This is a genomic window from Micromonospora sp. NPDC127501 (assembly GCF_040302185.1).
In the GTDB taxonomy this organism is placed as follows: domain Bacteria; phylum Actinomycetota; class Actinomycetes; order Mycobacteriales; family Micromonosporaceae; genus Micromonospora.
In genome coordinates this window covers 174831-231183 of sequence record NZ_JBEORJ010000013.1, presented here as the reverse complement: position 1 = coordinate 231183, position 56353 = coordinate 174831, and the positions used below count along the sequence as shown (strand labels likewise).

General features: G+C 72.6%; 55 protein-coding genes and 3 tRNA genes (2 of these 58 only partly in view). 20 read left to right on the top strand and 38 right to left on the bottom strand.

The annotated features are described in order from the left end of the window. Window positions 1–3008: the 5' portion of a chromosome segregation protein SMC gene (gene smc / locus ABTW72_RS27055; protein ID WP_350863150.1), read on the bottom strand. It extends 607 nt beyond the left edge of the window; the window shows 3008 of its 3615 coding nt (coding positions 1–3008); the start codon lies at window positions 3006–3008; its stop codon lies off the left edge, out of view. Between the two features lie 347 nt (window positions 3009–3355). Then, on the bottom strand, window positions 3356–3550 hold the full coding sequence (locus ABTW72_RS27050) for a hypothetical protein (RefSeq protein ID WP_030487463.1): 195 nt from the start codon (window positions 3548–3550) through the stop codon (window positions 3356–3358). Between the two features lie 372 nt (window positions 3551–3922). On the opposite strand from ABTW72_RS27050, the gene ABTW72_RS27045 reads away from it, so the two are divergent. Both ABTW72_RS27045 and ABTW72_RS27040 read left to right on the top strand, forming a co-directional pair. After that, window positions 3923–5086 carry a CAP domain-containing protein gene (locus tag ABTW72_RS27045; protein ID WP_350863147.1) on the top strand — a complete coding sequence of 388 codons (1164 nt, stop codon included), beginning with the start codon at window positions 3923–3925 and terminating at the stop codon, window positions 5084–5086. 116 nt (window positions 5087–5202) lie between these two features. After that, window positions 5203–6045, top strand: a complete 843-nt coding sequence (locus ABTW72_RS27040) for an endo alpha-1,4 polygalactosaminidase (protein WP_350863144.1) — start codon at window positions 5203–5205, stop codon at window positions 6043–6045. A 68-nt stretch (window positions 6046–6113) separates the two neighbouring features. Here ABTW72_RS27040 and ABTW72_RS27035 read toward each other — a convergent pair whose 3' ends face one another. The 9 genes from ABTW72_RS27035 to rsmD all read right to left on the bottom strand — a co-directional run bounded on the left by ABTW72_RS27035 (window position 6114) and on the right by rsmD (window position 14070). After that, on the bottom strand, window positions 6114–8333 hold the full coding sequence (locus ABTW72_RS27035; protein WP_350863141.1) for an MMPL family transporter: 2220 nt from the start codon (window positions 8331–8333) through the stop codon (window positions 6114–6116). Between the two features lie 220 nt (window positions 8334–8553). Then, window positions 8554–9411, bottom strand: a complete 858-nt coding sequence (mutM, locus tag ABTW72_RS27030; protein WP_350863139.1) for a bifunctional DNA-formamidopyrimidine glycosylase/DNA-(apurinic or apyrimidinic site) lyase — start codon at window positions 9409–9411, stop codon at window positions 8554–8556. Next, complete coding sequence (rnc, locus tag ABTW72_RS27025) at window positions 9404–10327, bottom strand: ribonuclease III (protein WP_350863137.1); 924 nt, start codon at window positions 10325–10327, stop codon at window positions 9404–9406. The genes mutM and rnc overlap by 8 nt, the downstream gene beginning before the upstream one ends. After that, a complete protein-coding gene (locus ABTW72_RS27020) occupies window positions 10324–11307 on the bottom strand; it encodes a phosphate acyltransferase (RefSeq protein WP_350863134.1) in 984 nt (327 codons plus the stop codon). Before ABTW72_RS27020 ends, rnc begins: the two co-directional genes overlap by 4 nt. 114 nt (window positions 11308–11421) lie before the next feature. Continuing rightward, window positions 11422–11595 (bottom strand): 50S ribosomal protein L32, encoded by a 174-nt coding sequence (gene rpmF / locus ABTW72_RS27015; RefSeq protein ID WP_030335284.1) that lies wholly within the window; start codon window positions 11593–11595, stop codon window positions 11422–11424. 5 nt (window positions 11596–11600) lie between these two features. After that, window positions 11601–12164, bottom strand: a complete 564-nt coding sequence (locus ABTW72_RS27010) for a YceD family protein (protein WP_110562455.1) — start codon at window positions 12162–12164, stop codon at window positions 11601–11603. A gap of 109 nt (window positions 12165–12273) precedes the next feature. Continuing rightward, the gene (locus ABTW72_RS27005) at window positions 12274–12771 is read right to left on the bottom strand and encodes an SPFH domain-containing protein (protein ID WP_030335287.1); all 498 of its coding nucleotides are present in this window, start codon (window positions 12769–12771) and stop codon (window positions 12274–12276) included. 256 nt (window positions 12772–13027) lie between these two features. Next, a complete protein-coding gene (gene coaD, locus ABTW72_RS27000) occupies window positions 13028–13510 on the bottom strand; it encodes a pantetheine-phosphate adenylyltransferase (RefSeq protein ID WP_091393067.1) in 483 nt (160 codons plus the stop codon). Continuing rightward, a complete protein-coding gene (gene rsmD / locus ABTW72_RS26995) occupies window positions 13507–14070 on the bottom strand; it encodes a 16S rRNA (guanine(966)-N(2))-methyltransferase RsmD (protein WP_091393070.1) in 564 nt (187 codons plus the stop codon). Before rsmD ends, coaD begins: the two co-directional genes overlap by 4 nt. A gap of 397 nt (window positions 14071–14467) precedes the next feature. Between rsmD and ABTW72_RS26990 the strand changes: the two genes are divergently transcribed. After that, window positions 14468–15610 (top strand): LPXTG cell wall anchor domain-containing protein, encoded by a 1143-nt coding sequence (locus ABTW72_RS26990; RefSeq protein ID WP_350863129.1) that lies wholly within the window; start codon window positions 14468–14470, stop codon window positions 15608–15610. Window positions 15611–15784: 174 nt separating this feature from the next. On the opposite strand, the gene recG is transcribed toward ABTW72_RS26990, so the two are convergent. After that, on the bottom strand, window positions 15785–17983 hold the full coding sequence (gene recG / locus ABTW72_RS26985; RefSeq protein ID WP_350863126.1) for an ATP-dependent DNA helicase RecG: 2199 nt from the start codon (window positions 17981–17983) through the stop codon (window positions 15785–15787). Continuing rightward, entirely contained in the window at window positions 17980–19593 is a 1614-nt protein-coding gene (locus ABTW72_RS26980; RefSeq protein ID WP_350863124.1) for a DAK2 domain-containing protein, read from the bottom strand. Before ABTW72_RS26980 ends, recG begins: the two co-directional genes overlap by 4 nt. A 287-nt stretch (window positions 19594–19880) precedes the next feature. On the opposite strand from ABTW72_RS26980, the gene rpmB reads away from it, so the two are divergent. Then, window positions 19881–20072, top strand: a complete 192-nt coding sequence (gene rpmB, locus ABTW72_RS26975; RefSeq protein ID WP_011905179.1) for a 50S ribosomal protein L28 — start codon at window positions 19881–19883, stop codon at window positions 20070–20072. Window positions 20073–20210: 138 nt separating this feature from the next. Here the strand turns inward: rpmB and ABTW72_RS26970 are convergent, their stop codons facing one another. Further along, entirely contained in the window at window positions 20211–20672 is a 462-nt protein-coding gene (locus ABTW72_RS26970) for a GNAT family N-acetyltransferase (protein WP_112620925.1), read from the bottom strand. A gap of 29 nt (window positions 20673–20701) precedes the next feature. Beyond that, the gene (locus ABTW72_RS26965) at window positions 20702–21691 is read right to left on the bottom strand and encodes a thiamine-phosphate kinase (protein WP_350863121.1); all 990 of its coding nucleotides are present in this window, start codon (window positions 21689–21691) and stop codon (window positions 20702–20704) included. Window positions 21692–21787: 96 nt separating this feature from the next. On the opposite strand from ABTW72_RS26965, the gene ABTW72_RS26960 reads away from it, so the two are divergent. Both ABTW72_RS26960 and ABTW72_RS26955 read left to right on the top strand, forming a co-directional pair. Further along, entirely contained in the window at window positions 21788–22021 is a 234-nt protein-coding gene (locus ABTW72_RS26960) for an Lrp/AsnC ligand binding domain-containing protein (RefSeq protein ID WP_030487446.1), read from the top strand. A 9-nt stretch (window positions 22022–22030) separates the two neighbouring features. After that, window positions 22031–22714, top strand: a complete 684-nt coding sequence (locus tag ABTW72_RS26955) for a DUF3515 family protein (protein ID WP_350863118.1) — start codon at window positions 22031–22033, stop codon at window positions 22712–22714. Window positions 22715–22768: 54 nt separating this feature from the next. Here the strand turns inward: ABTW72_RS26955 and ABTW72_RS26950 are convergent, their stop codons facing one another. Together ABTW72_RS26950 and ABTW72_RS26945 are read right to left on the bottom strand one after the other, a co-directional pair. After that, the gene (locus tag ABTW72_RS26950) at window positions 22769–23869 is read right to left on the bottom strand and encodes a D-alanine--D-alanine ligase family protein (protein WP_112620921.1); all 1101 of its coding nucleotides are present in this window, start codon (window positions 23867–23869) and stop codon (window positions 22769–22771) included. A gap of 195 nt (window positions 23870–24064) precedes the next feature. Further along, entirely contained in the window at window positions 24065–24283 is a 219-nt protein-coding gene (locus tag ABTW72_RS26945; RefSeq protein ID WP_238657534.1) for a hypothetical protein, read from the bottom strand. Window positions 24284–24561: 278 nt separating this feature from the next. Here ABTW72_RS26945 and ABTW72_RS26940 point away from each other — a divergent pair, with 278 nt between their 5' ends. Both ABTW72_RS26940 and ABTW72_RS26935 read left to right on the top strand, forming a co-directional pair. Then, window positions 24562–25407 (top strand): helix-turn-helix domain-containing protein, encoded by an 846-nt coding sequence (locus ABTW72_RS26940; RefSeq protein WP_350863115.1) that lies wholly within the window; start codon window positions 24562–24564, stop codon window positions 25405–25407. Between the two features lie 5 nt (window positions 25408–25412). Beyond that, the gene (locus ABTW72_RS26935; protein WP_350863112.1) at window positions 25413–25613 is read left to right on the top strand and encodes a DUF397 domain-containing protein; all 201 of its coding nucleotides are present in this window, start codon (window positions 25413–25415) and stop codon (window positions 25611–25613) included. Window positions 25614–25654: 41 nt separating this feature from the next. Here ABTW72_RS26935 and ABTW72_RS26930 read toward each other — a convergent pair whose 3' ends face one another. The 5 genes from ABTW72_RS26930 to ABTW72_RS26910 all read right to left on the bottom strand — a co-directional run bounded on the left by ABTW72_RS26930 (window position 25655) and on the right by ABTW72_RS26910 (window position 30561). Next, on the bottom strand, window positions 25655–26704 hold the full coding sequence (locus ABTW72_RS26930) for an ROK family protein (RefSeq protein ID WP_350863109.1): 1050 nt from the start codon (window positions 26702–26704) through the stop codon (window positions 25655–25657). 194 nt (window positions 26705–26898) lie between these two features. Then, the gene (locus tag ABTW72_RS26925; RefSeq protein WP_350863106.1) at window positions 26899–27684 is read right to left on the bottom strand and encodes a putative protein N(5)-glutamine methyltransferase; all 786 of its coding nucleotides are present in this window, start codon (window positions 27682–27684) and stop codon (window positions 26899–26901) included. Between the two features lie 8 nt (window positions 27685–27692). Continuing rightward, window positions 27693–28811: a cystathionine gamma-lyase gene (locus ABTW72_RS26920; protein WP_350863103.1), complete on the bottom strand. Its 1119-nt coding sequence runs from the start codon at window positions 28809–28811 to the stop codon at window positions 27693–27695. Window positions 28812–28819: 8 nt separating this feature from the next. After that, window positions 28820–29827 carry an NAD(P)H-dependent glycerol-3-phosphate dehydrogenase gene (locus ABTW72_RS26915; protein WP_350863100.1) on the bottom strand — a complete coding sequence of 336 codons (1008 nt, stop codon included), beginning with the start codon at window positions 29825–29827 and terminating at the stop codon, window positions 28820–28822. Further along, window positions 29824–30561 carry a lysophospholipid acyltransferase family protein gene (locus ABTW72_RS26910; protein WP_112699985.1) on the bottom strand — a complete coding sequence of 246 codons (738 nt, stop codon included), beginning with the start codon at window positions 30559–30561 and terminating at the stop codon, window positions 29824–29826. Before ABTW72_RS26910 ends, ABTW72_RS26915 begins: the two co-directional genes overlap by 4 nt. A gap of 128 nt (window positions 30562–30689) precedes the next feature. Here ABTW72_RS26910 and cofC point away from each other — a divergent pair, with 128 nt between their 5' ends. The 5 genes from cofC to ABTW72_RS26885 are packed head-to-tail and all read left to right on the top strand — an operon-like array spanning window position 30690 to window position 36422. Next, a complete protein-coding gene (cofC, locus tag ABTW72_RS26905; protein ID WP_350863097.1) occupies window positions 30690–31337 on the top strand; it encodes a 2-phospho-L-lactate guanylyltransferase in 648 nt (215 codons plus the stop codon). Between the two features lie 58 nt (window positions 31338–31395). After that, complete coding sequence (locus ABTW72_RS26900; protein ID WP_030335323.1) at window positions 31396–31593, top strand: cold-shock protein; 198 nt, start codon at window positions 31396–31398, stop codon at window positions 31591–31593. Window positions 31594–31647: 54 nt separating this feature from the next. Further along, entirely contained in the window at window positions 31648–34011 is a 2364-nt protein-coding gene (locus tag ABTW72_RS26895; RefSeq protein WP_350863094.1) for an RNA degradosome polyphosphate kinase, read from the top strand. 24 nt (window positions 34012–34035) lie between these two features. After that, on the top strand, window positions 34036–35556 hold the full coding sequence (locus ABTW72_RS26890) for a CYTH and CHAD domain-containing protein (protein WP_350863091.1): 1521 nt from the start codon (window positions 34036–34038) through the stop codon (window positions 35554–35556). Then, window positions 35544–36422, top strand: coding sequence for an NUDIX hydrolase (locus tag ABTW72_RS26885; protein ID WP_350863088.1), 879 nt, complete (start codon window positions 35544–35546; stop codon window positions 36420–36422). The genes ABTW72_RS26890 and ABTW72_RS26885 overlap by 13 nt, the downstream gene beginning before the upstream one ends. A gap of 28 nt (window positions 36423–36450) precedes the next feature. Here ABTW72_RS26885 and ABTW72_RS26880 read toward each other — a convergent pair whose 3' ends face one another. From ABTW72_RS26880 to leuC, 4 genes are all read right to left on the bottom strand, one after another. Beyond that, entirely contained in the window at window positions 36451–38445 is a 1995-nt protein-coding gene (locus ABTW72_RS26880) for an endonuclease/exonuclease/phosphatase family protein (protein WP_350863085.1), read from the bottom strand. Between the two features lie 162 nt (window positions 38446–38607). Continuing rightward, a complete protein-coding gene (locus ABTW72_RS26875) occupies window positions 38608–39291 on the bottom strand; it encodes an HU family DNA-binding protein (RefSeq protein WP_181518641.1) in 684 nt (227 codons plus the stop codon). 172 nt (window positions 39292–39463) lie between these two features. Then, window positions 39464–40051, bottom strand: coding sequence for a 3-isopropylmalate dehydratase small subunit (gene leuD / locus ABTW72_RS26870; RefSeq protein ID WP_091393128.1), 588 nt, complete (start codon window positions 40049–40051; stop codon window positions 39464–39466). A 14-nt stretch (window positions 40052–40065) separates the two neighbouring features. Beyond that, entirely contained in the window at window positions 40066–41511 is a 1446-nt protein-coding gene (gene leuC, locus ABTW72_RS26865) for a 3-isopropylmalate dehydratase large subunit (protein ID WP_350863081.1), read from the bottom strand. Window positions 41512–41560: 49 nt separating this feature from the next. Here leuC and ABTW72_RS26860 point away from each other — a divergent pair, with 49 nt between their 5' ends. After that, complete coding sequence (locus ABTW72_RS26860; RefSeq protein WP_007456408.1) at window positions 41561–42247, top strand: IclR family transcriptional regulator; 687 nt, start codon at window positions 41561–41563, stop codon at window positions 42245–42247. A gap of 172 nt (window positions 42248–42419) precedes the next feature. Here ABTW72_RS26860 and ABTW72_RS26855 read toward each other — a convergent pair. The 4 genes from ABTW72_RS26855 to ABTW72_RS26840 form a co-directional block, all read right to left on the bottom strand. Then, window positions 42420–42492 (bottom strand) — tRNA-Glu (locus ABTW72_RS26855). 173 nt (window positions 42493–42665) lie between these two features. Next, a tRNA-Glu gene (locus ABTW72_RS26850) sits at window positions 42666–42738 on the bottom strand. A 134-nt stretch (window positions 42739–42872) separates the two neighbouring features. Beyond that, a tRNA-Gln gene (locus tag ABTW72_RS26845) sits at window positions 42873–42944 on the bottom strand. A 108-nt stretch (window positions 42945–43052) separates the two neighbouring features. Continuing rightward, window positions 43053–43856, bottom strand: coding sequence for a fumarylacetoacetate hydrolase family protein (locus ABTW72_RS26840; RefSeq protein ID WP_091393135.1), 804 nt, complete (start codon window positions 43854–43856; stop codon window positions 43053–43055). A 174-nt stretch (window positions 43857–44030) separates the two neighbouring features. Between ABTW72_RS26840 and ABTW72_RS26835 the strand changes: the two genes are divergently transcribed. Further along, complete coding sequence (locus ABTW72_RS26835) at window positions 44031–45491, top strand: hypothetical protein (protein WP_350863076.1); 1461 nt, start codon at window positions 44031–44033, stop codon at window positions 45489–45491. Window positions 45492–45525: 34 nt separating this feature from the next. Then, on the top strand, window positions 45526–46392 hold the full coding sequence (locus ABTW72_RS26830) for a 3-methyladenine DNA glycosylase (protein ID WP_350863073.1): 867 nt from the start codon (window positions 45526–45528) through the stop codon (window positions 46390–46392). 13 nt (window positions 46393–46405) lie between these two features. On the opposite strand, the gene arfB is transcribed toward ABTW72_RS26830, so the two are convergent. From arfB to ABTW72_RS26795, 7 genes are all read right to left on the bottom strand, one after another. Continuing rightward, on the bottom strand, window positions 46406–46831 hold the full coding sequence (gene arfB / locus ABTW72_RS26825; protein ID WP_091393146.1) for an alternative ribosome rescue aminoacyl-tRNA hydrolase ArfB: 426 nt from the start codon (window positions 46829–46831) through the stop codon (window positions 46406–46408). A 34-nt stretch (window positions 46832–46865) separates the two neighbouring features. Next, complete coding sequence (locus tag ABTW72_RS26820) at window positions 46866–47162, bottom strand: hypothetical protein (protein ID WP_112582037.1); 297 nt, start codon at window positions 47160–47162, stop codon at window positions 46866–46868. A 98-nt stretch (window positions 47163–47260) separates the two neighbouring features. Further along, entirely contained in the window at window positions 47261–48115 is an 855-nt protein-coding gene (locus ABTW72_RS26815; RefSeq protein WP_238671046.1) for a S1C family serine protease, read from the bottom strand. Window positions 48116–48153: 38 nt separating this feature from the next. Continuing rightward, complete coding sequence (locus ABTW72_RS26810; protein ID WP_350863070.1) at window positions 48154–49113, bottom strand: VWA domain-containing protein; 960 nt, start codon at window positions 49111–49113, stop codon at window positions 48154–48156. Then, a complete protein-coding gene (locus ABTW72_RS26805) occupies window positions 49110–50123 on the bottom strand; it encodes a DUF58 domain-containing protein (RefSeq protein ID WP_350863067.1) in 1014 nt (337 codons plus the stop codon). The genes ABTW72_RS26810 and ABTW72_RS26805 overlap by 4 nt, the downstream gene beginning before the upstream one ends. Beyond that, window positions 50120–51169: an AAA family ATPase gene (locus tag ABTW72_RS26800; protein ID WP_350863064.1), complete on the bottom strand. Its 1050-nt coding sequence runs from the start codon at window positions 51167–51169 to the stop codon at window positions 50120–50122. Before ABTW72_RS26800 ends, ABTW72_RS26805 begins: the two co-directional genes overlap by 4 nt. A gap of 397 nt (window positions 51170–51566) precedes the next feature. After that, window positions 51567–52076 (bottom strand): hypothetical protein, encoded by a 510-nt coding sequence (locus ABTW72_RS26795; protein ID WP_350863061.1) that lies wholly within the window; start codon window positions 52074–52076, stop codon window positions 51567–51569. A 340-nt stretch (window positions 52077–52416) separates the two neighbouring features. Between ABTW72_RS26795 and ABTW72_RS26790 the strand changes: the two genes are divergently transcribed. Beyond that, the gene (locus ABTW72_RS26790) at window positions 52417–53400 is read left to right on the top strand and encodes an endonuclease/exonuclease/phosphatase family protein (protein ID WP_350863212.1); all 984 of its coding nucleotides are present in this window, start codon (window positions 52417–52419) and stop codon (window positions 53398–53400) included. 142 nt (window positions 53401–53542) lie between these two features. On the opposite strand, the gene cimA is transcribed toward ABTW72_RS26790, so the two are convergent. Next, window positions 53543–55126 carry a citramalate synthase gene (gene cimA, locus ABTW72_RS26785; RefSeq protein ID WP_350863058.1) on the bottom strand — a complete coding sequence of 528 codons (1584 nt, stop codon included), beginning with the start codon at window positions 55124–55126 and terminating at the stop codon, window positions 53543–53545. Between the two features lie 316 nt (window positions 55127–55442). Here cimA and ABTW72_RS26780 point away from each other — a divergent pair, with 316 nt between their 5' ends. The 3 genes from ABTW72_RS26780 to ABTW72_RS26770 all read left to right on the top strand — a co-directional run. Then, window positions 55443–55637 (top strand): hypothetical protein, encoded by a 195-nt coding sequence (locus tag ABTW72_RS26780; RefSeq protein WP_350863055.1) that lies wholly within the window; start codon window positions 55443–55445, stop codon window positions 55635–55637. Window positions 55638–55639: 2 nt separating this feature from the next. Then, the gene (gene ahpD / locus ABTW72_RS26775; RefSeq protein WP_350863052.1) at window positions 55640–56170 is read left to right on the top strand and encodes an alkylhydroperoxidase, AhpD family; all 531 of its coding nucleotides are present in this window, start codon (window positions 55640–55642) and stop codon (window positions 56168–56170) included. 155 nt (window positions 56171–56325) lie between these two features. Beyond that, window positions 56326–56353: the 5' end (the start) of a PRC-barrel domain containing protein gene (locus ABTW72_RS26770; RefSeq protein ID WP_350863049.1), read on the top strand. 431 nt of this gene lie beyond the right edge of the window; the window shows 28 of its 459 coding nt (coding positions 1–28); the start codon lies at window positions 56326–56328; the stop codon falls past the right edge of the window.

Below are 56353 nucleotides of genomic sequence, written 5' to 3'. Positions count from 1 at the left end.
TCCTCCAACGCGAGTGGGTTGACCTTGCCGAGCAGGGCGAGTTCGCGTTCCGCCTTCGCGGCCCGCTTCTCCTGCACCGGCCGCTCGTAGCGCACCGGCTCGGGCACCGGCAGACCGTCACGTTCGGCCGCCGCGACGTCGACCTGTGTCGGCGGAACGGGCTGAGTCGGACCGTACTCGGCGACCAGCGTCTCCACGTCCAGCCCGAAGTCCTCGGCGGCCTTCGCCTCCAACTGCTCGATGCGCAGCCGCTGCTCCGCCCGGGCCACCTCGTCGCGGTGCACCTGGCTGGTCAGCCGCTCCAACTCCGCACCGAGCCGCTTGGCGGCACCGCGTACCTCCTGAAGCTCTGCCTCCCGCGCGGCCCGCTCCAGCGCGACCGCGTCGCGGTGCTCCTCGGCCGTCGCGATCGAGGTGGTCAGCCGGGTCAGCGCCTCCCGGGCGCCACCGGCGACGGACCGGGCGATACCCGCGCCCCGGGCGCGGGCGGCCCGGCGGGCCGCCGCGCGTTCGCGGGCGGCCCGCTCCGCGGTGGCCTGCCGCGCGAGCGAGTCGGCCCGGCCGGCGATCGAGGAGACCCGCTCCTCGGCGGTACGCACGGCGAGCCGGACCTCCATCTCGTTCTGCCGGGCCCGCGGCACCATGGCCGCCAGTTGATCCCGTTCCTCGGTGGAGGGCTCGGCGTCGACCGGCGTCTCCTCGGCCAGCCGTAGCCGCTCCTCCAGCTCGGCGAGCGCGGTGAGGTCCCGTTGCCGGGCGGCCTCGGCGCGGGAGCGGGAGTCACCGAGCCGGTCGGTCTCGGCCTTCGCGGACCGGGCCGCCGCGCCCAGCTCGGCCAGCCGGCGAGCGGCGGCGTTGCGGTGGCTCTCCGCCTCGCGCTTCTCGGCGGCGGCGTGCTGCACGGCCTCCTTGGCGGCCGCCACCTCGGCGCGCGCCTCGACCAACTGGTCACGCAGCTCCAGGCCAGCGCGTTCGGCGGTGACCCGGTTGGCGCGGGCCTCCTCGACGGCGGCCTGCACCTCGATGTAGCTGGGGGCCTTGGCCGACCCGCCCGCCGCCGCGTACGCCCCGACCACGTCACCGTCCGGGGTGACCGCCCGCAGCTCGGGGTTGCTGGCGACCAGCTCGGCGGCGGCGGCGAGATCGTCGACGAGCGCCACGTCCCGCAGGGCCCGGTGCACGGCCGGACGCAGCTCGGCGCTGCACTCCACCAGGTCGGGCGCCCACCGGGCGTCGTCCGGCAGCTTCGGGCGCAGCGCGTCGGCGGAGCCGGTCATGCCGGGCCCCGTCGGGCTGCCGACCAGCAGGCCGGCCCGGCCCGCGTCGGAGATCTTCAACAGCCGCATCGCCTCGACGGCCTCGTCCACCCCGCTGACGGCGACCGCGTCGGCGAGGCCGCCGAGCGCGGCGGCCAGTGCGGCCTCGTGACCGGGCGCGACGGTGAGCAACCCGGCGAGGCTGCCGAGCAGGCCGGGCACGTCCCCGGCGCGGGCGAGCAGCGCCCCGGCGCCGTCCTTGCGCCGCAGCCCCAGGGCGAGCGCCTCCTCGCGGGCCTTCCAGGTGGCGGCGTCCTTCTCCGCCGCCCGCTCGGCGTCGGACAGCGATCGGACGGTGGCCTGGGCCCGCTCCTGCACGGCGACCGCCTCGGCGTGCCGGGCGTCCAGGTCCGCGTTGTCCCGGTCGGCCTCGGTGGACTGGGCGGCGACCGCGTCCAGGTCGGCCTGCGCCTGCTCGGCGCGGCCCAGCGCGTCGGCGTGCGCGATCGCGAGGCGTTCGATCTCCTCGCCGGCGCTGGTGGTCCGGGCCCGGGCGGAGTTGACCTGGCCGGTGAGCCGGGCCATCCCCTCCCGCCGGTCGGCGATGGCCTTGGCCGCGGCGACCAGCTCGCGCTCGGCGGCGGCCAACTGCCGCTCCAACTCCTGGCGGTGCTCGACCGCCTCGGCCAGTCGGATCTGGTCGTCGGTGAGCGCGCCGCGCAGCTCCTCCTCCTGCTCGCGGACGCGTTCCGCCTCGGCCTCCAGCTGGTCCGGGTCGCGGCCGGGCCGCTCGTCGTCGCCGGTGGCGCTGAGGTGCCGCAGCCGCTCCCGGGCCAACTGCTCGATGGAGCGGAAGCGTTCCTGGAGGGCGGAGAGCTTGTACCAGGTGTCCTGGGCGGCGGCGAGCAGCGGCGCGTCCTCCGCGAGGGCGGCCTCCAACTCGCCGAGCCGGCCCTGCACCTCGGTGTGCTCACCCTCGATCTGCTCGCGCCGCTCGCGCAGTGCGGTCTCGTCGGCGATCTCCCGGTCGAGGGTGGTCCGCAGGGTGGCCAGGTCGTCGGCGAGCAGTCGCAACCGGGCGTCGCGCAGGTTGGCCTGGATGGCGGCGGCGCGCCGGGCCACCTCGGCCTGCCGGCCCAGCGGCTTGAGCTGACGACGCAGCTCGGCCGTGAGGTCGGTGAGGCGGTTGAGGTTGGTCTGCATCGCGTCGAGCTTGCGCAGCGCCTTTTCCTTGCGCTTGCGGTGCTTGAGGACGCCGGCCGCCTCCTCGATGAACGCCCGGCGGTCCTCCGGCTTGGCGTGCAGCATGCCGTCGAGGCGGCCCTGCCCGACGATGATGTGCATCTCCCGGCCGATGCCGGAGTCGGAGAGCAGCTCCTGGATGTCGAGCAACCGGCAGGAGTTGCCGTTGATCTCGTACTCGCTCTCGCCGGAGCGGAACATCCGGCGGGTGATGGAAACCTCGGTGTACTCGATCGGCAGCGCGCCGTCGGTGTTGTCGATGGTGAGGGTGACCTCGGCACGACCCAGCGGCGCCCGGCCGGCGGTGCCGGCGAAGATGACGTCCTCCATCTTGCCGCCACGGAGGGCCTTGGCGCCCTGTTCGCCGAGGACCCAGGCGATGGCGTCGACGACGTTGGACTTGCCCGAGCCGTTCGGGCCCACCACACAGGTGATCCCGGGCTCCAGCTTCAACGTCGTCGCGGAGGCGAAGGACTTGAACCCCTTCACCGTCAGGCTCTTGAGATACACCTACTCGATCCTCGTCCGGTGGCCGCCGTACCGTCGCCGGCTGTGGGGACCTGGGTGAACTCGCAGACTAACCCGGCGGTGGGAGCGGCCCGGCACGCGACCCGCCCCGCATCGTGTCGACGGTGGGCGCGCTGTTGTTCCGGAGACCGTGGGAAAGGCAAGTGCCTTTCATGATCGGCTTATCCGCCGACGCGCTTTTCGGTAACTGTGCGGCGCGCTTCCCGCACGATCGGCCGCATGATCATGAATCGTCGGCGTCGAAAAGGTCCCGGACAGTGTTACGCGCCGGCACAGAGGTGTCGGCGCGTATTTTCGCGGTGGTGCGATTCAGTTTTACGACCTGGAGATCAGGTCAGCGCCGGCTCGGCCAGACGGAGCAGATCGTCCGCCTCCGCCGCAGCCGCCGCGAGCCGATCATTGTCGGCACGCAGACGCGTGATCTCGAACTCCAGTGCCTGAACCCTGGAACGCAGTCGGGTGACCTCGTCGAGCAGACGCCGGTCGGGCGCTGCACCTACGTGGCCGTAGAGGGCCTTCGCCATGCTGACTCCTTGATATGCGCTGCCGGAAAGGCCGGCCAACGCGCGCCCAATTCATACGCGGCTGTCATTCCAGGCTGTATCTGGGCATGACCGGGCGCGACTGGCGACACCTATATATTGAGCCGCAAACCCCTCCTTCGTCAAGTTCTCGCAGGCCGTAGATCATCTCCACGTCGACCTGTCCACTTGTCGGGGGGCTGCCGCAAGGCACGGACACTCTCTGTCCGGACGCCTTTACTGTACGCCCGGATCTGCGGAAGTCCGCACCTTGCCGTCCGACTTCCCCTTAACTCTTTCTTAGCCACGTTGCCGCAGGTCGTCGGCGCGCCGTAGCGTCACCCCGGCCCGCAACCCACCCCTGGAGGCATAGGCGTGTACGGCTGGACCGATCCGATGGACCCGAACGGCGCCCCCCGGCGCGCCGGGGGACCGACCGACGAGCCGGCCTGGCTGCACGACCGCCCGGAGCCCCGCTCGGCCTACCTCTTCGGCGACGAGCCCGGTCAGTCGGGCGACGAGTGGCACCGGGAGCAGCCCACCGAGGGCCGGCAACCGGACCCGGTGATCCCCGCCGAGGCGACCGACGCCCGCACCGCGGCCTGGGGGGCCTACCAGCCGGACACCGGGACCGACGGCTGGGGCGACAGCCCTCCGGCCCAGGACACCACCGGCGGACGACGCGCCGAGGCGCCCGGCGGCTGGCACACCGACACCGACCCGGAGAGCACCGACGGCTGGCGCGGCGCCGCCGAGACCGGCCGGCCCGGCGAGGGACGACACCGCTCCCCACGCCGCTGGCGCCGGCCGCTGATGATCGGGGGCGCCGCCGCGGCCGCCACCCTCGTGGTGAGCTTCGGCGTCGGCGCGCTCACCCTGCCCGGCGGTGACGACGGGACCGCTCAGCCGACGGCCGTCGACGACTCCTTCGCCGCGTCGGCCGCCCCGACCGGAGAGCCGGTGCTGGACACCCTCGCCGCACCCTCCCCGTCGACCATCCCCAGCCCGACGTCTCCGAGCCCATCGCCGACCAAGGTCGTCAAGCCCACTCCGGCGACGTCACGGAGCACCGCCGCGTCGCGCCGCAGCGTCGAGCGCAGCACCGCGCCGAGCAACACCGGCAGCTCCACCGGTTCCAACGGCTCCAGCGGCTCCGTCAGCGCTCAGGCGCGCGAGGTGGTGGACCTGGTCAACGCCGAGCGGGCCAAGGCCGGCTGCAAGGCGCTGAGCATCGACGACAAGCTGATGACGGCCGCCCAGCGGCACAGCCAGGACCAGGCCGACCACGAGAACATGTCGCACACCGGCAGCGACGGCAGCAACGCCGGCACCCGGCTGGACCGGGTCGGCTACACCTGGCGCACGTACGGCGAGAACGTGGCCTGGAACCAGAAGACCCCCGCCGCGGTGATGGACGCCTGGATGAACAGCTCCGGCCACCGGGCCAACATCCTGAACTGCGCGTTCACCGAGATCGGCGTCGGCATCGCCAACAGCAACGGTCCGTACTGGACGCAGGTCTTCGCGGCGCCGCGCTGACCGCGCGTCGTTCCCGCCCCCGCGCTCGTTGACCCGGTGAGGTACGTCGGGCCGGAGCGTGGGGGCCGCGTACCGGTGCGGGCGGCGACCGGCCGTCCGGGACCCGGGAGCTGCCGATGCGGATCCGGCCGCGGCGACGCGTCGCCGTACGCCCACTGCGCCGCGTCCTGTCCGCCAGCGTCGCTCTCGTGCTCCTGGTGCCGGCGTACGGGTGCCGGCCCGCGCTGACTCCGCCCGGCGCTCCCACCGCGTGGCCGACGGCGCAGGCCCGGCACTGGCAGTGGCAGTGGCAGCTCAGTGGCCCGCTCGACCCGACGGTGGACGCCCATGTCTTCCTCCTCGACCCGGTGGCCACCACCGCCGCACAGACCGCCGAACTGCGCTCCCGGGACCGCCGGTTGATCTGCCAGGTGAACGTGGGATCGGTCCGCTCCGACGACCCGGACGCCAGCCGGTTCCCGGAGGTCGTCCGGGGCGCGGCCGGGCGTCGACCCGACAGCCGGTGGTTGGACGTCCGGAGTTGGGACGCGCTCCGGCCGGTGTTGGCCGACCGGTTCCGGCTCTGCCGGGGCAAGGGCTTCGGCGCGGTGGCGCTCTTCGACGCCGACGGGTACGCGGCGCGCACCGGCTTTGCTCTCGACTTCGACGACCAACTGCTGTTCAACCGCCGGCTCGCCGAGTTGGCCCGCTCGCTGAGTCTCTCCCCCGGTCTGGTCAACGACGTGCCACAGCTCGCCGCGCTGGCCCCGGACTTCGACTTCGCGGTCAACGAGGAGTGCGTCCGGCTGGCCCAGTGCGCCAAACTGCTGCCGTTCAGCGACGCCGGCAAGCCGGTCTTCCACGTCGAGTACACCGGCTCGACCGACGACTTCTGCGTCACCACCGTCGGCTACGGCTTCGCGTCGATCCGCAAGGACCGCACGCTGGACGCCTCCCGGGAACCCTGCCCACTGCCGTGACCCCGCTGGGCCGGGCGCCCCGCTGGGCCAGGCGGCGATTCGCGGCCTGGCCCAGCGGGTTCGGGCGGTCAGGGGACCGGGACCAACTCCGGGGCGGGGGCGGGCGGGTCGGTGGGCGCGGGTGCCGGGCGGGGGCGCAGGAAGCGCGGGGCCCACCAGTTGGCGTCGCCGAGCATGGTCATCAACGCTGGCAGCACCACTCCCCGGATGATGGTGGCGTCCAGCAGGATCGCCGCCGCCAGACCGATGCCGAGCTGCTTCATGTCGATCGTGCTCAGCGTGGCGAAGATCGAGAAGACCCCGACCATCACGATGGCCGCGCTGGTCACCACCCCGGCCGACGAGGTGATCCCGTACGACACGGCAGCACGGTTGGGCAGGCCGGACCGGACGCCCTCGCGGATCCGACTGACCACGAAGACGTGGTAGTCCATCGAGAGGCCGAACAGCACCACGAAGAGGAACAGCGGCAGCCAGGACACGATCGCGCCCATCGACGTGAAGCCGAGCAGTCCCTGCGCCCACTCGCCCTGGAAGATCAACACCAGCAGGCCGTACGCGGCACCGGCGGAGAGCAGGTTCAGCGCGATCGAGCTTGCCGCGATCACCACCGACCGGAAGGTGAACGTCATGACCAGGAAGGTCAGCACCAGCACGAAGCCCATGACCAACGGCAACTTGTCCCGGACGTGCTGGGCGTAGTCCTCGCTGTCGGCGACGCTCCCGCCCACCGCGTACTCGATACCGGGAATGCCGCGCAGCTCAGCCGGGACCAGGTCCCCGCGCAGCTTCTCCAACGACTGCACCGACCGGTCGTCCCGACTGGCGTACGGGGTGGGGACGTCCAGCACCGAGACCTGCCGGTCGGCCGACACCTCGATCTTCGGGCCGTCCGCCTCGGCCGGGGCGAACAGCGGATCGCCGGCCGCCCGGGTGGACAGGTCGGTGAGGGCGGCTCGCACCCGATCGACCTGGTCGGCGGGTGCCCGGACGGCCACCACGTGGTTGGTGCCGGCGCTCGGGAAGGCGGCGGTGAGCCGGTCGTACGCCTGCATCGCTGGAGTCGTGCGGGGCAGGTCCTCCATGCCGGGGAACTTCAGCTTCATGCCGAGCGCCGGCGCGGCCAACGCGAGCAGCAGCCCCACCGAGATGACAAGCGTCGCCACCGGCGCGCGCAGCGCGGGCCGGAGCACCGCCGGCCACAGCCGGGGCGCGCGGGGCTCACCGTGCCGGCCGGTGCGCGGCGCGGTCAGTCGCCAGAGCAGCGGCACCCGGGGCCGGTCCACCCATCGGCCGAGCCGGGCCAGCAGGGCGGGCAGGACGGTCAGTGAACCGGTCACCGCGACGGCCACCACGAGGATCGAGCCGATGGCGAGGGACGAGAAGACTACGTCGCCGGCGAGCAGCAGCCCGGCCATCGAGATGATCACCGCGAAACCGGAGACCACCACCGCGTGCCCGGAGGTCTCCGCGGCGATCTCCACCGCGTCCAGACCGGACCGGCCCTTGGCGCGTTCCTCCCGCTCCCGACGGATGTAGAACAGCGAGTAGTCGACGCCGACCGCCATGCCGATCAGCAGGATCACCGGTGCCGTGGTGTCGGTGGCCGGCACCAGGTGCGAGGCGAGAGTGGACAGACCCATCGCGGCGGCCACCGAGGAGAGTGCCAGCAGCACCGGCACGCTCGCCGCGATGAGCGCGCCGAACGCGATGATCAGGATCGCCAGGGTGACCGGCAGACTGAGCAGCTCGGCGCGCTTGAAGTCCTTGCCCAGGGTGTCGTCGAGGGCCTGGCCGATCGACGGTCCGCCGACCTGCTCGACGCGCAGCCCGGGGTACGCGTCCTGCACGGTGGCGGTGGCGTCGCGCAACGGCTGCACCCGCTCCGAGGCGGTTTCCGGGTCACCCGAGATGGTGATCGGCAGCAGCAGCGCCGAGCCGTCCCGCGCGGTGACCGGCTGGCCCACCCCGGCCACCCCGGCGACCGTACGCAGCCGGGCCGCCGCGTCGTCGGCCGCCGACTTCGCCGCGGCCTGGTCCAACGCGCCACCCCGGGAGGTGATGAGGACGTTGTCCACGGCCGGGTCGTCGAAGTCACCGGCGTCCACGATGAGGCTGGCCCGCCCCGCCTCGCCGATCGCCTGGTCACCGCTGGTGGCCTCGTTGAGACCGGCGGCGTTGCCGCCCACGAAGCACACCGCCACGAACACGGCCCACAGCGCGACCGCCCGCCACGGGTGCTCGGCGCTCCACCGCGCCAGCCGCACCGTCACCGGTCTTCTCCCCATCTCGGGTCCCCCTGTCACGTCAGCCCCCTGTCAACGGTGCTGACGTTAGGTGCGTGACGAGGCGGTCACATCGGGGATCGACCCGGGCCCACCCTGGAACCACCGGACCGGGTGCGGGGGTGCGTTCGCCGGGGGTCGAACGGCGATCCGGACGTACACCGGGGTCCACCCCGGAGCGACCCGCCGCGACCCGCCGGCATCGCCCCGAGCCGGCTCCGGGTCATCCCCGAAGGGAACCCCGGGGCCGTGGCTGACAGCGCGGGCAGCTGTACGAGGACCGGTTCATGAACGCCTCGCGGCGGATCGGCGCGCCACACCGCCGGCACGGCTCGCCCTCGCGGCCGTAGGCGTTGAGCGCCCGGTCGAAGTAGCCACTCTCGCCGTTGACGTTCACGTAGAGGGCGTCGAAGCTGGTGCCGCCCTCGCTGATCGCCTCGGCCAGCACGTCGCGGACGTGGCCGAGCAGGCGCTGCGCGGCCGGGCCGGTCAACGCGTCGGTGGGTCGGCCGCCGTGCAGCTTGGCGCGCCAGAGCGCCTCGTCGGCGTAGATGTTGCCCACCCCGGAGATCAGGGTCTGGTCGAGCAGTGCCCGCTTCACCTCGGTGTGCCGGCGGCGCAGGGCCGCGACGAACGCCTCGTCGGAGAACTCCGGGTCCATCGGGTCGCGGGCGATGTGCGCGATCTCGTCGGGCAGCTCGGCGCCACCCTCGCTCACCGAGAGCCCGCCGAACGTGCGCTGGTCGACGAAGCGCAGTTCCGGGCCGTCGTCGCTGAACCGGAACCGGACCCGAAGGTGGGTCTCGTCCGTCGTCCCGGGTGGCTGGAGCAGCAGCTGACCCGACATGCCGAGGTGCCCGACGATCGCGTCACCGCTGTCCAGTGGCAGCCACAGGTACTTGCCTCGACGCCGGGCGTCCAGCACCGTCCGGCCGGCGAGCACGTCGGCGAAGTGCACGTCGCCAGGAGCGTGCCGGCGGACCGCACGCGGATGACGAACCTCGACGGAGGCGATCCGACGGCCGACGACCCACTGGGCCACCCCCTGTCGGACGGTCTCCACCTCGGGCAGCTCAGGCACGCCGCCGACCCGTCTCGTGACCGTCGGCGCCCCCGGCCGGCAGCGCCTGCGCCAGGTGGTCGGCCTGCTCCGCCTGAGCCGCCCGCTCGGCGCGCTCCAGCGGCCCGAACGGCTCGTCCCGGTCGGCCGAGTCGTCCCGAGCGGTCGGCTGCTCCTGGCGATCGTCGCCGGCCCGACCATCCTGGCCGTCGTCGCCGTTCTGACCGTTCTGCTCGGCGAGCGTCCGCCAGGCGGCCTCGGCGGCCCGCTGCTCGGCCTCCTTCTTGCTGCGCCCCTCGGCGCCGCCGTACCGGATGCCGGCCACCACCACCCAGGCGGTGAACGTCTTGAGGTGATCCGGGCCGGTGCCCTCGATCCGGTACTCCGGGACGCCGAGACCGAGCGCCGCCGTCAGCTCCTGGAGGCTGGTCTTCCAGTCCAGTGCGGCCCCGCGACCAGCCGACTCGGCCATCAGCGGGTCGAAGAGCCGGTGGATGACGATCCCCGTGGTGTCCAGGCCGTACTGGAGGTAGATCGCGCCGAGCAGCGCCTCCAGCGTGTCGGCGAGGATGCTCGCCTTGTCCCGGCCACCGGTCGTCTCCTCACCCTTGCCGAGCAGCAGGTACGCGCCGAGCCCGTCCGGGCCCAGACCGCGGGCGACATCGGCGAGCGCCCGCATGTTGACCACGCTGGCCCGCAACTTGGCCAACTGACCCTCGGGCAGATCCGGGTGGTTGTGGAACAGCGCCGTGGTGATCACAACGCCGAGCACCGAGTCGCCGAGGAACTCCAGCCGCTCGTTGGTCGGCAGCCCGCCGTTCTCGTACGCGTACGACCGGTGGGTCAACGCGCGCTGGAGCAGCTCGGGTTCCAGGCTGACTCCGAAGGCGGCTTCCAGGTGACCGACGGACGCCCGCCGCCGCTTGTCGTTGCTCATGTGCGTACCTCGGTGTCGGTGGAGCGGTCGGTGCGATCCGTCGCGGCGTCGCTGTCGAGCAACGCGGAGACCAGATCGGTGGCGCGCCGCCGCCACAGGTGGGCGGCGAGAGCTATGCCGGAGGCGACGTCGTCGGCGCGGGCGGACCCGTGACAGACGACCACCGTCCCCGCGACGCCCAGCAGGGCCGCCGCGCGGGGCGCGCCGCCCTGGGCAGGTGGACCGCCGGCCATTGCGTACGCGCCCTCGATGGCCTTGAGCAGCACGTTACCGGTGAAGCCGTCGGTGACGACCACATCGGCGCGCGCGCCGAGAGCCACGTCGTACCCCTCGACCAGGCCGATGTAGCGCGCCCCGCCGGGCAGCGGTTCGACGGCGAGCAGGGGGTCGGTGGCGCGGCGGACCCGGTCGCCCTTGCCGGCCTCGGTGCCGACCGAGAGCAGCCCGACCCGGGGCGCGGCGATCGAGTGGGCCACCGCCGCGTACGCGGCGCCGAGCACGGCGTGGCGGGCGAGGGTGGCCGGGCGGGGTTCCAGGGAGCCGCCGACGTCGAGCAACACGACCGGCCCCGCCACGGCGGGCAGGGTGGCGGCCAGCGCGGGTTGACGGATCTCCGGCGAGCGGCCGAGGCCGAGCACGGCCGCGGTGACGGTGGCACCGGTGGCGCCGGCGGAGACCAGGGCGTCGGCGGTCCCGTCCCGGACGGCGGTGACCGCGGCCCGGACGGTGCTCTCGGAGCGGGCGGCGCTGGGATGGTCGGCCATGCCGACGACGTCGCGGACGGGCCGCACCGTGATCCGGGCGCGTTGCGCCGGATCGAGGGCAGCAATCAGCTCGTCGGCGACCTCGGTCGGACCGACGAGAAGCAGATGCAGGTCAGGGTCGGCGCGCATGGCCCGCAGAGCGCCGTCAACCACGACGGCGGGAGCGTCGTCCCCGCCGAGGAGGTCAACGGCGATCCGCGCGGCGCCCGGCTCCACCGGAACGCCGGCCGGATTGGGCCGGCCGGCGTCGGAGGAAGCCGGAGCACCGGGCGAATGCCAGGATGCGCGTGCCGCCCGACCTGGGGTCGGGGGCGTCACTCGGCGTCCAGGTCAGACCTCGAGAACCTGGCGGCCGTTGTAGGTGCCGCAGACGGAGCAGGCGGCGTGCGGCAGCTTCGGGGACTTGCACTGCGGGCACGCAACGGTCGCGACCACGGTCGCCTTCCAGTTCGCCCGGCGGGACCGGGTGTTGCTGCGCGACATCTTGCGCTTCGGGACGGCCACGGTTCTTACTCCTCTGTAACGGTCAGTTGCGACAGGCCCGCCCAACGCGGGTCGATCTGCTGGTGACTGTGGTCGGCCGGCAGATCGTCCCAGTGCGCCCCGCATTCGGGGCACAGTCCTGGGCAGTCCTCCCGGCAGAGCGGGTTGGTCGGCAGCGTGAGCACCAACGCGTCCCGCAGCGCCGGCTCCAGGTCGATCAGATCGCCCTGCATCCGGCCCACCTCGTCCTCGTCGGTCGTGGCGTCCGTGGTGCTGTCCTCGTACGCGTACAGCTCCTGGATCGTCACGCCCATCGAGTCGTTGATCTCGCGCAGGCAACGGCCGCACTCGCCCCGGACGGGACCGGTGATGGTCCCGGAGACGAGCACGCCCTCGGACACCGACTGCAACCTCAGATCGAGGTCGAGGTCCGCGCCCTCCGGCACGCCGATCAACTCCACACCGAGGTCCGCCGGTGCCGGCACGACCCGCTGGACCTCACGCAACGCGCCAGGGCGACGCGGCAGGTCCCTCGTGTCGAGGACCAGCGGCGACCTGGGGTTGAGTGTCGATGGCGAGTGCTTGGGCATAGTTAGACTCCGGCCGGTGAGAGGCCGACAAAAAAGGTTACCTGGACGACCGCCGGACCGTCGAACCGGGGGCGACGCCCGCCTGAGAAGTCGGCTGGTGAGGTGCCGCTCAGAAGGGTAGCGGGCGTTCCGCCTCATCCCCAGCGAAGGTGCCGATCTCTCGCAGCGCGTGCATCTTGTCCCGGCCGCGCTCTATCGAGGCCAGCGCCCGGGTGAGGAACTGCTCGAAGTTGGCCAGCGCGGTGTCGACGTAGTCGTCGACCTCCTCACGCAGGCGCTGCGCCTCGGCGCGGGCCTCGCCGATGATCCGGGCGCCCTCGTGCTCGGCCGACACGGTGATCTCGTTCACCGAGACCAGGCGGGCGTGTTCTGCCTCACCCTCGCTGATGATCCGGTCCGCCTCGCGCTTGCCGGCTTCCATGATCTTGTCGCGCTCCTCCAGGAGCGCGGCGGCGCGACGCAGGTCGGCGGGGAGATCGGCACGCATCTCATCGAGGGCAGCGATCATCTCGCCCCGGTCGACCATGCAGTTGTTGCGCGACATCGGGACGGAGCGGGCCTGCTCCAGGATGGCGATCAGTTCGTCGATGCGATCGAGCGGGTCCACCGGCTACCTCACTCCTGTCGTTCGTCGGCCGACCTCCATGATGCGGGCTACGGCCGTTCCCCGCGCCACCAATCATGTCGTGCCGGCCCCACCGCCGCCCCACTCACCCCAACCCGGCGAGTCGCGACATAGTCACCCCCGGCCCCCACCGCCCCGATCTTGCACTTTCGGTCGCACTAAACCACCGCGAAAGGGGCGATGCGGGAACCACAAGTGCAAGATCGCGGGGGTGCCGGGGCGAGGGCGTGGGGGCAGATCAGGGGCGGGGGCCCAGGCGGGCCTGGAGGGCTTCGCGGACCGGGTCGGGGACGTGGGCGGAGATGTCGCCACCCCACTTGGCCACGTCCTTGACCAGACTCGACGAGAGGAACGAGTAGAGCGGGTTGGTCGGCATGAAGAGCGTCTCGACGCCGGCCAGACCGATGTTCATCTGGGCCATCTGCAACTCGTAGTCGAAGTCGCTGACCGCCCGCAGGCCCTTGATCAGCACACTGGCCTGCTGGGCCCGGCAGAAGTCCACCAGCAGCCCTCGGAACGACTCGACCCGCACGTTGCCGTACGACGAGGTCACCTCGCGGAGCATCTCGATGCGCTCCTCGACGGTGAACAGGCCACTCTTCGACTGATTCACCAGCACACCGACGATCACCTCGTCGAAGAGCCGACTGGCCCGCCCGATGATGTCGAGGTGTCCGTTGGTGACCGGGTCGAACGAACCGGGGCAGACCGCACGTCTCATGATCGGCGACCGTACCAAAGGGTGGTCTCGCCGTAACGGCGACTGCGCTCGGCGGTGATCCCCTCCACCCAGTCGAACTCCCTGGTCCGGCGGGACCGCTCCACCACCACCAACGCGTCGGGCGCCAGCCAGCCGCCGTCGACCAGCGCGGCCAACAGCGCGGTGATCTCCTCGTCCGGCACCGCGTACGGCGGGTCGGCGAAGACCACGTCGTACGGCTCGCCGTCCGGTCCGGCGGCCAGCACCGTCGCCACCTTGCCGGTGACCAGACGAGCCGCCGGACCGGCACGGAGGGCCGCCACGTTCTCCCGGATCACCCGGGCCGCCCGCGGGTCGGACTCGACCAGCAACACGTGCCGGGCCCCCCGGGAGAGCGCCTCCAGGCCGACCGCGCCGGAACCGGCGTACAGGTCGGCGAAGCGGGCGCCGTCGAGATCGACCTCGGCCTGGACGGCACTGAACAGCGCCTCCCGGACCCGGTCCGAGGTGGGTCGGGTGCCGGCGCCGGGCGGCGCGGCGATCCGCCGGCCACCGAGCGTCCCGGCCACGATCCGGGTCACCGTTTCCTCCTGCTCATGCCCGCGACGCTACGCGATGGGGCACGGACCTGGTCAGCACGGCGCGGATCCGGGGAGTTGGCCGGCCGGCGACAACGGGGAGCACCTGAGCAGCCGCGACGACGCGGAATCCACGGTGGAGCCACGGCGGGCGGACCGTCCCCAGTGATCGGACCGACACCTTCGGTCTATCAAAGATCACGAATCGATGACATTGCCGGATGGCAATGATCTGAACTCCCCTCATTAACCACCCATCAGTACAGTCTCCCCCTGTCCCCGCTTTCGCCGCGGGAACACCACCGCGTCGCGCGACGCCCCGGTGAGCAGGTGACTCCCCGGTCACGATGTCTCCCGGCCTCCCGCCACGCGATCCGTACCCCCCTCACCAGGAGCAGGCGTGAACCCTCCCAAGTCTCCGTTCCGGCGCGTCGCGGCCATCGCCGCGGGCGCGTTGATCGGCCTCGCCGGCGTCGTGACGTTCGCCGCACCCGCCAGCGCCCACCACAGCGAGATCCAGGTCAAGGCCGCATGTGACACCGCCACCGGCGAGTGGGTGGCCACCTGGACCGTCAACAGCTACGCCCCGGGCGACGTCAAGAGCTACAAGTTCGACGAGGTCTCGGCGAAAACGTATGTCGGTGACGTCGCCAGCGACGCCACCATCGACGGGATCGCGGTGACCGAGGCCAAGGAGTACCCGCACTCCGTCAGCGAGCCGGTGATCGCCAAGCAGCGCCTGGACGCGAAGACCACCAAGGCCACCCTGTCGGTGCGGGCCATGTGGGACAACGAGTTCCTGGACGACAAGCTCCGCTCGGCGGCGATCGAGTTCAGTGGCACCTGCGCCAAGGAGCAGCCCCCGGTGTCGGCGACCCCCAAGCCGACCGTCAGCGTGGCCGCCGACTGTGACGGCGACGTCCTGGTGAAGCTCGAGAACGGCAAGGACGCCACCGCCTCGGCGAAGTTCACCATCACCGGCGCCGACGGCTTCACCAAGACCGTCACCGTCAAGGTCGGCAAGAACGAGTCGGTCACGGTGCCGGCCAAGAACGCCACCACCATCAAGGTCGTCGCCGACGGCGTGGACAAGCCGCTCTTCGAGGGCACCCCCGCCGCCGCCGAGAACTGCGTCGAGCCGGGCGAGCCGGCCGGCAGCTACAAGTCGACCTGCACCGAGCTGATCTTCGACATCGCCAACCCGGCCGACGGCGAGACGATCACCATCACCTTCACCCCGAACAAGGGCAAGGCCCAGACGCTGACCGTCGAGCCGGGCAAGAGCGGCACCGTCACCTTCCCGGCCCAGGAGGGCCTGACCGTGACCCCGACCGCCGAGGGTCTCGACGACACCAGCCCGATCGCCTGGGAGAAGCCGGCCGACTGCACCCCGGGTCAGGGTGGCGGCGACAAGGACGAGCCGACCCTGCCGCTGACCGGTGCTGCCACCGGCGGCATCATCGCCGGCGCCGCGGTCCTGCTGGCCGCCGGTGTGGCGCTGTTCGTGGTGGCCCGTCGTCGTCGGGTTCGCTTCACCGCCTGAACCAACCCGCTCTGACACCTGAGGGCGCGCCGACCACCCGGTCGGCGCGCCCTCAGCCACGTGATGGCCTGCGTGATCGACTCGACATCAGTGAAACCGGGGTGTCCGCATCGGCGGGACACCCCGGTCTCAAGAAAGCCGAGTGGATCACCGGCTGGGCGAGCGGGCGCGTGGTCAGCCCTTCTCCAGGTACTCCGCGCGGTCCTCGTCCACCAGTGCGGCCACCGAGGCGGCCAGGGCCGGGCTGCGGGCAAGCTCCGGGTCGTCCTCGATCAGGGTGATCGCCTCGGCGCGGGCGTCACGGATCAGGTCGGCGTCGCGTCGCAGGGACAGCAACCGCAGGTGCGAGCGGCGCCCCGACTGGGTCGCACCCAGCACGTCACCCTCGCGGCGTTGTTCCAGATCCAGTTCGGCGAGCTTGAAACCGTCGCTCGTGGACGCCACCGCGTCCAACCGTTCCCGCGCCGACGAACCCTCGGCCGCCTCGCTGACCAGCAGGCAGAGCCCGGCGGCGGCACCCCGGCCGACCCGGCCCCGCAACTGGTGCAGCTGGGAGACGCCGAACCGGTCGGCGTCCAGCACGATCATCACGGTGGCGTTCGGCACGTCCACGCCAACCTCGACCACTGTCGTCGCCACCAGCACGTCCAGGTCACCGGCCGCGAAGGAACGCATCACCGCGTCCTTCTCGTCGGCTGGCAGGCGACCGTGCAGCACCCCGATCCGCAGGCCGTGCAGCGGGCCCTCGGCCAGCAGCGGAGCCACCTCGGTGACCGCCAGCGGTGGCCGACGGCCGTTGTCGTCCTCGGGTGGTGGTTCCTCGTCGCTGGTCGGCCCGTCACCGATTCGCGGGCACACCACGTACGCCTGGTGGCCGGCGGTCACCTCCTCGCGCAGCCGACGCCAGGCCCGATCCAGATAGGCCGGCTTCTCGGCGGCCGGCACCACGTGCGAGGCGATCGGCGACCGCCCCCGGGGCAACTGGGAGAGCGTGGAGACCTCCAGGTCGCCGTAGACGGTCATCGCCACCGTGCGCGGGATCGGGGTGGCCGTCATCACCAGCACGTGCGGCGGCTGGTCGGCCTTGGCCCGCAGGGCGTCGCGCTGCTCCACGCCGAAGCGGTGCTGCTCGTCGACCACCACCAGGCCGAGGTCGGCGAAGTCGACCCCCTCGTAGAGCAGGGCGTGGGTGCCAAGCACGATGCCGGCGGCACCGCTGGCCACCTCGCCGAGCGCCCGGCGGCGTGCCGCCGCGCCCAGCGAGCCGGTGACCAACTCGACCCGGGTGGCGTGCTCGGCGGAGCCCAGCTCACCGGCCCGCCCGAGCGGCCCGAGCAGGTCGAGCATGCCGCGGTGGTGCTGGGCGGCCAGCACCTCGGTGGGCGCCAGCAGCGCGGCCTGCCCGCCCGCGTCGACCACCTGGAGCATCGCCCGCAGCGCCACCACCGTCTTGCCCGAGCCCACCTCGCCCTGCAACAGGCGGTGCATGGGGTGCGGGGCGGCCAGGTCCGCCGCGATCTCCACACCCACCTCACGCTGACCGGCGGTCAGCTCGTACGGGAGTCGGGCGTCGAAGGCCTCCAACAGCCCGCCCGGGCGCGCCGGGCGTGGCCGGGCCGGCCAGTCGGCCGCCCGGTGCTTGCGCTGCACCAGGGTCACCTGGACGGCGAAGGCCTCGTCCCACTTGAGGCGCCGCCGCGCCTGGTGCAGCGCCTCCTTGCTCGACGGCCGGTGGATCTCGGTCAGCGCGGCGCCCAGCCCGACCAGCTTGCGGCTGGCCCGCACGGCGCTCGGCAGTGGATCGTCCGGCGGGGTGAACGTGTCCAGTACGACGCGCACGCAGCGCGCGATCACCCAGGTCGGCACGGCCGCGGCGGCCGGGTAGACGGGGATCAGCGCCCCGGCGAACTCCTCGATGTCGTCGCTGACCGCCGCCTCACCGTCGCCACCCTCGCCGAGCAGGACGTACTCCGGGCCGTTGAGCTGCCGTTTGCCCCGGAACTCGGTGACCTTGCCGGCGAACAGGCCCCACCGGCCCGGGCGCAGCTCGCGCTCGCGCCACGCCTGGTTGCCGAAGAAGGTCAACGTCAGCACCCCGCCGGAGCCGTCGCCGACGGTCACCTCCAGCAGGTTGCCCCGCCGCTGACGCATCGGGCGCACCGCGGTGCGCTGCACCTGGGCCAGCACGGTGACCTGCTCACCGACGTCCAGCGAGCGGATGTCGGTGTGTTCACCACGCTCGTCGTAGCGACGCGGGAAGTGGTAGACCAGGTCACCCGCGGTGTGCAGGTCGAGGTGCGAGGCCAGCGCCTTGGCTGTCTTGTCCCCGACCAGCTTCTTCAGCGGAGTGTCCACCGTGGCTGGTTCGCTCATTCGATCCCTACCAGGAGCGGATAAAACGGCTGGCCGCCCGGGTACGCGTGCACCTCGACGAACGGCCAGCGTCGCGCGACGTGCGCGCGGACGGCGTCGGTGAGCCCGGCCGGAGCGTCCACCCCGGCCAGCAGTGTGACCATCTCGCCGCCACCACCGAGCATCCGGTCGACCACGGCCGCGCAGGTGTCGGTGAGGTCGGTGCCGATCAGGTGCACCTCCCCCTCCACCAGCGCCAGCACGTCACCGGGACGGCACGGGCCGGCCACGGTCAGCGCCTCCCGGCTGGCATGGCAGACCTCGGCGTAACGGCAGGCGCCAGCCGCCTCGGCCATCGCGATGACGTCGTCCTCGAAACGGCGGTCACCGTCGCGGACCGCGAGGGCGGCGAGGGCCTGCACCGGCGAGCGGGTCGGCACCACGCTCACCTTGATGCCGTACCGATGGGCCTCTCGGGCGGCCGCGCTCGCCACCGCCTCGGTGTTGGCGTCGTTGGGCAGCACCACCACCCGGGCCGCTCCGGTGCTGCGGACGGCGTCCAGCAGCTCACCCGTGGACGGGTTGCCCGGCACGACGGTGGCGCCCTCCGCGGCGAACAGGTCGGCGATGCCGCCGCCGGTGGCCACCACCACCGCGGCCCGGCCGGCCACCACCGGGCCGGAGGGCGACTCCGACTGGTCGGCGAAACGGGTGACCGAGATGCGGTACGGACGGCCGGCGACGACACCGGCCTCGACCGCCGCGCCCACGTCGTTGACGTGCACGTGCACGTTCCAGGTGCCTTCCGGCTCACGCCCGTCGCCGACGACGACCAGCGAATCTCCCAGGGCGTCGAGCGCCCGCCGGAGCCCGGCGACCGCCTCGGCTCGGGCGTCGAGCAGGAACTGCACCTCGTACGCGTATTCGTCCGAGCCGGTCTCGCGGGCGACGGTGGCCGCCGGGCGGGCGGAGCGCGGCGTCGGCGCGGGCCGGGCCGTGCGCTCCCCGGTCAGCACCTCGACCAGGGCGTCGAGCAGCACGCAGAGGCCTCGCCCACCGGCGTCGACCACGCCGGCGCGGGCCAGCGCCGGCAGCTGTTCCGGGGTGCGGGCGAGTGCCTCGGCCGCCGCCCGGGCCGCGACGCCGGCAACCGTCGGCAGGTCGTCGCTGTCCGCGCCCTCGGCCGCGGCGGCGGCCGCCGCGACCACGGTGAGCAGGGTGCCCTCGACCGGCCGGGAGACCGCCGTGTACGCGGCGGCGGTGCCGGAGCGCAGCGCGGCGGCCAGCTCCCGGCCACGCACCGCCGGCACCCCGGCGACCTGGTCGGCGAAACCACGCAGGATCTGCGAGAGGATCACCCCTGAGTTGCCCCGCGCGCCGAGCAGCGCGCCCTGCGCCATCAGCCGCAGTGCGTGCCCGTGCGCCGTCGGCCCGCTGTCGGGGAGAGTGTCCAGATCCATGGCGAGGGCCTGCTGCGCCGAGGTGAGGGTGAGCACCAGGTTGGTGCCGGTGTCGCCGTCGGGCACCGGATAGACGTTGAGCTGGTCGATCTCGCCCTGGTGGCGCTTCAGTGCGGCCAGCCCGCTCGCGCACCAGCGGCGGACCGCGGCGGCGTCGAGGGTGTCCAGCACGGGCAGAAGCCTACTGGCGCGCACCGACACCCGTCGGACTCGTCCGGCGTGTCCTCGCCGGCCTGGGCCGGCGCTGGCCGCGGCGGGGACGAGCGACTCCGGTACCCTTGCCGCCGGGCCGGCCCACCGCAGGGCGGGCGGGCCCACGACCAGGCGTGAGCCGGGGCACGGGCGAGCGCCGGACCGGGCCGGTTGGCCGGGTCGGCGAGTCATCGGGTAACCTGACCAGGTTGCCCGGGCAGCACCTGCCGGCGACCTCATGAACGTATCAATCCCAGGAGTATCCCGTGGCTAGCGTGTGCGACGTCTGTGGCAAGGGACCGGGCTTCGGCCACAACGTGTCCCACTCGCACCGGCGGACCAACCGCCGCTGGAACCCGAACATCCAGTCGGTGCGTACCCCGGCCGGTGGCGGCAACACCAAGAAGTTGAAGGTCTGCACCTCGTGCATCAAGGCCGGCAAGGTCACCCGCGCCTGACGCGGTAGCACCCACCTTTTCGTTCGGCTCAGCCGGCGGACCCCGAGGGTCCGCCGGCTCTGTCGTGTGCCCGGGCAGACGCCGCACACCGGCCCGCCGGGGCCTGGCACACCGGCCAGGCCGGGCCCGGCGCGCAGGTCAGAGGGTGCGGCCGAAGGAGATGCAGCCCTCCGCGTCCTTGTAGAAGCCGAAGTTCGGGATCCGCTCGTACCCGGCGGAGCCGTACATGGCGATCGCCTCCGGCTGCTTGTCGCCGCATTCCAGGACCACCCGCTTGCGGCCCTGCTCGCGCGCGGAGCGCTCGACGGCCGCCAGCACCGCGCGGGCCACCCCGCGCCCCCGTGCCGCCGGGGCCGTGTACATCCGCTTCAGCTCCGCGGTGTCCGCGCCGTGGCTGCGCCAGCCACCGCAGCCGACCGGCTCGCCGGCCAGGTAGGCCACCAGGAACGCGCCGTCGGGCGGCTCGAACTCGGCCGCGTCCACCGGGGTGTCGTCGCCGGTGCCGCCGTAGCGGGCGCCGAGGTCGGCCAGTGCGGCGTGGATCAGGTGCTGCGCCACCGGTGCGTCGAACCGCACCGCCCGGATCTCGATCTCACTCACGGTATCCAGGGTACGGCCGCGGGCGGGCCTCACCGGAAGTGGTCCCAGCCGACCGGGCCGTCGTAGGCGACGCCGTCGACCGTCACGCCGGCACCGTCGGTGACCAGGCCGATCGGCCGCCAGCCCGGCGGCAGGGCCACCGCCGGGGGGAAGGTCGCGGCCAGCGCGTGGTCGTCGCCACCGGCGAGGATCCAGGTGTACGGATCGACGCCGAGTGCCTGCGCCGCGTCGGCCATCTGCCGGGGCACCTCGAACCCGTCGCGGCGTACGTCGATCGCCACCCCGCTGGCCGCCGAGACGTGTCCGAGGTCGGCGAGGAGCCCGTCCGACACGTCGATCATGGAGGTGGCGCCGAGCTGGGCGGCTTGCGGGCCGGCCTGGTAGGGCACCTGCGGCCGCCGGTACGCCTCGACCAACAGCCGGGGGGTACGGAAGCCTCGGGTCAGCACGGTCAGCCCGGCCGCCGCGAACCCGGTGCGCCCGGCCAGGGCGAGCACGTCCCCCGGTCGGGCGCCCGAGCGCAGCACGGGCGGACGGCCCGCAAGGTCGCCCAGCGCGGTGACCGCGACGGTCAGGGTGGGACTGGCCGACATGTCCCCGCCGACGACGCTCGCGCCGACCGTCGCCGCCTCCGCGGAGAGCCCGTCGGCCAACTCCTCCGCCCAGGCGGTGTCCAGGTCCGCCGGCATGCAGAGAGCGACCAGCAGGGCGGTCGGCGTGGCACCCATCGCCGCGATGTCCGCCAGGTTGGCGGCAGCCGCCCGGTGCCCGACGTCGCGGGCCGAGGACCAGTCTCGCCGGAAGTGCCGCCCGTCGACCAGCACGTCGGTGGAGGCCGCCACCCGGCCGTCCGGCGCGGCCACCACCGCCGCGTCGTCGCCCGGGCCGAGCAGGGTCGTCGGCCCGTACGAGAGCCGGGCGGTGATCTTCCCGATCAGCCCGAACTCCCCGATCCCGGACACCCCGACGCCGCCGCCGGCGTTCCGCCCGTGCTGCCCGGCTCCGCCGTGCTCGCTCACCGCTGCTCCTTGACCACCGATAGGGATCAGACCTGGTCCGTAAGGTAGTTTCACCCTTCGGGCCGCTCCCGGGCGGCGACGGACGGAGGTCGAGTCGTGGTACAGGCGTACATCCTCATCCAGACCGAGGTCGGCCGCGCACGTGACGTGGCGGGTCTCATCGCGGACATCCCCGGCGTGGTACGCGTCGACGCCGTCACCGGGCCGTACGACGTGGTCGTCCTCACCGAGGCGAACACCGTTGACGAGCTGGGCAAACTCATCGTCAGCAAGGTGCAGATGGTGCCCGGCATCACTCGCACCCTCACGTGTTCGGTGGTGCGGCTGTAAGTGGACGAGATGACGACCTCCTCCTCGGCTCTGGACGACGACGGGGCGCGCGACGCGGCCGACGGGGCGTCCGAGCCGGCTGACGGTAACCGTGAGTCGACCGATCCCGCCGCCGCCGCGCCGGCCGGCCGCGATCGGACCATGCGTGGCGCGGCCCTGCTGGCCACGTTGATCGCGCTGCCGATCACGCTGCTGGTGGCCGTGCTGGCCTTCAGCAAGCTCAGCCCGGACACACCGGCCGCCGCGCCGACGCCCTCCGCGACCACCGCCCGGGTGCAGTCCACCACCCCGGTGGAGATGGCCGCCCCGGCGCTGGCCGCCCGCCCGGCCACGGTCTGCCGGGCCCTGCTCTCCCAGCTTCCGGCGAGCATCCGCGACCTGGCTCAGCGGCCGGTCACCGCCGGCCCGGAGCAGAACGCCGCCTACGGCGACCCCGCGCTCACCGTGGCCTGCGGCGGCACCGAGCCGACCTTCCCCAGCACCGACGAGGTCTGGACGGTCAACCGGGTCTGCTGGCACCTGGCCGAGCAGGGCGACGCGGCGGTCCTCTCCACTGTCGACCGGGAGACGCTGATCACCGTGCGCGTCCCGCGCTCGTACGAGCAGCCGTTGCAGTGGTTGCCGACGATCTCCAGCACGATCGTGGCGAGTGTGCCCTCCGGCGGCGCGATCCCGTCCGGCTGCCAGCGCTGAACCCGAACCGACTCCGCCCGCGCCGGTTGACCTGCGCGGGCGGGGTCGGACGGCTCAGTGCAGGCCGACGCCGCGCCGCTGGGCGGTACGGATCAGACGGTTGACCAGCTTCGGGTACTCCAGGCCGGAGGCCGCCCACATCCGCGGGAACATCGACGTCGGGGTGAAGCCGGGCATCGTGTTGATCTCGTTGAGGTAGACGTCCAGCTCGGGAGTGACGAAGAAGTCGGCTCGGGCCAGGCCGGCGCAGTCCAGCGCGGTGAACGCGCGGACCGCGTACTCCTGCACCTGGCGGGTCACCTTCTCCGGCAGGTTGGCCGGAATGTCGTACTCGCAGGAGTCGTCGAGGTACTTCGCCTCGAAGTCGTAGAAGTCGTGGTCGGCGACGACCCGCACCTCGGCCAGCACGGACGCCTCCGGCGTGCCGCCGGCCTCGCCCTCCAGCACACCGCACTCGATCTCGCGGCCGACGATCGCGGCTTCGATGATGACCTTCGGGTCGAACTGCCGGGCGGCGGCGACCGCCGCGTCCAGCTCGGCCCAGTCGGTGACCTTGCTGACGCCGAACGACGACCCGGCCCGGGACGGCTTGACGAAGACCGGCAGGCCGAGCCGCTCCTTGTCCTGCTCGCTGAGCGTCATGCCGTTGCGCAGCACGGCGTACGTGCCGACCGGGATGCCCTCGACGGCACAGAGCTTCTTGGTGAACTCCTTGTCCATGGCGGCCGCGGAGGCGAACACGTTCGCCCCGACGTAGGGGATGCCGGCCATCTCCAGCATTCCCTGGATGGTGCCGTCCTCGCCGTAGGTGCCGTGCAGCACCGGGAAGACGACGTCCACGTCGGCCAGCGCCCGGGGGCCCTCGGTCGGGTCGAGCACCATGAGTCCGTTGCCGGTGGGGTCGGCGCGCAGCACGATGTCGTCGCCCGAGTCGGCGGTGATCTCCGGCAGCTGACGGGCGTTGATCGCGAGCTGGGCGGGGTCTCCGCTGGTCAGCACCCACTGGCCGGCCCGGGTGATGCCCACCGGCACCACCTCGAACTCGTCCGGGTCGAGGGCGCCGAACACGCTGCCGGCGCTGACGCAGGAGATGCCGTGCTCCGGGCTGCGGCCGCCGAAGACGATCGCCACGCGGGTCTTGCCTGGGGTGGTCACTCCGGTCACCTCTTCGTACGCGACTGCGGCTGGTCGTGCTCGCCGGTGGCGCTCACCCGGTTGACCTTACTGTGCGTGGCCACGGGGCGAGGCGATACCCGGCGAGCCACGGCACGACACGGCAATCGGTCAGGAGAGGATATACGGTGCGTAACCGGATGGTAGCGGTGTCACAGACCGCTGACCTGGGGTTGCTCAGTCCCGGGAGTGCCTGCGGCCGACAGCGATCACCTTCACCCGCTGCCGGCCGGCCCGCACCATGCCCAGCGCCATGAACGCTCCGGCGATGCGGTCGGCGGCCTCCCGGCTGCTGGCGCCCACCACCTGCCGGCGCCGTTCCGGCGCGACCCGCTCGTTGCGGTGAACGCCCTCGACGGGGCGCACGTCGGTGAGCACCACGAGGAAGCGGGTCATCGCACGCCGCCCGAGGGTACGGCGGGGGGCTCCGGGCGGGTTCGCACGTCGTCTCCTTCCGGCAGGCCGGGATGGAGGGGCGGCACGCGACGATCGGGTACGGGGGAGAAACCCGATCGCCGCGCGCCCCATCCCCTCCGGTCGCTCACCACCACCGTCGCCACGACAACCGGCGGTGAGGACGCCATCACAGATTGACACGTGTATAGGCGTGAATGCAACTCCCATCGACGTTCTCTCATGCAGACGTTCCCGCAAATGTGTGCGACCATCGATGCATGGCTCCGAAGACCGCCCGCGCCCGCCGGCTCGGCATCGCCCTGCGCCACCACCGGGAAGCCGCCGGACTGACGCTGGAGACCGCGGCGGATGAGATCAACAGCACCCGCAGCACCCTCTCCCGCTACGAGAACGCCCAGACCCTGATCAGCCCGGCCACCGTGCGCGCCCTGCTCACGTCGTACGGGGTGAGTGCCGAGGAGGTGGCCGCCGCGGTGCAGCTCGCCAAGGACGCCCGCAAGCCCGGCTGGTGGGTGTCGTACTCCTACCTGCTGGATCCGCGCACCATCGACTTCATCGCGCTGGAGGCCGAGGCGACCGCCATCGCCAACTTCGAGCCCTCGGTGGTGCCCGGCCTGTTGCAGACCGCGGACTACATCCGTGGCGTGATGCGCGGCGGGCCGCACACCCTCGGCGACGACCTGGTGGAGCAGCGGGTCAGGATCCGGCTCGACCGACAACAGCGGCTCACCGCCGACCAGCCGCCCATCCTCGACGCGATCATCGACGAGGGCGCGCTGCTACGGCCGGTCGGTGACCAGTCGGTGATGAACGGGCAACTACGGCACCTGGTCAAGATGGCCGAGTTGCCGAACATCAGCGTCCAGGTGATCCCGCTCTCCGCCGGCTACCACCGGGGCACGCGGGGTTCCCTGCACATCCTCGAGTTCGCCGACCCGGAGGACCCGATCATCGCGTCGGTGGAGACCGTTGCGGGTCAGATGATCCTCGACCGCGCCGGCGAGACGCGTACCTGCACCAAGATCATGGAGCATCTCCGAAGCGTGGCGCTCAGCCCGGCGGACAGCCGCGAGATGCTCCTGTCAGTCCTGAAGGGACGGTAGGACCGATGACCCCGATGATCACAGCGGCCTTGGCCGCGGCGCCGTGGCGCAAGAGCAGCCGCAGCGGCGACGAAGGCGCCTGCGTGGAGGTGGCCGCGATCCCGCAGCTCGTTGCCGTGCGCGACTCCAAGGACCCGGCCGGCCCGGCCCTGCTGTTCCCAACGGCGGCCTGGGCCGCCTTCGCCCAGGCGCCACCGCAGCGCTGACCAGACGTGCCGAGCCGGTGCGGGCCGAGGCCCGCGCCGGCTCAGGCAACCAGTGGGCGGGGCTCCGGAACAGCGCGTAGCGCCTCCAGCGCGGCGATCGCGACGCCTCGGGCACCGGCCATGTCCCGGTCCGGTACCAGGGCGAAGATGGCCACCGCCGCCTGCTCCTCGCGGAGCACGGTGTGCTCGCGGACCGTCTCCAGGAACCAGTCGCGGAACTCCGGTGCCGCCTCCACCACCCCGCCTCCGACGAAGTACGCGTGCGGGTCGGTGAAGTTCGCGGCGACGGTGAACAGCCGCCCCAGCGCCTTCGCCTGCTGGGTGAAGAGGTCCCGCGCGAGGGCATCCTCGCGCTCGCCGTACCCCCGGACCAGCTTGGCCGCCCGCGCCACCGGCTCGGCCGCGAGCGGGTGGTCGGGGTACCGGGTCAGCCAGTACGGCAGCAGGTTGCGTTCGATGCCGGTCAGCGAGGCGACGCTCTCGACATCTCCGGTGAAGCCGCAGGCGCAGGTGGGCTCCGGCTGACCCGGGCCGAGCAGGCCGCTCAGCGGGATGTGCACGTGGCCCAACTCCCCCGCCATCCCGGCCGCGCCGGCGATCACCCGACCGCTCTCGACCACACCGCCGCCCAGGCCGGTGCCGACGATCGCGGAGACCGACGAACGGTTCATCGCGTCGGCGCCGAAGTAGACGTGGTGGGCGTAGAGCGCGGCCGCGTTGCCGTCGTTGTGATAGATCACCGGCAGCCCGAGCCGTCGCTCCAGGGCCCCTCGCACGTCGAAGCCGCGCCAGGCCGGCTGGGAGAAGTTGGTGGAGCCCCGCGACGAGATGACGCCCTCGGCGCTGGCCGGGCCGGGAGTGTCCAGCCCGACCGCCTGCACGAGGTCACGCGGCACGCCGGTCTGCGCCAGGGCGCCGTCCAGCGCCTGGGCCAACGCCTCGATCGCCGCCTCCGGCCCGGATCGGACCTCGCTGGGGATCTCCAGCAGCCCGTCCACCAGGAAGCGGCCGTCCACCGTCAGCACTGTGGCGTTGTTGCTGGTGCCGCCGTTGTCCAGCCCGACGACCACCGGCACCCCTGCGCTGCCCACCGAAACCGCCTCCCGCCGTCATGAGTGTGAGCCGAGGCTAGTGCCAACCCCCCTCCCCCGCCATGCCCGGACGGCCGCACCCTCCCCGCGATCTTCCACCTACTGTCCCGGCACAAGGGGCATCCCACCCATCCCGGCAACCGAAACTGCAAGATCGCGCGGGTGGGGTGGGGCGGGGAGCGGGGCGGGGTGGGTCAGGGGCGGCGGGCGAAGACCGCCGTGGCGTCCAGGTCTTCGTCGTGGCGCACGGTGGGCACCAGGCCGGCCGCGCTGAACGCTTCGCAGAGTGTGTCGACCTGGGTGGTGCCGGCTTCGACCACCAGGTGGCCGCCGGGGGTCAGCCACCCGGCGGCGTCGGCACCTACCCGACGCAACACGGAGAGCCCGTCCGGGCCGCCGTCGAGCGCCACCGGGGCCTCGTGCAGCCGCGCTTCCGGAGGCATCAGCGCGACCGCGTCCGTCGGCACGTACGGGGCGTTGGCCACCACCAGGTCCAGCCGACCCCGCCACTGCCTCGGCAGCGGGGCGAACAGGTCGCCCTCGTACACCTCGGCGTCCAATCCGACGACGTTGCGGCGCGCGCACGCCACGGCCGCCGGGTCGATGTCGGCGGCGGCCAGCCAGCGTGGCGCGAGCCGGTGCGCCAGCGCGACGGTGGTGGCACCGGAGCCGCAGCACAGGTCGACCACGGCCGGCGCCGCGCCGGTCAGTTCGGCCGCCACCTCGACCAGCAGAGCGGTCCGGGCCCGGGGCACGAAGACGCCCTCGTCGACGGCTATCCGCAGGCCGCAGAACTCCGCCCAGCCGAGCAGGTACTCCAACGGTTCGCCGGCAACCCGACGGTCGGTCAGGTCGGCCAACGCCGCCGGGCTGCGCGCGGCGGCCAGCAGCAGCTCGGCCTCGTCCTCGGCGTAGACGCAGCCGGCGGCGCGCAGCCGGCCCACCAGGGCGGCCCGGTCGGTCGGGGAAGGAAGCGCCATGGGAGACGTCAGACCGGTCCCGCCACATCCAACGCGGCGGCGATGTCGGCCACCAGGTCCGCGGTGTCCTCCGCGCCGCAGGAGAGCCGGACGAAACCGGGAGCGGTGTCGTCGCCCCACTGCGCCCGCCGGTCCGCCGTGGTGTGCAGGCCACCGAAGGAGGTCGCCGCCGCCACCAGCCGGGCGGCCTCGACGAATCGGCCCACCCGGTCGGCGTCGCCCAGGTCGAACGAGAGCACCCCCGGTATCCGGCGCATCTGCGCCGAGGCCACCGGGTACGCCGGGTCCTCCGGCCGCCCCGGCCACCGCAGGCCGGTCACGTCCGACCGGCCGGCGAGCAGGTCGACGACCGCGGCGGCGTTCGCGCTCTGCCGCGCCAGCCGCAGGTCGAGAGTGGCCAGTGACCGGTGGGCCAGCCAGGCGTCGAACGCGCCCGGAACCGCCCCGGTGGTGGTACGCCAGGTCGTCACCGCGTCGATCAGCTCGGCGGACCGGCTGGCCAGGTAGCCCAGCAGCAGGTCGGAGTGGCCGGTGAGCGCCTTCGTGCCGGAGGCGACCACCAGGTCGGCACCGAGATCCAGCGGACGCTGACCGAGCGGGGTGGCGGTGGTGTTGTCCACCGCGAGCAGCGCGCCGTCGGCGTGCGCCCGCTCGGCCAGGGCCGCCACGTCGACCACGTCGAGGCCCGGGTTGGCCGGCGTCTCCACCAGCACCAGCCGGACGCCCTCGAACGACGGGTACGGCCCGACGGTCGGCGCGAACAGCACCCGGACGCCGATCGCCTCCAGCACATCGGTGGCGAACGCCCGGACCGGGAAGTATCCGTCGGTGGGGAGCACCACTGTGTCCCCCGGCCGCAGCAGGGTGAGCAGCAGGCCGGTGATGGCCGCCTGACCGGTCGCGAAGACCCGGCAGTCACCGCCCTCCAGCTCGCCCACCGCCGCCTCCAGCAGCCGGCGGGTCGGGTTGTCGGGGCGGCCGTAGCCGTTCGGCGACGTGCCCGGACCCGCAAACGGGTCGAGGTGGTACGGCGCGGCGAAGACCGGCCCGGGTAGGAACGGGTCCCCCGGTGCCGGCTCGGGCAGACCAGCACGTACGCAGCGGGTGCCGTCTCCCCACTCGCTCATCGGGTTCCTCACTCGTACGACTCGGGTTTGGCGGTGCGGCTCATCAGGGTCTCCACGGCGAGCCGCGGGTCCATCCCCTCGTGGCAGATCCGTTCGACGTGCTCGGTGATCGGCATCTCCACGCCGTGCGCCCGGGCCAGGTCGCGGATCGCCAGGCAGCTCTTCACGCCCTCGGCGGTCTGCCGGGTGGCGGCCTGGGCCTGCTCCAGCGTCTCACCCCGGCCCAGATGCTCGCCGAAGGTGCGGTTGCGGGCCAGCGGGGACGAGCAGGACGCGACCAGGTCGCCCATGCCGGCGAGGCCGGCGAAGGTGATCGGGTCCGCGCCGAGCGCCACGCCCAGGCGGGCCGTCTCGGCCAGCCCACGGGTCATCAGCATGGCCCGGGTGTTGTCGCCGAAACCCATCGCGGTGGCGATGCCGTACGACAGGGCGATCACGTTCTTGACCGCCCCGCCCAGCTCACAGCCGATCACGTCGTCGTTCGTGTAGGGGCGCAGGTACGGCGTCCGGATCGACGACTGGACGAGCGTGGCGCGGGCGCTGTTCGTCCCGGCGACCACTGTCGCGGCGGGCTGCTCGGCGGCGATCTCCGGGGCCAGGTTCGGGCCGGACACGACGACCACCCGGTCCGCGGCGACCCCGGCGGTCTCCACGATGACTTCGCTCATCCGCTTGGTGGTGCCCAGCTCGATGCCCTTCATCAGCGACACCAGGGTGGAATCCGGGTGCAGGTACCCGGCCCATTCGGCGAGGTTGCCGCGCAGGGTCTGCGACGGCACGGCCAGCACCACCACCTCGGCGCCGGTGATCGCCTCGGCGGCGTCGGCGGTGGCGGTGACGCGGGACGGGAGCAACAGGTCGGGCAGGTACTCCGGATTGCGGCGCTCGGTCCGGATGCTCTCGGCGACCGGCGCCCGGCGGGCCCACACCGTCACGTCCCGCCCCGCGTCCGCGAGGATCTTGGCGAAGGCGGTGCCCCAGGAACCGGCACCGAGCACCGCGACGTGACCGCTCATGCCGCGTCGTCCCGCTGCTCGCGGCCGACGGAGGACCGGGCCGGTCGCTCCCACAGTGGCGGCGGGGTACCGCCACGGATCTCGGCGAGCATGTCCCGCAGCCGCAACATGATGGTGTCCGTCATCTCCTCGAGGGTGGCCCGGGTCGGCTGGGCGTCCGCCCACCGGCTCAGGTCGATCGGCTCCCCGGCGGCAACGGTCACCGGGATCCGGGGGCGCAGGCTGACACGGGTCGTCCGCGGGTCGAAGATCCGTTCCGGCCCCCACATCACCACCGGTACGACAGGGGCGCCGGTGGCCAGGGCCAGCCGGGCCGCGCCGGTCTTGGCCTTCATCGGCCAGAGCTCCGGCTGTCGCGTGGTGGTGCCCTCAGGGTAGATCACGACCGCGCCGCCCTCGTCGAGCGCGGCGACCAGTGCGTCCAGCGAACGGACGGCGTCGACGCTGCCCCGCTCGACCGGGATCTGCCGGCACCGGTGCAGGATCCAGCCGACCACCGGCACCCGGAACACGCTGGCCTTGCCCAGGTACTGCGGCCAACGCCCGGAGTCGTAGATGAAGTGCGCGGACACCAGCGGGTCGGCGTGGGAGATGTGGTTCGCCACGATGATCATGCCGCCGTCGCGGTGGAGATGCTCCTGACCACGCCAGGTACGCCGGGTCCAGACGGTCATCACCGGCTTCACCAGCCCCACGGCGAACCGTTGCCAGAACCCCAGCCTCCGCCGTGCCACTGTGCCTCCTCTTCGCGCCCCGACCCCGCCGCGAAATCCCGCCCGCGACACCCGCAGCGGAAATCATGCCTGCTCGCCCCCGGTACGGCCAGCGAGGGGCCCGCCGTCCGGCTGGCAGGATTGCGGACGTGACTCAGCCGAGGTGGGCCGTGGTGGTGCCGGTGAAGCGGCTGGCCGTGGCCAAGAGCCGGCTGCGGGGCGCGCTGCCCGGCGTACCGCATGAGGAGTTGGCGCTGGCCCTGGCGGCCGACACGCTCCGCGCGGTGCTGGCCTGCCCGGCGGTCGCCGAGGTCCTGGTGGTGACCGACGACGCCCGGGTGGCGACGGAGGCGCGGGCCGCCGGCGCGCGGGTGCTGCCGGACGAGCCGGACGCCGGTCTGAACGCCGCGTTCCGGCACGGTGCGGCCCGGGCCGCCGCCGGGTGGGTGGCCGGGATCACCGCGGATGTACCGGCGCTGCGCCCGGCCGAGTTGGCCGGTGCGCTGCTCGCGGCGCAGAACGGTCGACCCGGGGTACGCCGGTTCCTGCCGGACGCACCCGGCGGGGGCACGGTGCTGCTCACCGCCGGCCCCGGTGTGCCGCTGGATCCGCGTTTCGGGGTGGGCTCGGCGGTCGCGCACGCGGCCAGTGGTGCGCTGCCGCTCGACGGCGACTGGCCCAGCCTGCGCCGGGACGTGGACACCGCCGCGGACCTGTCCGCCGCCGCCCGGCTCGGGCTGGGGCCGCGCACGGCCGCGCTGGTGGCCGCCGGTCGCCCCGCCCGCGCCGCAGGCTGAGCCGCCCGGTGGGCTGAGCCCGCGCCACGGGGTGAACCTGCGGGTGTACGGTGCGAGCATGCAGGGCACGGTGGCCAGCTACGACGCGGCGACGCGCAGCGGTGTCCTGCTGCTCGACGACGGCACCGAGATGCGTTTCCCCGCCCGGGCCTTCGACGCCTCCGGGCTGCGGCTTCTCCGGCTCGGGCAGCGGGTTCGCATCGACACCGATCCCGACGGTGAGGTTGTCCGGGTGACATTGCCGACGATGATCTGACCCGGCGAGCCCAAGTTCATTTTGCGTTTACCGTAATCGGGTGATTATGAGCGGGTGAGCACCCCTCGCGAGCAACCGGTCCACCCGCCCGCCACCGACTCCCGCAACGGCTCCCGTACGCGCGGCACCGATGGGCGCTTCCGCCCGTCGCGCGCCGAACGTGCCGGTGCCGCCCGCGCCGACACGCTCGCCGACGATCCCGGTGCGGCCTCCTCCGGGCTTGACGAGGTCATCGATCCCGCCCCGAAGATCGCAGGGGACGGCCCGGCCGCCGGTGACGTCCACCAGGTCCTGCCCGACGATCTGCCGACCGGTGCCGCACCGGAGGACGACGACGAGCCCCCGGCGACCTCGCCGCTGCCGGAGGACCGGTTCCTCAACCGGGAGCTGTCCTGGCTCGACTTCAACGCCCGGGTGCTCACCCTGGCCGAGGACCAGAGCACCCCGCTGCTGGAGCGGGCCAAGTTCCTGGCCATCTTCGCCAGCAATCTCGACGAGTTCTACATGGTGCGCATCGCCGGGCTGAAGCGGCGGCTCTCCGCCGGCCTGCCGGTGCGCGGCGGGGACCGGTTGCCCCTGCGTACGCAGTTGGAGCTGATCGCCGAGCGGACCGCCGCGCTGGGTGCCCGGCACGCCGCCTGCTTCGTCGACGACGTGCTGCCCAAGCTGGCCGACGAGGGCATCCGCATCCTGCGCTGGGGCGAGCTGGGCGACGGCGAACGGGAGCGGCTGCGCACCTACTTCCGGGAGCACATCTTTCCGGTGCTGACCCCGCTCGCGGTGGACCCGGCGCACCCGTTCCCGTACATCTCGGGGCGGTCGCTGAACCTGGCGGTGGCGGTCCGCGACCCGGACGGCGGTTCGGAGCTGTTCGCCCGGGTGAAGGTGCCCAACAACGTCCCCCGCTTCGTCCGGGTGGACCGGGACCAGCCGGGCGTCCGGATGTTGCCGGTGGAGGACCTGATCTCGGTGCACCTGGGGCAGCTGTTCAGCGGCATGCAGGTGGTCGAGTGCCACCTGTTCCGGGTCACCCGCAACGCCGAGGTGGAGGTCGACGAGGACCGCGACGAGGATCTGCTCCAGGCCCTGGAACGGGAGCTGGCCCGCCGGCGGTTCGGTCCCCCGGTCCGCCTGGAGGTCGCCGCGTCCATCTCCGACCACATGTTGGAGCTACTCGTCCGCGAGCTGGACATGGACGACCAGGACGTGCTGCGCGTGCCCGGCCTGCTCGACCTGTCCGCGCTGTGGCAGGTCTACGGCGAGGCGGACCGGCCGGACCTGAAGGACCCGCCGTTCGTGCCGGCCACCCATCCCCGGCTCGCCGAGGGCGAGGTGCCGCGCAGCGTCTTCTCCACCCTGCGCGACGGGGACATCCTGGTGCACCACCCGTACCACTCGTTCGCCACCAGCGTGCAGCGCTTCATCGAGCAGGCCGCCGCCGACCCGAACGTGCTGGCCATCAAGCAGACCCTCTACCGGACCAGCGGCGACTCCCCGATCGTCGACGCGCTCGTCGACGCGGCCGCCGCCGGCAAGCAGGTGGTGGTGCTGGTGGAGGTGAAGGCCCGCTTCGACGAGGTGGCCAACATCGGCTGGGCCCGCACGCTGGAACGCGCCGGCTGCCACGTGGTGTACGGCCTGGTCGGCTTGAAGACGCACTGCAAGACCGCGCTGGTGGTCCGGCAGGAGGGCAACCAGATCCGCCGCTACTGCCACATCGGCACCGGCAACTACCACCCGAAGACGGCCCGACTGTACGAGGACTTCGGCATGCTCACCGCCGACCCGGAGATCGGCGCCGACCTCACCGACCTGTTCAACGTGCTCACCGGGTACAGCCGACAGACCGCGTACCGGCGGTTGCTGGTCGCCCCGCAGGGCATCCGCAGCGGCCTCATCGAGCGGATCGAGCGGGAGATCTCGCACGTCCGCCTGGGCATGCCCGGCCTGGTCCAGTTCAAGGTCAACTCCCTGGTCGACGAGGGGGTGACCGACGCGCTGTACCGCGCCTCCCAGGCCGGCGTCCACGTCGACCTGCTCATCCGGGGCATGTGCACGCTGCGCCCGGGGGTGCCGGGGTTGTCGGAGAACATCCGGGTCCGCTCGATCCTCGGCCGGTTCCTGGAACACTCCCGGGTCTTCCGGTTCGGCAACAACGGCGAGGCCGAGTTCTGGATGGGCTCGGCCGACCTCATGCACCGCAACCTGGACCGCCGGGTGGAGGCGCTGGTGCAGGTGAGCGACCCGGTCGCCCGCGCCGAGTTGGACCACGTGCTCACCGCCGCGATGAGCCCCGAAGTGGACGCGTTCGAGCTGGCCGGCGACGGGACCTGGACCCGGCGTACCGGCGGCGCCAACGCCACTCGGGCCCATCTGCAGGAACTGCTGCTGCGCCGCGTCGGTGGCACGGCCAGCTGACCCCGCAGCGCATAGGCTGAGCTGATGGTCGAGGAGGAGCAGAAGTACGAGGTGGACGACGCCTACGTGCTGCCGGACCTGGCCGGCACGGCCCCGGCCGGCGGTGGGGTCCGGGCACTGCCACCGGTGACACTGGTCGCCCGCTACCTCGACACGGTCGACCTGCGGTTGGCCCGGGCCGGTGCCTCGCTGCGCCACCGCCGGGGCGACGAGCTGCCCTGGACGGTGAAACTACCGACCGGGACGCCGGGCGTCCGGCACGAGATCTCCCGTGCCGGGCCGAAGGGGCAGCCACCTCCGGAGCTGGTGGAGTTGGTCACCGTCCTGCACCGGGGGGCGCCGCTGGCCCCGGTGACAGTGGTGCGGACGGTGCGGCACGCGTACGAGGTGTGTGACCGGGCCGGCACTGTGCTCGCCGAGGTGGTGGACGACCGGGTGACGGTGCTCGACGACGCTGGCAGCACCACCGACACGTTCCGCGAGGTGGAGGTGGAGCTGAAGGCCGGCGACGGGGAGCTGCTCGACCGGGTCGGCGAGGTGCTGCGCGAGGCTGGCGCGCGGGGCGGGTCGTTCACGCCCAAGCACGTACGGGCGCTGGGCGCGACAGCGCAGGCCGATCCGGACCTGGTCGCGCCGGCCGGGCTGACCGCCGAGCCGAGCGCCGGTGACGTGGTGACCGAGGCGCTACGCAAGGAGATCCGCCGGCTGTTGGCGCACGACCCGCTGGTCCGGCTGCGCGCCCCGGCCGCCGGCGGCGACACCGCAGTGCATCAGATGCGGGTGGCCTGCCGACGCCTGCGCAGTGATCTGCGCACCTTCAAACCGTTGCTGCGAAAGACCTGGTCCCGCCCGCTGCGCACCGAGCTGCGCTGGTTGGCCGACGTGCTCGGCGCGGCCCGCGACGCCGAGGTGCTGCGCGCGCGGCTGCGCCGTACCGCCGACGCCGATCCGCTGAGCCCGCTCGACCGGGGCGCGGTGGACCGCCTCGACGAGGTGCTCGCCGAACGGCAGCGGCGGGCGCTCACCGCAATCGACGAGATGCTGCGCTCCGCGCGCTACCTGGCCCTGGTGGACTCCCTGGTGCTGGCCGCCCGCGCGCCCCGGTTCACGCGGCGGGCGGCAGCGCCCGCCGCGCAGGCGCTACCCGCGCTGGTGGCCCGCCCCTGGCGGCGGCTGGCCGGGCCGGACGGCGTCGGCGGGCTCGACGCGCAGTCGCCGGACGACCGCTGGCACGCCGTCCGCAAGGAGGGCAAGCAGGCCCGGTACGCGGTCAACGCGGTGGCCCCGACGGTCGGCAAGGGCGCGCGGCGGCTGTCCCGCGCACTCGCCCGGGTGCAGGACGTCCTCGGTGAGCACCAGGACGCGGCGGTGGCGGCGGACACCTGGTTGGAGATCGCCGCCGAGCGACCGGACGACCACGAGCTGGCGGTCACCGCCGGGCGGCTGGCCGAGCGGGAACGCCTGTCGGTACGCCGGACGCGGGGTCTCCTCCCGGCTGCCTGGCACCGGGCCACCCGGCGGCGGCGCACCAGTTGGCTGCCGTGACGGGCATCCGGGCGGCGGGCGGGGTGGCCTGGCGGCCGACCGACGACGGCGTACGCGTCTGCGTGGTGCACCGCCCCCGTTACGGCGACTGGACGCTGCCGAAGGGCAAGCTGGAGCCGGGCGAGCACGCGCTGGCCGCGGCGGTGCGTGAGGTGGCCGAGGAGGCCGACGTGCGGGGCGTGCCGCAGGTGCGGCTGCCGTCGGTGCGGTACCGCAGCGAGGGGCAACCCAAGCTGGTCGACTACTGGTCGATGCTCGCGGTGGCCAGCGGTGGTTTCCAACCGGACACCGAGGTGGACGACATCCGCTGGCTCGCGGTGGACGACGCGATCCGGTTGGTCAGCTACCCGCACGACGCCGAGGTGTTGGCGGCGTTCGCCGCGCTGCCGTCGGTGACGGCGACGGTCGCGCTGGTCCGGCACGCGCACGCCGGTAAGCGGGCCACCTGGTCCGGCCCGGACGTCGGGCGGCCCCTGGACGCCGAGGGGTGGGCCCAGGCGAGCACGCTGGCCGAGCTGATCGCCCTGATCCGACCGGCCCGACTGGTGTCGGCGTCGCCGCGACGGTGTGTGCAGACACTCGACCCGGCTGCCGCGTTGCTCGACCTGCCGATCGAGGTCTGCGGCGACCTGGACGAACCACAACCCGGCCAGCAGAGCGACGAGCAGATCCTGGCCACCGCCGCCCGACTTCTGGAGCTGGCCGGCACCGGTGGGCAGTCGGCGGTGTGCAGCCAGGGCAAGGTCCTGCCGGGCGCCCTGGAGCGGCTGACCGGCCGCACCGATGAGGACTTCACCACCCCGAAGGGCGGCGGGTGGCTGCTCGCCTTCGCCGCCGACCGGCTGCTGGCCACCGATCGCCTGTAGGGCCCGCGTTCGCACGGGCCCGGCCTGGTCAGCGGGGCGGCAGGGTCACTGTCACCGCGACCGGCAGGTGGTCGCTGGCCGTGCTGCGCGGCGCGACCGGACCGCCCGGGGTCAGGCCGGGCGAGACGAAGATGTGGTCGATCTGCTGGCGCGGGTCGTCCGCCGGGCTGGTCGCCAGTGGTCGGGCGGCGGCCAACGCGTCGACCAGGCCGACCTTGGTGAACTCCGCGAACGCCTCGTCGCCCGGCTCGGTGTTCAGGTCACCCGCCACCACCAACGGCCGACCGGCCGCGTACCGGGTGGCGAAGTCGGCGACCGCGCGGGCCTGGACCACCGGGCCCTTGCCGGGCGGCGGTTGCAGGTGGGTGCTGACCACGGCGGTACGGACACCGTCGCCGAGGTCCAGCGTGACGGCGAGGGCCTGCGCTCCGGTGGGCGCGCCGACGGCGGCCAGCGGCAGGGTCCGCGGATCGCGTACCGGCCAACGGCTGAGCACCGCGTCACCCCAGACCGGGTCGGCGGCCGGCCCGAAGACGTACGGCATACCGAGCCGGTCTGACAACAGGTCCAGGGTGTCGTGCCCGCCGTTGAGCAGCCAGGCCCGGTCCACCTCGCTGAGCAGCACCACGTCGGGCCGTTGCCGGTCGACGACCTCGGCGAGGCCGGTCAGGTCGAACCGGCCGTCCAGCCCGAACCCCATCCGGATGTTGTACGCCACCACGGTCAACCGTTGCGGTGGGCCGTCCCGGTTGCTGGCCACCGGCACCTCGTCGGCGAGCACCGGTGCCAGCAGGGCCAGCGCGGTGACCGCGGCGGCGGCCCGGAGCGGCGGAAACGGCCCGGGAAGCCAGTGGACGACGGGCCGGGCGGTGAAGGCCACGGCGGCGATCAGCACGGCCACCACCACCGGCACCGCCGCGTTGGGGTAGCCGAGGTCGTAGGCCGAGTAGTAGCCGACCGCCCCGAGTGCGAAGACGAGCATCCCGGCGGCGACCGCGTAGCCCCGCCGGGAGGCGCTGGTGCCACCAGCGGTGCCGGCGCTCGCGGTGTCGCTGGCGGGCGGGCTGGTGTCGTCGGTCAGCGCGAGGCAGGCGCCGAGGCCGACCGCGGTGAGGAGGATGGCCGGCAGCAGCAGGTCGCCCCGGTCGAGGGCGAACAGCACCGCGCCGCCGAGCAGTGCCACCGGGCCGTACGCCCGGCCCCACCCACGGGGCGGCCGGGTCAACGCGGCGCACAGGAACCCGGCGACCGCCACCGGCACCGGCGCCAGGCCGAACAGCGGCGAACGAGCCACCCCGTCCCCCGCTACCAGGTACGACATCCCGGTCCGGGCCAGCGCCGGGGAGAGCGCCACCATTCCGGCCAGCAGCAGCGCCGGCCCGGCCAGCAGCCAGGCTCGGCCACCACCAGGGTCGGCAGGGGCGTCAGCGGGGCCGCCAGGGGCGTCAGCGGGGCCGGCGAGGGCATCGCCTGCACCGCGCGGATGGACCGTTTCGGCTCGCCGCGAAGGGCGCCGGCCGGGTTGCGCCGTGCCGGCCAGGAACACCGCCACCGCGACGGCGCTGAGCAGCCAGGCCACCCAGTCACCCCGCCAGACCAGGTCGACGGTGTCCAGCACCGCGTGCACTGCCGCGTTGACCGCGAACCCCAACACCAGCCCCGGGACCGGGCGGTCGGTGCCGGCGGCGACGCCGACCAGCCAGACCAGCCCGACGAGCAACCCGGCGGTGGCCAACCAGAGCTGCGTACGCCCGCCGGGAGCGGCGGTGAGCGCGAGCCGGGCGACGGCGAGCGCGACGGCGGCGACGACAGTGACCGGGCGGGCTCCGACTCGACGGACCACGGCGGGTGCGCCCATCGCGAGCACGAACCAGCCGAGGGCGAACGCCCCCATCAGCTCGGCCGGGGTGGACGCCGCCTGACCGAAGATGGTGATGATGCCGGGCAGCCACACCCGCAGCACGTCGATGAGGAGGAGCACGCCCAGCGCGAGCGTGCCGGTGGTGACCTGGCGGTAGCGCACCGGCGCCCCATTTCCCGTCGACGGGCCGACCCAGGGGTGGCCGGCACGGCGATTCTGCGCGAGCGCGCCAACCCGGTCAACGGTCCCCGTACGCCGAAAAGCCGTCCCGGTACGCCGAAAGGGCGCCCACCCACTGGTGGACGCCCCTGCGGTACTGGTCGGTCAGCGCTTGCTGGCCGCCTTCTTGGCCGGAGCCTTCTTCGCCGGCGCCTTCTTGGCCGCCGTGCTCTTGCTCGCCGCCGCGGTGGTCTTCTTCGCCGCGGTCGACCGGGTCGCGGCGGTGGTCTTCTTCGCCGCGGTGGTCTTCTTGCTGGCGGCCGTCTTGGTCGCCGTGGTGGTCTTGCTCGCCTTGGCCGGGGCGGTCTTCTTGCTGGCGGCCGTCTTGGTCGCCGTGGCGGTCTTGCTCGCCTTGGCCGGGGCGGTCTTCTTGCTGGCCGCCTTCGCCGTGGTCGCCTTGGTGCCCGCCGCCTTGGCGGTGGCCGCCTTGGTGCCGGTCGCCTTCGTGCCCGCCGCCTTGGCCGTGGCGGTGCTGGTGGTGGCCTTCTTCGTCGCCACCGTGGCCTTCGGCACCTTGCCGCTGGCCACCATCTCCTTGAACCCGGCGCCGGGGCGGAAGGTCGGGACTGACGTCTTCTTGACCTTCACCGCCTCGCCGGTACGCGGGTTGCGCGCTGTTCGCGCGCCACGCACACGCTTTTCGAATGCTCCGAATCCGGTGATCGCCACCTTCTCGCCCTTGGTGACCGCCGCCTGGACCTCGGTGAGGACCGCGTCGAGCGCGGCCGTCGCCATCTTCCGGTCCCCCAGGCGAACGGCGAGCGCCTCGATGAGCTCGGCCTTGTTCACGACTTCCTCCCGATTGTGCAACTGACTCGTCGCGAGCCATTCTGCGCGCACGGTATGCCCTGTGCTGCCGGGACACAAACATTCGGTAGAAAAAAGCCCTTGTGTCGTAACGGATTCACCCCCACCGGATGGACCGATGGGGGTGAAATCCGCTGTGCGGGCGGCCTAACGGCTATGCCACGGAGGGCAGGAACGGCAGCCGGCGCGCCTCGTAGGAGTCGATGTCGGCGGCGTGGCGGAGGGTGAGTCCAATGTCGTCGAGGCCTTCCAGGAGCCGCCAACGGCTGAAGTCGTCCAGCGGGAACGACCAGCTCGCGTCCCCCGCCCGGAGCTGCCGGGCGGTCAGGTCGACGGTCACCGCGGTGGTCGGATCCGCCTCGACCAGATCCCACAACTCTTCGACGGCTTTCAATTCCAACTCGACCGGCAACAGACCTTCCTTGAGGGCGTTGCCGCGGAAGATGTCACCGAAGCGCGGGGCCACCACGGCGCGGAAGCCCCAGTCCCGTAGCGCCCAGACGGCGTGCTCCCGGGAGGAGCCGGTGCCGAACTCCGGGCCGGCGATGAGGATCGACGCCCCGGAATAATTTTCATCGTTGAGCACGAATGCCGGATCTTCCCGCCAGGCGCTGAACAGCCCGTCGGCGAAGCCCGTCCGGGTCACCCGCTTGAGGTACACGGCGGGGATGATCTGATCGGTGTCCACGTTGGACCGGCGCAGCGGCACGGCGGTGCCGGTGTGGGTGGTGAACTTGTCCATCTCGTCGGTCCCTTCTACAGGTCGGCGGGGGCGGCCAGCCGGCCGACCACGGCGGTGGCGGCGGCCACCGGCGGGGAGACCAGGTGGGTACGCCCGCCCCGGCCCTGACGGCCCTCGAAGTTGCGGTTCGAGGTGGAGGCGGAGCGCTCGCCCGGCTTCAGCGTGTCGGGGTTCATCCCCAGGCACATGGAGCAGCCGGCGAACCGCCACTCGGCCCCGGCGTCGGCGAAGACCTTGTCCAGCCCTTCGGCCTCGGCGGCCTCGCGCACGGCGGCGGAGCCGGGCACCACGAGCATCCGGACGCCGTCGGCGACCCGGTGGCCACGCAGCACGTCGGCGGCGGCCCGTAGGTCCTCCAGGCGACCGTTGGTGCAGGACCCCACGAAGACGACGTCGATGGGCAGCTCCCGCAGCGGGGTGCCGGGGCGCAGGTCCATGTACTCCAGGGCCCGGCGGGCGGCGGTGCGCTCCGAGTCGGTGGCGAACTCCTCAGGGTCCGGCACCGGGGCGCTCAGCGGCGCACCCTGCCCGGGGTTGGTGCCCCAGGTGACGAACGGGGTGATCCGGCTGGCGTCCAGGGTCACCTCGGCGTCGAAGCGCGCGCCCTCGTCGGTGGGCAGCGTCCGCCACCACGCCACCGCCGCGTCCCAGTCCGCGCCCTGCGGCGCGTTCGGTCGACCCTTGAGGTACGCGAAGGTGGTCTCGTCCGGCGCGATCATGCCGGCCTTGGCACCCCACTCGATGGACATGTTGGCGATGGTCATTCGCCCCTCCATGGAGAGGGCGCGGATCGCCTCGCCGCGGTACTCGACGATGTGCCCTCGACCTCCACCGGTGCCGACCTGCGCGATCAGCGCGAGCACCAGGTCCTTGGCGGTCACGCCGGGCGCGAGCTGGCCGGTGACGTTCACGGCCATCGTCTTCGGCCGGCTCTGCGGCAGCGTCTGGGTGGCCAGCACGTGCTCCACCTCGCTGGTGCCGATGCCGAAGGCGAGCGCGCCGAAGGCGCCGTGGGTGGCGGTGTGCGAGTCGCCACAGACGATCGTCAGGCCCGGCTGGGTGAGACCGAGCTGCGGGCCGATCACGTGCACGATGCCCTGGTTGTCGTCGCCGAGCGGGTGCAGTCGCACCCCGAACTCGGCGCAGTTGCGGCGCAACGTCTCGATCTGCGTACGCGACGTGGGGTCCGCGATGGTGAGCAGGTCACCACGGCGGAGGCGGAACGCCGGGTCGGCGTACCCGGTCGGGGTGTTGTGGTCCTCGGTCGCGAGGGTCAGGTCGGTACGACGCACCCGGCGCCCGGCGAGCCGCAGCCCGTCGAAGGCCTGCGGGCTGGTCACCTCGTGCAGCAGGTGCAGGTCGATGAAGAGCAGGTCCGGCTCACCAGCGGCGGACCGTACGACGTGCGCGTCCCAGACCTTCTCGGCCAGGGTCCTCGGCTCAGGAGTGACTCCCACCATCTGGACATCCTAAATTCTGGGAGGTAAGTTTCGGCTTGTGGGACACAGTATGAGCGGTGTCGGCGTTCTCGACAAGGCGGTGGTCATCCTGGCCGCCTGCGTGGACGGCGCCAGCCTGGCCGAACTCGTCGAACGCACCAAGCTGCCCCGGGCCACAGCACATCGCCTGGCCCAGGCCCTGGAGATCCACCGAATGCTGGTGCGTGACACCCAGGGCAGATGGCGGCCCGGCCCCCGCCTGGGCGAGCTTGCCAACGCCGCACCGGACGTTCTGCTGACCGCCGCCGAGCCGCTGCTGGCCGCGCTGCGCGACGCCACCGGTGAGAGCGCGCAGCTCTACCTGCGCCGCGCCGACGAGCGGATCTGCGTGGCGGCGGCGGAACGCGCCAGTGGTCTACGGGACACCGTTCCGGTCGGCTCGGTGCTGCCGATGACGGCCGGCTCCGCGGCCCAGATCCTGCTCGCCTGGGAGCCGCCGGAGGCGGTGATGCCGCTGCTGCCGCGCAGCAAGTTCACCGGCCGCACCCTCGCCGAGGTACGCCGTCGCGGCTGGGCCCAGAGCGTCGCCGAGCGGGAGGCCGGTGTGGCGAGCGTCTCCGCCCCGATCCGCGACCGCACCGGCCGGGTCATCGCCTCGGTCAGCATCTCCGGCCCGATCGAGCGCCTGGGCCGCCGCCCCGGCGAACGCCACGCCATGGCCGTAGTAAGAGCCGGCCAACGCCTATCCGGCCTCTAACCCGCCCCCGCTCCCCAGCTCCCCCACCCTCCCGCCCCTCCCCGGGTTGATCATGGGGTTAACGCCACCGACATCGGCGTGTCGTGACCGCCAACCTCATGATCAACGGGGGTGTGGGGGGACCGGCCAACGAGAAAGGCTCATCTCGCTGGGCGAGATGAGCCTTTGGTTGTAGCCCCGACCGGATTCGAACCGGCGCTACCGCCTTGAGAGGGCGGCGTCCTGGGCCGCTAGACGACGGGGCCAGAACTTCTCCGTTCACCACCCTCGCGGGCGGTGCGAATGTAGTCTAGCGGCACCGTACCCGGGCACGAGCGCGGGGTGCGCTGTCACCCGAGAGCCCGGCGGGGGCCGGAACGGGCCCGACGGCGGACACGAAACAGCCCGCCTCACGAGGTGAGACGGGCTGTGCACGCTGTAGCCCCGACCGGATTCGAACCGGCGCTACCGCCTTGAGAGGGCGGCGTCCTGGGCCGCTAGACGACGGGGCCAGAACAACTTTTGCTCCCCCACCTTAGCGGTGGAGGAGCTGCACTCTACCGAAGACCACCCTCCGCCCCCGAAGGGGCGGAGTCGAACTCCGTCAGAATCCAGCGTCTGGAAATTCTCGCGAATTCCAGCAGCGCTGGGGTACCAGGACTCGAACCTAGACTAACTGAACCAGAATCAGTCGGGCTGCCAATTACCCCATACCCCATTGGCCCCTTGCGGCGCCGGGAGTGAACTTTACCCTCCCGGTGCCGGCAGGCCAAATCCGATCCCCCCGAACCACCCGTGAGCTGCGGAAACAGGGGCATCAGACGGATCAGGCGACGGGCACCACCGGGTTGGTGAGCTCGCCGATGCCGTCGATCCGCACGGTGACGGTATCCCCCTCGACAAGCGGGCTAACCCCGGCTGGAGTGCCGGTGAGAACGACGTCGCCGGGCAGCAGAGTCATCACGTGCGAGATGTACGACACCAGGCCCGGCACGTCGAAGACCATGTCCTTCGTCCGGCCGAGTTGGCGCACCTCCATCTCCTCCGGGTTGCGACCCACCTCACACCGGATCTCCAGGTCGGAGACGTCCAGCCCGGTGGTGATCCACGGGCCGATCGGGCAGAACGAGTCGAAGCCCTTGGCCCGGGTCCACTGCCCGTCCGAGCGCTGGAGGTCCCGAGCGGTGACGTCGTTGGCACAGGTGTAGCCGAAGATGGCGCGTTCGGCGGCGGCGCGGTCGGCGCGGCGGGCACCCGGCGCCCCGATCACGACCGCCAGCTCCGCCTCGTGCTCGACCTGCTTGGAGAAGATCGGCAGCCGGATGGCGTCCCGGGGGCCGATCACCGAGGTGGACGGCTTGAGGAAGAGCAACGGCTCCTTGGGCACCTCGTTGCCGAGCTCGGCGGCGTGGTCGGCGTAGTTGCGGCCGACACAGACGACCTTGCTGGGCAGGATCGGCGAGAGCAGCCGGACGTCGGAGAGGGCCCAGCGGGCCCCACTGAAGGAGAGATTGCCGAACGGGTGGCCCTCGATCTCGGCGATGGTCAGGCCCTGCGGCCCGGCCTCCGCTTCGCCTTCGACGGCACCGAACGACATTCCCTTGGCATGGGCGAAACGAGCGATACGCACCCGGCCAATCTAGCGCCGCCGGCGCCCCAGGCGGCCAGGACCGGCGGTCGGGTGTGCTCAACGCATCAGCGCGCGGCACCTTACCGGAGCTGGAGGTGACCGGGGCGGACTTCTCGAATTCGTACCCGCACGGAGGCCGCTCGCCCCTAGCGTCGGCTCCGGAGGTTCGTTCGTATGCCTGCATCGACACGACACCACAGAGCCCTCGCAGTGTTCGTGCACTGCCTCGGCATCCTCGCCGCCGTGCCGGCCCTGCCGTCGGCGGCTCCGGAGGCGGCGGCCGCGCCACGACCACCGGCCGCCACGCCACAACCAACCGCGGCCGCGCCACGACCACCGGCCGCCACGCCACAACCAACCGCGGCCGCACCACCACCGGCCGCCACACCAGCACCAGCGGAGACCCGGCCGCCGGTGGCGATGGTCGCGCGGGTGACCGAGCCCACCCCGCCCTCGGCGCCACCGGCGATGGCACCACCGACCCGGGCACCGGCGTCGGCGCCCCCGCAACAGGTCACGGTGGCGGTCGCGACGGAGAGCAGCCCGGCACCGAGGTACCGGATCCAGGTGCGCAACGTGAGCAACTCGCCCCTGGAGACCACAGTGCGTCAGGAACTGCCGCCCGGTGCGTCGACGACCGCGATCAGTGGTGGTGGCCGGTCCACCCCGGCCGGCGGATCGGCCACCGAGGTGACCTGGCGGTTGCGGCTGCCCGCGCACAGCACCACCACCCTGGGCACCGCGCTCGCGGCGACCGCGCCGAGCCGACCCCTGACCGCGCCGACCTGCGCGTTCACCAGTGACGGCAGCCGGCCGTACGACTGCGCCACGGCCACCTGGCAGGCGGCAGCGGCACCGGCGGCCGAGGTGACCGAGGCGCCGCCGTGGCGCCGCTACCCGGTGCTGCTCGGCGGACTGGCGGTCCTGCTGCTGATCAGCGCCGCCCTGGTGTGGGTGTGGCGACGTCGGCGCGGGCGTCGGGTGACGGCTGCCGCGCTCTCCACCGGCGGCGGCGCCGAGGGTGGCCGCGGGACGGTCTACCCCCGCCCGGCAGCGCCGAGTCCGGTGCGGCGTCGGCGCACCCCGCCGGTCTGGATGTTGGTGGGCGCCGCCGTCGTGGTGCTGGCCGGTGTGGTCGGCACCGCGGGTTGGACGGCTACCCGGCAGGTCGCGGCGATCGACACGCAGAAGCAGCCCACCAGCGGCGCGTGGGTGGGCACCGGAGTCACCGGGTCGCTGGGCGTGCCGCTGCGCGAGTCGGCGTTCGAGTTCACCGTTTACCGGATGACCTGCGGCGCGCCCGGCACCGCCGGGAAAACCGACGGCGGCGGTGCCGCACCGGCCAACGGGCGACGCTGCGAAGCCACAGTGGGTGTGCGCAACGTCACCGGAGACCACCAGCCCTGGCACAGCGAGCTGCAACGGGCGTACCTGCCCGGCGGGCGTTGGGTGAGCGCCGACGAGTCGGCCACCCGGACGGCGAACCTGGGTCGGGACATCTTCGCCGACCCGATGGCGGCGGGCACCCGGATGGTGCTCCCGCTGGTCTTCACCGTCGACGGCCGGGACCCGCCCCAGCAGCTGGAGCTGCGCAGCGGGGTGTTCTCCGCCGGGGTCCGGGTGCAGATGCCCTGACCGGTGTGCGGGCGGCGGTCGTACCCTGGGGTGCGTGACCGCCGCCCTCGCCCCCGCCGTGCTCGACGCGACGCAGTGGCAGGCCCGCCGACGGGCCCACGAGGAGCGGGTGGACGTCTGGCTGACCCCGCACCTGGCCCGGCGACGACGCGGTGAGCGGCATCCGGTGGCCGACTTCCTGTTCACCTACTACTCGCACCGTCCGGCCCAGCTCCGGCGCTGGCATCCCGGGCCCGGGGTCGAGCTGCGCGACGCCGATCCGGCCGAGTTCGGCCGCGACTACCGCGCCGGCACCGCCGGGGTCACCCTCGACACCGAGGGGGTACGCGCCCGGCGCGGCGAATCGATCGCCTGGATCCGCTCCCTCCTGGCGGCGACGCGTGGACGGGCGGCGCACTTCGGCTGCTTCGGGATGCACGAGTGGGCGATGGTCTACCGGCAGACCCGGGAGGAGTTGCGGCACAACGCCTGGCCGCTGCGGCTCAGCGCGGAACGCACCGCCGAGGTCGTCGAGGAGCGGGGCGTGCGGTGCAGCCACTTCGACGCGTTCCGGTTCTTCACCCCGCCGGCCCGCCCGTTGAACCTGCTCACCCCGACCCGGGAGACGCAGCACGCGCACGAGCAGCCGGGCTGCCTGCACGCCAACATGGATCTGTACAAGTGGGCGTACAAGTTGTCGCCGTTGGTTCCCTCGGAGCTGGTGGCCGACGCGTTCGACCTGGCCCGGGACATCCGCACGCTGGACATGCGGGCCAGCCCGTACGACCTGGCGGCACTCGGCTACCCACCGGTGCGGGTGGAGACCCCGGACGGCCGGGCGGAGTACGCGGTCGCCCAGCGCGGGTTCGCCGAGCGGGCCGCCGTGCTGCGCGACCGGCTGCTCGCCGCCGTGCCGGACTAGTCGCCGTCGGGGATCAGTCGTCGTCGGCGCGGCGGTCCCGCTTGCGCTGGGACTGGCGTTTCTTCTCGGCCAGCCGGCGTTCCTTGGCCCCACGGGACGGGCGGGTCGCTCGGCGGGCCGGCGGCGGGGGCGCGGCGGCCTCCCGCAGCAGGGCGGTCATCCGTGCCCGGGCCGCCTCCCGGTTGGCCAACTGGGCCCGGTGCTCGCTGGCGGCGATCGTCAGCACCCCGTCGACCAGGCGGTTGGCCAGCCGGGCCAACGCCCGCGGCCGCAGCCACTCGGGCACGGCCGGCGAGTTGGCCACGTCGTAGCTCAGCTCGACCCGGGAGTCCGCGGTGTTCACACCCTGCCCGCCCGGCCCCGACGAGCGGGAGAAGCGCTCCCGTAGCTCCCCGGCGGGGACGACCCACCGGTCGGTCACCCGCAGTCCGTCGTCCACGTCCCGAGGCTAACCCGCGACGACCCTTCGGGGGTCATCGGTGCGGAGGCTCACTCTGCGTCGGGGACTGGGTGGGCGCCGGCCCGGCGCTCTCCTCGTCGGAGCCGACGGCCGCGTACGCCACCGCGCCGAAGAGCAGCACCCCGATCACCGCGGCCTTCACGACGACGCCGCGGATCAGCGACCAGGCGCCCCGGCGGGCACCTGGCACCGATTTCTTGACGGTCTGGTAATCGTTCCACCCGCGTCGTGCCCGGGCGTACGCCGACCCCACTGCACATCCGATGACCAGGCCCACCAGCAGGAGGACCGTGAGAAGAGGACGCTCCACCTCCGCCAGTATCCATACCGAGCGTAATATTTCCATGGTCCGATGCTGTCCGGCCGGATATCTGACAGTGGTGGCCCCCGTCAGGGCGTCCGGGCAGCTCAGCCGCCCTTGCCGATGATCGTGTCGGCGGTCTGCTGCACCTGGTCGATCGGGATGGCGAACCCGATGCCGATCGAGCCGTTGCCGTCGATGGTGGCGATGGCGGTGTTCACCCCGACCACCTCCCCGCGCGCGTTGACCAGTGGCCCACCGGAGTTGCCGGGGTTGATGGACGCGTCGGTCTGCACCGCGCTGTGCCGGTTGTTGCCGAGCCGGACCTGCCGGTCGAGCGCGCTGACGATGCCCGCGGTGACCGTTCCGGCCAGACCGAGCGGCGACCCCACCGCGAGCACCGGCTCACCGACCCGGGTCGCACCGGGTTTGGCCAGGGGCAGCGGGGTGAGACCGGCCGACGCCGGCACCTTCAGCACCGCCAGGTCGCTGCGCGGCTCTCGTCCGACCACCTCGGCGGCGAACCGGCGGCCGTCGGGCAGCTCCACGGTCACCGGGCCGCCACCCCCCTTGGCGAGGATGTGGTCGTTGGTGATCAGGTGCTGCTGGTCGTCCACGGCGAAGCCCGAGCCGGTCGCGGACCCGCTGGTCGCGCCGCCGGCCAGCACCGACACCACCCCGGGTACGGTCCGCTCGGCCGCGGTGACCAGTTCCGCCGGCACCGGGGCGGCGGACGCCGCGGCCGGGCCCCCAGCCCCGTCCCGGCTGGCCACCACGCCGCCGGCGAGAGCGCCGGAGACGGCCGAGACCGCCACCACCGCCAACACGGCGAGCAGGCGCCCGGGCCGTCGCCCGCCCGGGTCGCGCTCGGGCGCGTCCCACCACCCGCGCCCGTCCGGGTCGAGTTCCGGTGAGATGAACCAGGGACCGCGCGGTTCGCCCAGTCCGGTCTGCACTGCCATGCGTACTCCTCACGGTCGACGTCGGTTGTGCGCGGCGGTCAGGGCAGCCGGGAGAACCAGCGCATCGAGCCGGCGGCGGCGCCCATCGCGAACACCAGTCCGAGGCCGATGAACCGGGCCGAGATGTCCTGCCGCTCGGTGCGGTAGCCGACCGAACTGCCGATGTCGTCGTAGACGGCCCGCAGCTCGTCGGTGGTGCTGGCCTCGTGGAACATGCCGCCGGTCTCCTCGGCGACCGCCTTGAGGGTCTGTCCGTCCACCGGCACCTGGATGGGCCGTCCACCTCGGTCGACGAACCCGGACGGGGTGCCGAACGAGATCGAGTGCACCGGCACCTCCGCCTTCACCGCTTCCGCAGCCGCCTCCATCGGGTCCATCCCGGAGGTGTTGGCGCCGTCGGAGAGCAGGATGACCCGGGCGGGTGGGGTCTCCTTCGCGGCCTCGCTGTCCAGACTCTTGACCGCGCCGAGTGAGGTGTTGATGGCCTCGCCGATCGCGGTGCCCTGGACGCCGGTGATGCCCTCGGCGAGCCGGTCGATGCCCTCGTCGAGGGCCTCCCGGTCGGTGCCCGGGGGCACCAGCACGGCGGCGCTGCCGGCAAACGCGACGAGACCCACGTTGAACTCGTCGGGCAGGCCCTCGACGAAGCGCCGGGCGGCCTCCTTCGCCGCGGCCAACCGGTCCGGTTCGACGTCGGTGGCGAGCATCGACGTGGAGACGTCCACCGCCACCATCACCGTGGCCCGTTCCCGGGGCACCCGGACCTCGGCGCTCGGCCGGGCGAAGCCGACCACGAGCAGCGCCAACATGGCCAGGAAGAGCCCGGCCGGTACGTGCCGGCGCCAGGCGGGCCGCTCCGGCGCCACCCGGTCCAGCAGCCGCAGGTTGGTGAAGCGGACCGCGTACCGGCTGCGTCGCCGCTGCATCACCAGGTACGCGACGACCAGGGCGAGCACGCCGAGCAGCAACCAGAGTCGCAGCGGCGACTGCCAGATCACGCGGCACCTCCCCGGGGCCGGCCGACCGGCACGGCGGCCAGCCGGCGTTGGGCGTGCACGTGCCGGACGATGTCCGCGCTCCAGTCGCCGTCGGTGCGCAGCGGCAGATGGGTGGCCCCGCTGCGGCGCAGCGCCTGGTGGACCTGTTCGCGCTGGGCGGCGGCGGCCTCGGCGTACCGCTCGCGCAGCCCACGGTCCGATGTGCACACCTCACGGTGCCGACCGGTCTCCGGGTCGACGAGCGTGATCAGGCCGACGTCCGGTAGTTCCAGCTCACGCGGGTCGGTCACCTCGATCGCCAGCACCTGGTGCCGGACGGCCAGCCGGCGCATGGTCCGCTCCCAGGGCGCTGTCCGGCCGGGGTCGTCGGGCAGGCCGTCGAGGAAGTCGGAGACCACCACGACCAGCCCACGCCGGTTGGCGATCCGGTGCAGCGCGTCGAGGCCGTCGGCCAGATCGGGCGGTCGGGCCGCCGGCCCGCGCCCCGGCCGGCCGGTGGGCGCGGTGGCGCGGGGGGCGGCGAGCAGCGCACGGAGCAGGGACAGCAGATGGGTACGCCCGCTGCGGGCCGGGAAGCGGCGTACCCCGTCGGCGCGCAGCACCTGGGCGCCAAGTCGGTTGCCGACGCCCGCGGTCAGGAAGCCGACCGCCGCGACGGCGGCCACCGCCAGTTCCCGTTTGTCCAGCTCGGCGGTGCCGAACTCCATGCTGGCGCTGCCGTCGACGAGCAGCCAGGTGGTCAGCTCCCGGTCGGCGTCAACCTGCCGGACGTGCGGCACGGCGGTCCGGGCGGTCACCGCCCAGTCCATCCGGCGAACCTCGTCCTCGCCCGGCCGGTATTCGCGACTGCCGGAGGGTTCACTGCCGGGACCGGGCAGCAGACCACGGTACTGGCCGTGCAGCAGGCCGTTGAGCCGGCGGGTGACGGTCAGCTCCAGGCGGCGCAGGCGCTGGTCCGGGGCCAGCTCGGCCAGGCCGGGGTCGGCGGGCGCGACGGTGGCGCGTCTCATGCCGCCGCCAGATCCGGTGTCTGCTGCGGGTGCCCGGTGGCCAGCCGGGGCGGCGGCACCGCCTCGACGAGCCGTCGCACCACACTCTCGGCCGACACCCCGTCGGCCACCGCGTCGAAGGAGAGCACCAGCCGGTGGGCGAGGACGTCGACGGCAAGTTCACGGACGTCCTCGGGCAGCACGTACTCCCGACCCCGCAGCAGGGCCTGTGCCCGGGCGGCCGCGACCAGGCCCAGGGTGGCCCGCGGGCTGGCCCCGTACGCCAACAGCGGGGCGATCTCGGGCAGCCCGAACCGTCCCGGGTCGCGGGTGGCGAGGATGAGCCGCACCACGTACTCGGCCAACGCGTGGTGGACGAAGACCCGCTCGGCGTGGATCTGAAGGTCCCGCAGTCGTTTCGCGTCGAGCACCTGGCGCGGGGTGGGCCGGTCGGTGCTCATCCGGTAGAGGATGGCCAGTTCGTCGGCGTCGCTGGGGTAGTCGACCACCACCTTCATCAGGAACCGGTCACGCTGTGCCTCCGGGAGCTGGTAGACCCCCTCGGACTCGATCGGGTTCTGGGTGGCCAGCACCAGGAATGGCTCCGGGACCGGCCAGCTGCGTCCGCCGATCGAGACCTGCCGTTCGGCCATCGCCTCCAGCAGCGCCGACTGGACCTTGGCCGGAGCCCGGTTGATCTCGTCGGCCAGCACCAGGTTGGCCATGATCGGGCCCAGCTCGATGTCGAAGGTCTCCTTGGACGCCCGGTAGATCCTGGTGCCGACGATGTCGGACGGCACCAGGTCCGGGGTGAACTGGATCCGGGAGAAGGTGCCGCCGACCACTGTCGCGAGGGTCTGCGCGGCCAGTGTCTTGGCCACGCCGGGTACCCCCTCCAGGAGGCAGTGTCCGTTGGCGACCAGTGCGGTGAGCAGGCGTTCGACGAGGCGATCCTGCCCGACGATCACGCGTTTGACCTCGAAGAGGGTCTGTTCCAGCTCGATGCCGGTCGGCTCCGGATCGACCGGGCTGGGCATGCTGGCCAGGGTGTCCGAGATGTCCGTCACGGTGCTTGCTTCCCGGGCACACGCCCGGCAAACGTGGGATTGTGCGGCAGGGACCGGCCCGGACTGGCCGGAATGGGGATGAGCCGCGCGGAAGGGTGACGACCGTCGCGAGCCGTCCGAGGGGCGGACAACCGGCGAGTGACGGGCCCGGGAGCGCCGATCGGCGCGAGCCGGGCCAAAGGACGCACAACCGCCAAGTCACCGGCCACGGAGAGCCTGTGATCCGCTTGCGTTCACGGAAATCGGGGCATCGCGGATCCCCGACACCCCGACTTCATGAAACCCGCGTCGATCAATGCCCGGACCGGCTGGCCGAGGTGCAGCCGGCGAGTCTGGGTCTGGTGGACAAGGTCCGGCCCCCGTCGCCGTTGGCGACGGGGGCCGGGTGTCGGTTCGGTCAGGGCGTGTGGGTGAGCAGGGTGAAGCCCAGGTCAGCCGGGGTCCCGGCCGAGTTGCGGGTCTGCACGAAGACCGCGTTGGGCGTGCTCAGCCGCGGAGCCACCGAGACCTCGCCAGCCGGCGGAATGCAGCAGGCGTCGGACCGCGAAATGGTCGCCAGGAAGGCGCCGGCCGAGACGGTGTAGCCGAACTGCACCTCGTACTGGCCGGGGCCGTACTTGATGACGGTGCCGGTGCCGCGCGCCTTGGTGCCGTTGGAGTTGACGACGGTGAAGGCGTTGGTGGCCACGAGTGTGGTGGCCGCACCCGCCTTCAGCGCAGCCTTGGCCTTGCGCGCCGACTCGGCGGTGACCGGAGGCTGGGCGTTCGTGTCGCGTGCCGCCGGTTGAACGGCCTCCTGCGGCGCCTTCGCCGATGGCTGGGCAATGGCGATGCCCCCGCCGGCGAGACTGAGCCCCAGGACGGCGAACGTTACCGCCGCCACCTTACGTCGGAAGGATGTGCTCATGACAGGTCCCCCTTGTGTGACCGTGCGAATTCGGCCGACCCGCGGGGCGGGACGGTTGACTGCCCATAAATAGGCGTACGACGACAGTTGGGCGGGGAAAGCTGCCTCACTCACACCCGCCGAGATTGATTTCTCAACAATCCGTATCCCCTCTGAGCTGCTGTTACTACTCAGAGTTGCGTCGTTTAAGCCAGATGGAACGTAGCACCGGAAAAAGCCGCCAGTCAATAGTTGATCTCGCTTTTCCGGGGTGTCAACCACCTGTCAGATAATTGTGAAATGTGAGCGCATCACCATTCATGAAATGGGTTCGTCGGACCCGACTACGATCATCGTCGTGATCGTCGACGCTCCACCCGCGCACCGGAACGCTCGGCTCGGCACGGTCCTCTGCTGGCTTGCCGTCGCACCCACCGCACTCTGGGCGGCAGCCCGACTGCTCGGCCTGGACCGGGGGCCGTTGGTGCAGGCGCTCGCCTTCACGCCGTACGTCGCGGGCGTGAGCGTGCTGGTCCTGGCCCTCGCGCTCGCCCTGCGGCGCTGGTGGCCGGCGGCGCTCGCGGCCCTGGCGGCGGTGGCGTTGCTCGGCGCCGTCGCACCTCGGGCGCTGGCCAGCCCGCAGCCGGCGGCGACCGGGCCGACCGTGCGGCTGCTCACCGCCAATCTGCTCGCCGGCGCCGGCGACGCGCGGACGCTGGTGGAGCTGGTCCGGCGACACCAGATCGACGTGCTCACCGTGCAGGAGTTCACGCCGGAAGCGCAGGCCACCCTGGATCAACTCGGCCTGGCAACGCTGCTGCCGCACCGGCAGCTCAACCCGGTGATCGGCACCGCCGGTTCCGGGCTCTACTCACGGTGGCCGATCACCGACGGCGGCGTCCGGCGCAACCTTCACGGTTGGGGCTTCACCCAGGCGTACGCGACGGTCTCCGTCCCGGACGGGCCCCCGGTCCGCGTCGAGTCGGCCCACCCCTCGGCACCGTACGCGCTGGACCAGGTCGGTGCCTGGCGTGCCGACCTGACCGCCCAACCACCGGCCACCCCGGACGGCGGCCTGCGAATCCTCGCGGGAGACTTCAACGCGACCCTCGACCACAGTCCACTGCGGGCCCTGCTGGGCAGCGGTTACGTCGACGCCGCCGACGCCACCGGAGAGGGCCTGACCGGCACCTGGGGTCCGTACGACGGCGACCTCATCCCACCCGTCACCATCGACCACGTCCTGGTCGACCGCCGGATAGCTGTCCACTCGGTGCAGGTCTTCGCCCTACCCGGCAGCGACCACCGCCCCGTCCAAGCCACCCTCACCCTCCCCACCCCCTGACCCCCCACCCCCACCCCCGCGCGGCGCGGCCCCACCCCCGCCCCGTCGATCTTGCACTTACTGTCCCGGCACAACCGGCAAATGCCGCGAACGGTCGACACAAAGTGCAAGATCGCGAGGACCAGGGTGGGGTGGGGTGGGGTTAGACGGAGGTGGGGGCGAGGCCGTAGGTGAGGGCGTCCACCAGGGCGTGCCAGCTGGCCTCGACCACGTTGGGGTGGACGCCGACCGTGGTCCAGTCCCGGCCGCTGTCGTCGGAGGTTTCCAGCAGGACCCGGGTGACGGCGCCGGTGCCGTGGCTGCCCTCCAGGATGCGCACCTTGTAGTCGGCCAACTCGAAGTCGCGCAACTGCGGATAGTGCCGCGCCAGCCCCACCCGCAGCGCCTCGTCGAGGGCGTTGACCGGGCCGTTGCCCTCGGCGGTGGCGATCACCCGCTCACCGCGAACTCGGATCTTGACGGTCGCCTCGGAGACCACCGCGCCGTCCTCGCGGTGCTCGACCAGCACCCGGTACGACTCCAGGGTGAACGGTCGGGCCGGGCTGCCCTCCGGCAGCTCGGAGCGGACCAGCAACTCGAAGGAGGCGTCGGCCGCCTCGAAGGACCAGCCACCCGCCTCCAGCTCCTTGACCCGCTTGGTGACCCGGGTCAGGGCGTCCGGGCTGCCGGCCAGGTCCAGGCCGAGCTCACGACTCTTGAGCTCGACGCTGGCCCGACCGGCCATCTCGGTGACCAGGATCCGCATGTCGTTGCCCACCACCGACGGGTCCACGTGGTTGTAGAGCAACGGGTCGACCTTGATCGCGCTCGCGTGCAACCCCGCCTTGTGGGCGAAGGCAGCGGCCCCGGCGTACGCCTGGTGGGTGTCGGGGGCGATGTTGGCGATCTCGGCGATGGCGTGCGAGACCCGCACCATCTGCGCCAGGCAGCCTTCCGGTAGGACGGGCATGCCGAGCTTGAGCTGGAGGTTGGCGACGACAGCGAAGATGTCGGCGTTGCCCGGGCGTTCGCCGTACCCGTTGGCGGTGCCCTGCACGTGGCGGACACCCGCCTCCACGGCGGCGATCGTGTTGGCCACCGCGCAGGCGGTGTCGTTCTGGGCGTGCATACCGAGCAGCTCGGCGTCGATCCCCAGCCTGTTCGTCAGGTCGTGGATCACGGCGGTCACCTGGGACGGCAGCATGCCGCCGTTGGTGTCGCAGAGCACCATCCGCTCGGCGCCGGCGGCGAGCGCGGTCTGCACCACGGCCGCGCCGTACGCGGGGTCGTGCCGGTAGCCGTCGAAGAAGTGTTCGCCGTCGACGAAGACCCGTCGGCCCTCGCGGACGAGGTGGTTGACGGTGTCGTGGATCATCGCCAGGTTCTCCGCGCCGGTGGTGCGCAGCGCGCGTTCGACGTGCCGGGTGTCGGCCTTGGCGACCAGGGCCACGGCCGGGGTCTGCGCGTCCAGCAGGGCGCGCACCTGGGGGTCGTCCGCGACCGCAACGCCGGCCTTGCGGGTGGCGCCGAACGCGACGAGTACGGCGTGCCGCAGGTCAAGCTCGGTGCGGGCGCGGCGGAAGAATTCGGTGTCCTTGGGCACCGCGCCCGGCCAGCCGCCCTCGATGAAGCCGACGCCGAACTCGTCGAGCAGCCGGGCCACGGCCAGCTTGTCGACCACCGAGTAGGTGAGCCCCTCGCGCTGAGCGCCGTCGCGCAACGTGGTGTCGAAGACCTGGAACGTCATCAGGATCCTTTCTCGGAGCAACAAAAAGACCTCCCGCGGATGCGGGAGGTCTGCGCGCTCGGCAGAGGGGAGAGCCGGCGCGCTAGGTCGCAATAATCAGGGCGGTACTGGTCACGATGGCCACTCTGCCACTGCTCCCCCGAATTTGGGAGGAACAATCCACATAGCGGGATGGTGACGGAGTGTTCGTTCGCCAGTGACCACCGCTCGTGATCGGCTTCACAAGCCACCGGGCCACTCATCGGCGGAGACAGCCATGCGGAAGCATCTGGAACGGATCCGATGATGGCCACCGTGCCGTCTGCAAGGAGGACCTGTGCTCACCGTCAGTGACCGCTTACCTGAGCACGGACTCGCCGCCTGCGTATCGCTGGGCGCCAACAACGCGTCCAGGACGATCGACCACACGTCCCACGAGGGCACGTGGTGTGTGGTCTTCGTCGGGCCGATGGATTTCACCTCCATCAGCCCGGCGGAGATCGCCGACGAGACCCCCGCCGCCGGAGTCTGACCATGGGCCTGGACGCGATCAAGGCGGCCCTGCCGGAGTACGCCAAGGACATCAGGCTCAACCTCGGCTCCACCATCGGTTCCTCGGCGTTGACCCCGGTGCAGACCTGGGGCACCGCGCTGGCCTGCGCGGTGACCGCTCGCAACCCGGTGGTGCTGCGGGAGATCGCGGCCGAGGCGCTCGGGCACCTCGGGCCGGAGGGTGTCGAGGCGGCCAAGGGCGCTGCGGCGATCATGGCGATGAACAACATCTACTACCGGGCCAAGCACCTGATCGGCGACGAGCAGTACGCCTCGATGCCGGCCCGACTGCGGATGCAGATCATCGCGAGGCCGGGGGTGGACAAGGGCGACTTCGAGCTCTGGTGCCTCGCCGTGTCGGCCATCGCGGGCTGTGGGGTGTGCCTGGAGTTGCACGAGAAGAAGCTGCGCGGCAGCGGCTTCACCCGGGAGCAGCTGCACGAGGCCCTGCGGATCTCCGCAGTGGTGCACGCCGCGGCGGTCACCCTGGACGCCGAGGCCGCACTGGCCTGAACACGTACGCCCCGAAGGCCGATGCGTACCTCGCGGCCTCGGCCTCTTGCCGTACCGCGGCCCGTCGCCGTTTCCGGCCCCCGACGGCCGGGTAGCTCCTGCGGGGACGCACCCACCTACGCCGAGACGATCGGCGACAGTCAGGAGTGAACGGCATGGACAGGATCGATCCGCACGCCACCC

Bases quoted from the DNA above. Each gene is read 5' to 3' on its own strand.
- ABTW72_RS26815 (WP_238671046.1), bottom strand. From the start codon at position 48,115: ATGGCAGTGCAGACCGGACTGGGCGAACCGCGCGGTCCCTGGTTCATC.
- ABTW72_RS26795 (WP_350863061.1), bottom strand. From the start codon at position 52,076: ATGAGCACATCCTTCCGACGTAAGGTGGCGGCGGTAACGTTCGCCGTC.
- ABTW72_RS26940 (WP_350863115.1), top strand. From the start codon at position 24,562: ATGGCTCCGAAGACCGCCCGCGCCCGCCGGCTCGGCATCGCCCTGCGC.
- ABTW72_RS27010 (WP_110562455.1), bottom strand. From the start codon at position 12,164: ATGCCCAAGCACTCGCCATCGACACTCAACCCCAGGTCGCCGCTGGTC.
- ABTW72_RS26835 (WP_350863076.1), top strand. From the start codon at position 44,031: ATGCCTGCATCGACACGACACCACAGAGCCCTCGCAGTGTTCGTGCAC.
- ABTW72_RS26805 (WP_350863067.1), bottom strand. From the start codon at position 50,123: ATGAGACGCGCCACCGTCGCGCCCGCCGACCCCGGCCTGGCCGAGCTG.
- ahpD (WP_350863052.1), top strand. From the start codon at position 55,640: ATGGGCCTGGACGCGATCAAGGCGGCCCTGCCGGAGTACGCCAAGGAC.
- ABTW72_RS27050 (WP_030487463.1), bottom strand. From the start codon at position 3,550: ATGGCGAAGGCCCTCTACGGCCACGTAGGTGCAGCGCCCGACCGGCGT.
- ABTW72_RS26890 (WP_350863091.1), top strand. From the start codon at position 34,036: ATGGTCGAGGAGGAGCAGAAGTACGAGGTGGACGACGCCTACGTGCTG.
- ABTW72_RS26915 (WP_350863100.1), bottom strand. From the start codon at position 29,827: ATGAGCGGTCACGTCGCGGTGCTCGGTGCCGGTTCCTGGGGCACCGCC.
- recG (WP_350863126.1), bottom strand. From the start codon at position 17,983: ATGAGCGAACCAGCCACGGTGGACACTCCGCTGAAGAAGCTGGTCGGG.
- coaD (WP_091393067.1), bottom strand. From the start codon at position 13,510: ATGAGACGTGCGGTCTGCCCCGGTTCGTTCGACCCGGTCACCAACGGA.
- cimA (WP_350863058.1), bottom strand. From the start codon at position 55,126: ATGACGTTCCAGGTCTTCGACACCACGTTGCGCGACGGCGCTCAGCGC.
- ABTW72_RS26860 (WP_007456408.1), top strand. From the start codon at position 41,561: ATGAGCGGTGTCGGCGTTCTCGACAAGGCGGTGGTCATCCTGGCCGCC.
- ABTW72_RS26955 (WP_350863118.1), top strand. From the start codon at position 22,031: ATGACGACCTCCTCCTCGGCTCTGGACGACGACGGGGCGCGCGACGCG.
- ABTW72_RS26945 (WP_238657534.1), bottom strand. From the start codon at position 24,283: ATGACCCGCTTCCTCGTGGTGCTCACCGACGTGCGCCCCGTCGAGGGC.
- ABTW72_RS27035 (WP_350863141.1), bottom strand. From the start codon at position 8,333: ATGGGGAGAAGACCGGTGACGGTGCGGCTGGCGCGGTGGAGCGCCGAG.
- ABTW72_RS26935 (WP_350863112.1), top strand. From the start codon at position 25,413: ATGACCCCGATGATCACAGCGGCCTTGGCCGCGGCGCCGTGGCGCAAG.
- leuC (WP_350863081.1), bottom strand. From the start codon at position 41,511: ATGGTGGGAGTCACTCCTGAGCCGAGGACCCTGGCCGAGAAGGTCTGG.
- ABTW72_RS26900 (WP_030335323.1), top strand. From the start codon at position 31,396: ATGCAGGGCACGGTGGCCAGCTACGACGCGGCGACGCGCAGCGGTGTC.
- leuD (WP_091393128.1), bottom strand. From the start codon at position 40,051: ATGGACAAGTTCACCACCCACACCGGCACCGCCGTGCCGCTGCGCCGG.
- ABTW72_RS27040 (WP_350863144.1), top strand. From the start codon at position 5,203: ATGCGGATCCGGCCGCGGCGACGCGTCGCCGTACGCCCACTGCGCCGC.
- rnc (WP_350863137.1), bottom strand. From the start codon at position 10,327: ATGAGCAACGACAAGCGGCGGCGGGCGTCCGTCGGTCACCTGGAAGCC.
- ABTW72_RS26925 (WP_350863106.1), bottom strand. From the start codon at position 27,684: ATGGCGCTTCCTTCCCCGACCGACCGGGCCGCCCTGGTGGGCCGGCTG.
- ABTW72_RS26920 (WP_350863103.1), bottom strand. From the start codon at position 28,811: ATGAGCGAGTGGGGAGACGGCACCCGCTGCGTACGTGCTGGTCTGCCC.